54 protein-coding genes (2 of these 54 running past the window's edge) are annotated in these 57,671 nt (G+C 41.8%); 19 read left to right on the top strand and 35 right to left on the bottom strand.

What is annotated here, in order from left to right:
• The 4 genes from BDE36_RS02215 to BDE36_RS02230 form a co-directional block, all read right to left on the bottom strand.
• A protein-coding gene (locus tag BDE36_RS02215) for a sensor histidine kinase (protein ID WP_141813582.1) crosses the window boundary here: on the bottom strand, positions 1-3,389 show its 5' portion. The gene continues 304 nt to the left of window position 1, outside the view; the window shows 3,389 of its 3,693 coding nt (coding positions 1-3,389); the start codon lies at positions 3,387-3,389; its stop codon lies off the left edge, out of view.
• Between the two features lie 100 nt (positions 3,390-3,489).
• Positions 3,490-4,368 carry an ACP S-malonyltransferase gene (gene fabD / locus BDE36_RS02220; protein WP_128768047.1) on the bottom strand — a complete coding sequence of 293 codons (879 nt, stop codon included), beginning with the start codon at positions 4,366-4,368 and terminating at the stop codon, positions 3,490-3,492.
• 86 nt (positions 4,369-4,454) lie between these two features.
• Positions 4,455-5,096 carry a GTP cyclohydrolase I FolE gene (gene folE / locus BDE36_RS02225; RefSeq protein WP_170205909.1) on the bottom strand — a complete coding sequence of 214 codons (642 nt, stop codon included), beginning with the start codon at positions 5,094-5,096 and terminating at the stop codon, positions 4,455-4,457.
• 3 nt (positions 5,097-5,099) lie between these two features.
• A complete protein-coding gene (locus BDE36_RS02230) occupies positions 5,100-5,525 on the bottom strand; it encodes a 6-pyruvoyl trahydropterin synthase family protein (protein ID WP_128768046.1) in 426 nt (141 codons plus the stop codon).
• Between the two features lie 83 nt (positions 5,526-5,608).
• On the opposite strand from BDE36_RS02230, the gene mqnB reads away from it, so the two are divergent.
• From mqnB to rfaD, 3 genes are read left to right on the top strand one after another with little or no spacing between them, the layout of a single operon-like run.
• The gene (gene mqnB, locus BDE36_RS02235; RefSeq protein ID WP_128768045.1) at positions 5,609-6,253 is read left to right on the top strand and encodes a futalosine hydrolase; all 645 of its coding nucleotides are present in this window, start codon (positions 5,609-5,611) and stop codon (positions 6,251-6,253) included.
• A complete protein-coding gene (locus tag BDE36_RS02240) occupies positions 6,250-7,125 on the top strand; it encodes a menaquinone biosynthesis family protein (RefSeq protein WP_141813583.1) in 876 nt (291 codons plus the stop codon). Before mqnB ends, BDE36_RS02240 begins: the two co-directional genes overlap by 4 nt.
• Before the next feature lie 28 nt (positions 7,126-7,153).
• Positions 7,154-8,119 (top strand): ADP-glyceromanno-heptose 6-epimerase, encoded by a 966-nt coding sequence (gene rfaD, locus BDE36_RS02245; RefSeq protein ID WP_128768043.1) that lies wholly within the window; start codon positions 7,154-7,156, stop codon positions 8,117-8,119.
• Here rfaD and BDE36_RS02250 read toward each other — a convergent pair.
• The 6 genes from BDE36_RS02250 to BDE36_RS02275 all read right to left on the bottom strand — a co-directional run bounded on the left by BDE36_RS02250 (position 8,114) and on the right by BDE36_RS02275 (position 13,742).
• Positions 8,114-9,340 carry an FtsX-like permease family protein gene (locus BDE36_RS02250; protein WP_141813584.1) on the bottom strand — a complete coding sequence of 409 codons (1,227 nt, stop codon included), beginning with the start codon at positions 9,338-9,340 and terminating at the stop codon, positions 8,114-8,116. The two genes, rfaD and BDE36_RS02250, sit on opposite strands and share 6 nt — an antisense overlap.
• 48 nt (positions 9,341-9,388) lie before the next feature.
• Positions 9,389-10,027: an MBL fold metallo-hydrolase gene (locus tag BDE36_RS02255; RefSeq protein ID WP_141813585.1), complete on the bottom strand. Its 639-nt coding sequence runs from the start codon at positions 10,025-10,027 to the stop codon at positions 9,389-9,391.
• 77 nt (positions 10,028-10,104) lie between these two features.
• Positions 10,105-10,710: a gliding motility lipoprotein GldD gene (gene gldD / locus BDE36_RS02260; protein ID WP_141813586.1), complete on the bottom strand. Its 606-nt coding sequence runs from the start codon at positions 10,708-10,710 to the stop codon at positions 10,105-10,107.
• A complete protein-coding gene (locus BDE36_RS02265; protein ID WP_141813587.1) occupies positions 10,686-11,468 on the bottom strand; it encodes a shikimate dehydrogenase family protein in 783 nt (260 codons plus the stop codon). The genes gldD and BDE36_RS02265 overlap by 25 nt, the downstream gene beginning before the upstream one ends.
• 23 nt (positions 11,469-11,491) lie before the next feature.
• Positions 11,492-12,256, bottom strand: a complete 765-nt coding sequence (locus tag BDE36_RS02270) for a phosphosulfolactate synthase (RefSeq protein WP_128768229.1) — start codon at positions 12,254-12,256, stop codon at positions 11,492-11,494.
• A gap of 82 nt (positions 12,257-12,338) precedes the next feature.
• Complete coding sequence (locus tag BDE36_RS02275) at positions 12,339-13,742, bottom strand: tetratricopeptide repeat protein (protein ID WP_141813588.1); 1,404 nt, start codon at positions 13,740-13,742, stop codon at positions 12,339-12,341.
• 422 nt (positions 13,743-14,164) lie between these two features.
• Here BDE36_RS02275 and BDE36_RS02280 point away from each other — a divergent pair, with 422 nt between their 5' ends.
• From BDE36_RS02280 to BDE36_RS02290, 3 genes are all read left to right on the top strand, one after another.
• Positions 14,165-14,512, top strand: a complete 348-nt coding sequence (locus BDE36_RS02280; RefSeq protein WP_141813589.1) for a hypothetical protein — start codon at positions 14,165-14,167, stop codon at positions 14,510-14,512.
• 32 nt (positions 14,513-14,544) lie between these two features.
• Positions 14,545-15,321, top strand: coding sequence for a peptidylprolyl isomerase (locus BDE36_RS02285; protein ID WP_141813590.1), 777 nt, complete (start codon positions 14,545-14,547; stop codon positions 15,319-15,321).
• Positions 15,322-15,427: 106 nt separating this feature from the next.
• Positions 15,428-16,195, top strand: coding sequence for an exodeoxyribonuclease III (locus BDE36_RS02290; RefSeq protein ID WP_141813591.1), 768 nt, complete (start codon positions 15,428-15,430; stop codon positions 16,193-16,195).
• A 16-nt stretch (positions 16,196-16,211) separates the two neighbouring features.
• Here the strand turns inward: BDE36_RS02290 and BDE36_RS02295 are convergent, their stop codons facing one another.
• The 7 genes from BDE36_RS02295 to BDE36_RS02325 form a co-directional block, all read right to left on the bottom strand.
• A complete protein-coding gene (locus BDE36_RS02295) occupies positions 16,212-16,787 on the bottom strand; it encodes a 5-formyltetrahydrofolate cyclo-ligase (RefSeq protein ID WP_141813592.1) in 576 nt (191 codons plus the stop codon).
• Positions 16,788-16,856: 69 nt separating this feature from the next.
• Complete coding sequence (gene efp / locus BDE36_RS02300) at positions 16,857-17,417, bottom strand: elongation factor P (RefSeq protein ID WP_128768033.1); 561 nt, start codon at positions 17,415-17,417, stop codon at positions 16,857-16,859.
• A gap of 90 nt (positions 17,418-17,507) precedes the next feature.
• Positions 17,508-18,140 (bottom strand): ABC transporter ATP-binding protein, encoded by a 633-nt coding sequence (locus BDE36_RS02305; RefSeq protein WP_141813593.1) that lies wholly within the window; start codon positions 18,138-18,140, stop codon positions 17,508-17,510.
• A gap of 57 nt (positions 18,141-18,197) precedes the next feature.
• Positions 18,198-18,980: an acyl-ACP--UDP-N-acetylglucosamine O-acyltransferase gene (lpxA, locus tag BDE36_RS02310; protein WP_128768031.1), complete on the bottom strand. Its 783-nt coding sequence runs from the start codon at positions 18,978-18,980 to the stop codon at positions 18,198-18,200.
• The gene (locus BDE36_RS02315) at positions 18,977-20,386 is read right to left on the bottom strand and encodes a bifunctional UDP-3-O-[3-hydroxymyristoyl] N-acetylglucosamine deacetylase/3-hydroxyacyl-ACP dehydratase (RefSeq protein WP_141816473.1); all 1,410 of its coding nucleotides are present in this window, start codon (positions 20,384-20,386) and stop codon (positions 18,977-18,979) included. Before BDE36_RS02315 ends, lpxA begins: the two co-directional genes overlap by 4 nt.
• A 15-nt stretch (positions 20,387-20,401) precedes the next feature.
• The gene (gene lpxD, locus BDE36_RS02320) at positions 20,402-21,445 is read right to left on the bottom strand and encodes a UDP-3-O-(3-hydroxymyristoyl)glucosamine N-acyltransferase (protein WP_141813594.1); all 1,044 of its coding nucleotides are present in this window, start codon (positions 21,443-21,445) and stop codon (positions 20,402-20,404) included.
• Positions 21,446-21,500: 55 nt separating this feature from the next.
• Positions 21,501-22,754 (bottom strand): HD domain-containing protein, encoded by a 1,254-nt coding sequence (locus BDE36_RS02325; RefSeq protein WP_141813595.1) that lies wholly within the window; start codon positions 22,752-22,754, stop codon positions 21,501-21,503.
• A 105-nt stretch (positions 22,755-22,859) separates the two neighbouring features.
• On the opposite strand from BDE36_RS02325, the gene porX reads away from it, so the two are divergent.
• From porX to BDE36_RS02350, 5 genes are all read left to right on the top strand, one after another.
• Positions 22,860-24,413, top strand: a complete 1,554-nt coding sequence (gene porX, locus BDE36_RS02330) for a T9SS response regulator signal transducer PorX (protein WP_141813596.1) — start codon at positions 22,860-22,862, stop codon at positions 24,411-24,413.
• A gap of 48 nt (positions 24,414-24,461) precedes the next feature.
• Positions 24,462-24,878 carry a tRNA (adenosine(37)-N6)-threonylcarbamoyltransferase complex ATPase subunit type 1 TsaE gene (gene tsaE / locus BDE36_RS02335; protein ID WP_141813597.1) on the top strand — a complete coding sequence of 139 codons (417 nt, stop codon included), beginning with the start codon at positions 24,462-24,464 and terminating at the stop codon, positions 24,876-24,878.
• 61 nt (positions 24,879-24,939) lie between these two features.
• A complete protein-coding gene (locus tag BDE36_RS02340) occupies positions 24,940-26,154 on the top strand; it encodes an alanine dehydrogenase (protein ID WP_202616819.1) in 1,215 nt (404 codons plus the stop codon).
• A 16-nt stretch (positions 26,155-26,170) separates the two neighbouring features.
• Positions 26,171-29,920 carry a transglutaminase domain-containing protein gene (locus BDE36_RS02345; protein ID WP_141813598.1) on the top strand — a complete coding sequence of 1,250 codons (3,750 nt, stop codon included), beginning with the start codon at positions 26,171-26,173 and terminating at the stop codon, positions 29,918-29,920.
• A gap of 99 nt (positions 29,921-30,019) precedes the next feature.
• A complete protein-coding gene (locus BDE36_RS02350; protein ID WP_141813599.1) occupies positions 30,020-31,006 on the top strand; it encodes a YihY/virulence factor BrkB family protein in 987 nt (328 codons plus the stop codon).
• A gap of 19 nt (positions 31,007-31,025) precedes the next feature.
• On the opposite strand, the gene BDE36_RS02355 is transcribed toward BDE36_RS02350, so the two are convergent.
• Positions 31,026-31,751 carry a DUF4197 domain-containing protein gene (locus BDE36_RS02355; RefSeq protein ID WP_128768024.1) on the bottom strand — a complete coding sequence of 242 codons (726 nt, stop codon included), beginning with the start codon at positions 31,749-31,751 and terminating at the stop codon, positions 31,026-31,028.
• A 3-nt stretch (positions 31,752-31,754) separates the two neighbouring features.
• Positions 31,755-33,641 carry a vWA domain-containing protein gene (locus BDE36_RS02360; RefSeq protein ID WP_141813600.1) on the bottom strand — a complete coding sequence of 629 codons (1,887 nt, stop codon included), beginning with the start codon at positions 33,639-33,641 and terminating at the stop codon, positions 31,755-31,757.
• A 152-nt stretch (positions 33,642-33,793) separates the two neighbouring features.
• Here BDE36_RS02360 and BDE36_RS02365 point away from each other — a divergent pair, with 152 nt between their 5' ends.
• The 3 genes from BDE36_RS02365 to BDE36_RS02375 are packed head-to-tail and all read left to right on the top strand — an operon-like array spanning position 33,794 to position 37,496.
• Entirely contained in the window at positions 33,794-34,375 is a 582-nt protein-coding gene (locus BDE36_RS02365; protein WP_141813601.1) for an RNA polymerase sigma factor, read from the top strand.
• The gene (locus BDE36_RS02370) at positions 34,362-35,633 is read left to right on the top strand and encodes a carboxypeptidase-like regulatory domain-containing protein (protein WP_141813602.1); all 1,272 of its coding nucleotides are present in this window, start codon (positions 34,362-34,364) and stop codon (positions 35,631-35,633) included. The genes BDE36_RS02365 and BDE36_RS02370 overlap by 14 nt, the downstream gene beginning before the upstream one ends.
• 21 nt (positions 35,634-35,654) lie before the next feature.
• A complete protein-coding gene (locus BDE36_RS02375) occupies positions 35,655-37,496 on the top strand; it encodes a M1 family metallopeptidase (RefSeq protein WP_141813603.1) in 1,842 nt (613 codons plus the stop codon).
• 35 nt (positions 37,497-37,531) lie between these two features.
• Here BDE36_RS02375 and BDE36_RS02380 read toward each other — a convergent pair whose 3' ends face one another.
• From BDE36_RS02380 to BDE36_RS02430, 11 genes are all read right to left on the bottom strand, one after another.
• On the bottom strand, positions 37,532-37,858 hold the full coding sequence (locus BDE36_RS02380) for a DMT family transporter (protein ID WP_141813604.1): 327 nt from the start codon (positions 37,856-37,858) through the stop codon (positions 37,532-37,534).
• 29 nt (positions 37,859-37,887) lie between these two features.
• Positions 37,888-38,496 carry a trimeric intracellular cation channel family protein gene (locus BDE36_RS02385; RefSeq protein ID WP_141813605.1) on the bottom strand — a complete coding sequence of 203 codons (609 nt, stop codon included), beginning with the start codon at positions 38,494-38,496 and terminating at the stop codon, positions 37,888-37,890.
• A gap of 142 nt (positions 38,497-38,638) precedes the next feature.
• Complete coding sequence (locus tag BDE36_RS02390; RefSeq protein WP_128768017.1) at positions 38,639-39,649, bottom strand: inorganic phosphate transporter; 1,011 nt, start codon at positions 39,647-39,649, stop codon at positions 38,639-38,641.
• A gap of 19 nt (positions 39,650-39,668) precedes the next feature.
• Positions 39,669-40,316: a DUF47 domain-containing protein gene (locus BDE36_RS02395; RefSeq protein WP_141813606.1), complete on the bottom strand. Its 648-nt coding sequence runs from the start codon at positions 40,314-40,316 to the stop codon at positions 39,669-39,671.
• Positions 40,317-40,422: 106 nt separating this feature from the next.
• A complete protein-coding gene (locus BDE36_RS02400) occupies positions 40,423-41,463 on the bottom strand; it encodes a sensor histidine kinase (RefSeq protein ID WP_141813607.1) in 1,041 nt (346 codons plus the stop codon).
• Positions 41,464-41,474: 11 nt separating this feature from the next.
• A complete protein-coding gene (locus BDE36_RS02405) occupies positions 41,475-42,128 on the bottom strand; it encodes an HD domain-containing protein (RefSeq protein ID WP_128768014.1) in 654 nt (217 codons plus the stop codon).
• A gap of 27 nt (positions 42,129-42,155) precedes the next feature.
• Positions 42,156-43,130 carry an alpha/beta fold hydrolase gene (locus BDE36_RS02410; RefSeq protein ID WP_128768013.1) on the bottom strand — a complete coding sequence of 325 codons (975 nt, stop codon included), beginning with the start codon at positions 43,128-43,130 and terminating at the stop codon, positions 42,156-42,158.
• A gap of 100 nt (positions 43,131-43,230) precedes the next feature.
• A complete protein-coding gene (locus BDE36_RS02415; RefSeq protein ID WP_128768012.1) occupies positions 43,231-45,534 on the bottom strand; it encodes a TonB-dependent receptor in 2,304 nt (767 codons plus the stop codon).
• A gap of 502 nt (positions 45,535-46,036) precedes the next feature.
• Entirely contained in the window at positions 46,037-46,726 is a 690-nt protein-coding gene (locus BDE36_RS02420; RefSeq protein WP_202616818.1) for a response regulator transcription factor, read from the bottom strand.
• Positions 46,727-46,771: 45 nt separating this feature from the next.
• Complete coding sequence (locus BDE36_RS02425) at positions 46,772-48,625, bottom strand: sensor histidine kinase (RefSeq protein WP_235904216.1); 1,854 nt, start codon at positions 48,623-48,625, stop codon at positions 46,772-46,774.
• Positions 48,626-48,776: 151 nt separating this feature from the next.
• Positions 48,777-49,142 (bottom strand): DUF3127 domain-containing protein, encoded by a 366-nt coding sequence (locus BDE36_RS02430; RefSeq protein WP_128768008.1) that lies wholly within the window; start codon positions 49,140-49,142, stop codon positions 48,777-48,779.
• Between the two features lie 68 nt (positions 49,143-49,210).
• On the opposite strand from BDE36_RS02430, the gene BDE36_RS02435 reads away from it, so the two are divergent.
• Positions 49,211-50,386, top strand: coding sequence for a THUMP domain-containing class I SAM-dependent RNA methyltransferase (locus BDE36_RS02435; RefSeq protein ID WP_141813608.1), 1,176 nt, complete (start codon positions 49,211-49,213; stop codon positions 50,384-50,386).
• On the opposite strand, the gene hisS is transcribed toward BDE36_RS02435, so the two are convergent.
• Genes hisS through fumC form a run of 5 tightly spaced genes read right to left on the bottom strand, consistent with a single transcriptional unit; the run spans position 50,373 to position 55,053 of the window.
• Positions 50,373-51,770: a histidine--tRNA ligase gene (gene hisS / locus BDE36_RS02440; RefSeq protein WP_141813609.1), complete on the bottom strand. Its 1,398-nt coding sequence runs from the start codon at positions 51,768-51,770 to the stop codon at positions 50,373-50,375. The two genes, BDE36_RS02435 and hisS, sit on opposite strands and share 14 nt — an antisense overlap.
• A gap of 38 nt (positions 51,771-51,808) precedes the next feature.
• Positions 51,809-52,252: a low molecular weight protein-tyrosine-phosphatase gene (locus BDE36_RS02445; protein WP_141813610.1), complete on the bottom strand. Its 444-nt coding sequence runs from the start codon at positions 52,250-52,252 to the stop codon at positions 51,809-51,811.
• A 49-nt stretch (positions 52,253-52,301) separates the two neighbouring features.
• Positions 52,302-53,093: a S1/P1 nuclease gene (locus tag BDE36_RS02450; RefSeq protein WP_141813611.1), complete on the bottom strand. Its 792-nt coding sequence runs from the start codon at positions 53,091-53,093 to the stop codon at positions 52,302-52,304.
• A gap of 3 nt (positions 53,094-53,096) precedes the next feature.
• On the bottom strand, positions 53,097-53,600 hold the full coding sequence (locus tag BDE36_RS02455) for a fumarate hydratase (protein WP_141813612.1): 504 nt from the start codon (positions 53,598-53,600) through the stop codon (positions 53,097-53,099).
• A 55-nt stretch (positions 53,601-53,655) separates the two neighbouring features.
• The gene (gene fumC, locus BDE36_RS02460) at positions 53,656-55,053 is read right to left on the bottom strand and encodes a class II fumarate hydratase (RefSeq protein WP_141813613.1); all 1,398 of its coding nucleotides are present in this window, start codon (positions 55,051-55,053) and stop codon (positions 53,656-53,658) included.
• A gap of 208 nt (positions 55,054-55,261) precedes the next feature.
• Here fumC and BDE36_RS02465 point away from each other — a divergent pair, with 208 nt between their 5' ends.
• From BDE36_RS02465 to BDE36_RS02480, 4 genes are all read left to right on the top strand, one after another.
• Positions 55,262-56,464, top strand: coding sequence for a serine hydrolase domain-containing protein (locus BDE36_RS02465; protein WP_141813614.1), 1,203 nt, complete (start codon positions 55,262-55,264; stop codon positions 56,462-56,464).
• 173 nt (positions 56,465-56,637) lie between these two features.
• Positions 56,638-57,015, top strand: a complete 378-nt coding sequence (locus tag BDE36_RS02470; protein WP_141813615.1) for a response regulator — start codon at positions 56,638-56,640, stop codon at positions 57,013-57,015.
• A gap of 43 nt (positions 57,016-57,058) precedes the next feature.
• Complete coding sequence (locus BDE36_RS02475) at positions 57,059-57,364, top strand: YbaB/EbfC family nucleoid-associated protein (RefSeq protein ID WP_128767999.1); 306 nt, start codon at positions 57,059-57,061, stop codon at positions 57,362-57,364.
• Positions 57,365-57,376: 12 nt separating this feature from the next.
• Positions 57,377-57,671: the 5' portion of a metal-dependent hydrolase gene (locus BDE36_RS02480; RefSeq protein WP_141813616.1), read on the top strand. The gene runs 395 nt beyond the window's last position; 295 of the gene's 690 nt are visible here — the first part of the coding sequence; the start codon lies at positions 57,377-57,379; its stop codon lies beyond the right edge, outside the window.

A 57,671-nucleotide genomic window follows, 5' to 3' on the forward strand; every position in this document is an offset into this window, starting at 1 on the left:
CTTAGAAGATGGTCTTTACTACCGTTCACAAATATTTCTTTTTTAGGATAAGTGAATTGGATGTCGGGTCCCACAGATTGGAACGCTTCCATTGATTTTTCTATCATATCAACGAGGTTGATGCTTTCGAATGGAGTATCAGGCAACTTCGCAAAGTTAGAAAACTCAGAGGCTATCAGCGACAGGCTCTCGATCTGTTCGATGAACGATTTACTGAACTTTTCAAACTTCCTGTTAAAGTTTACATCGTTTTCTTTCCATGATTTTTCCAATAATTGAACGCCAAGTTTCAGGGGGGTAAGCGGATTTTTTATTTCATGGGCCACCTGTTTAGCCATCTCTCTCCATGCCGACTCCCTCTCGGACCGTGCCAGCTTCTTAGCACTCTCCTCAAGTGCAATAATCATATGATTATATTCTTTTATCAGGCTTCCTATTTCATCATTACTTTTCCATTCTATGGGTTCATTTTTACCGTCGATTTTTATTTCACTTAAACTCTTACCCACCAGCGTGAGAGGGTAGGTTATCTGATTTGCCAGGAAAATCGCGAAAAGAACAATTACAACTAATACCAAAGCATATACATTAATTAGGGTATTCAAATATTGCCCAATCCGCTGATCGTAATCGCTTTCATTCGAGAAGTAAGGTAACCCAAGGTATGCAATAGTCTCATTCCGGCTGTTTCTTACAGGTTTATATGCGGCAATAAATTCCATCCGTCCTACCTGTTCAACGTTAAGGAATTCTGAACGCTGATATCGGCTCATATAGATATAAGCAAAAGCGTTCATCCTGGGTTCCAGAAAACCGTATTCGTAAATTTTATTTTGGGTAGTAAAAACAAGTTTTCCCTGTACGTCAAAAAGATTCAGATCGGTAGCATTAATATCAGCAAAGGCATGAAGGGCCTCTTCGTTATCGGCGAGCGATCCTTGATTAAACATTTTGTTTTTCTCTAATCCATTGTTGATTTGATTTACCTTTTTTACTACATCGTCTTCCAGTTGCTGTCTGAATTGTTTGCTGATGCTTATATAGGTGATCAGGCCAACGATCAGAAGTGTGAAAATAATCCCGGCTACCAGCGATGCCTGTATTCGTGTCCGGTATAATATTCTGTTACGCGAAACCAGGTAAGTCCATTTGTTTTGTTGGAGACGGAACGTATCATCATGTAAGATAGTCCATATTTGATGTATGACAATTATTAATGCCGACAAGCCTGTCATCACCAGGAAAAGGAACGATACAGACGCCAGCTTCATTATCCAGGTCGTTACCGGCAGGCTTACAACAATTACCTTTTTGTAGTTTGGTTTATAAATGAGGTGATTATATCCATTTTTTTCAATGAATACAAAGTTTTTGTCTTTGCCCTTGAAATCATTGTTTACCAAATTGTAAATGTAAGTCCCATTTTGATTGAGCAGGCGGTCGTTGAGATAGAAAGCAAAAGAATAATTATCAAGATCTTTATCTGCGTTCATCTTGCTGTCAACCAGAATTTCGGGCACAGAGCCAGGGTCCTTAAATGTTTTTGACTTTAAGGTAATGATAAGCGTTCCGACCTGGAGGTCGCCGTCCTTTATCGGAAGAATTGCGAAATAATGCTGGAACCCGAAAGTATTATTGATTCTATAGAAATTCTCCGACACTTTTATTGAGCCCGCGAGAACAAGATTTTTAAAAAGATCAATACTTGCTATATCTTTTGAGGTTTCCTGTTGACCGTTTTTATAGGTAAAGACCTCAAAGTCATACCGGGCGAGGTAGCCTTCAAAATATAATTTCTGAAGCTTGCTTCGAAGCGCAACATTGTCTACCTGAGGCTGCTTGAAATAGTCTGTTATTGCGTCGTCTTTACGTATTTCCTGCTCGAGCGAGAAGAACAGAAGCACTGCGTTCGGGTCATCTGCCGATTCAAGTTTATAAGCGATAATCTTTCTTTGTTCCCGCTCTTTTAAAAATTGAAATGAAGAAAGTTTTATCGATGCGATTATAGCAAACAGAAGCACAACGAACAGAAAACTTAAAAATTTGTAACGTTCATTATTGGTATAGAACTCCCATCCTCTAATGAAAACGATTGTACTGAAAAGAAGAATATACAGGCTATAATCGTGAAATACTATTTGCATGATTATAATCAACATAAGCCCGGCGATAAATATCCTCAGTCTATGTGGATTTGTTAATGGAAGAGTTTTTCCTATTGCCAGCAGTATTTCAAGTACAAGGTAAAGATTAAAAGCTCCGATAAACATCAAAAGAATCCCTACCCAGCTGTAACTGTCGAGGTAAAGGATATTTGTAAGGTCAAAATTTATATTTGATTTAGTTACGAGGTTGTAGAAAACGTCGCTTTGCTGGTTGGCGATCAAATAGATTATAAGACCCAATAAGACAAAAATAATTCCCCCTGCTGTCTTGCTGACAGGTTTGTTTGAGAGCTGAATTTTAAAGCGATAGCTATAAACAAAGCATAGAAACCAACTTACTAAAACCGTACTTAAGACAAAGTCGCCTAACGACCTTAGAAAATATCCTCCAGAAAAATGTCGTGGATCAAAGATGCTGATGTTAAAGTAAGTATCAAGAACAGGAAACTGCAGCGAAAGAAGTTTTATTCCCAGGAAGTATGAGAAGAAAATGGCTATAGCTGATTTTATATAACTTTTCGAGGCAAGAAGAACGCATAAGTAGTTTACAAAAATAGTAATCAGCAGCGCGGCCAGCATAAACATTAATAGCTCGAGTTTTGAATAAAAGCTATTGGTGACCGACGATTTCAGCTTAACAGATATGATAAACTGGCCATCGCTATTTTTGATATTGTACACCCGTATATCGTCAAGATCGGCTACTTCGAGGTTGTTTTCTTTAATCAGGTCGGGAGCGAAGGTGTTCTTAAGATATTTATTTTGGAAAGGATACTCTGCTTTTATTGGAATAATACAAACAACGGAGAAACTGCCAGAAGATTTTTTGATTGCTTCATACCAGCCATTTTGCGTTTTGATTCGGTTGCTTCCATCTTTGAGGCCGGCGTCGGTGGCGGGGGCAATTCTATTAGCTCCCCAGAAAACCAATTGATTGTTGTAGTATGTATGAAGATAGATAGAACGTTTATCCCTGAAATCTTTTATTAATCCTGCTGCCACCTGCGGATTATTGTGAATAGTTCGGAGCGAATTAAAGTTAACTTTATTGTTTAAAAATCGCTTTACAAAGACTTCCTTTTTGTGAAGATTGGTCTCAATGGTTTTTGCATCGAGCTCCAGGATTTGGTTTTTGTTAAATGTAAAATGAATGGAGACTGCTGTAACTGCAAAGCCAACGGCGAGGAAAAAAAGAAGGAGTCTTATTTTAAACAGAGCACTCACAGAGGAAGTTTTAATGTAGCTTGAGAGAGTAACAAGCGGATACAGGCTCTGTTTTTTTATTTGCCTGTATCCGGTCGATAATTAACAATACTATCAAACGCTATGCTTTAGCGCTTATCGTTTCTACTGAGCGATCCACTTTCTTTACTAGTCCCTGAAGAACATTTCCCGGACCAACTTCCGTAAAAGATGTCGCGCCGTCTTCTAGCATTCTCTTTACTGTTTGTGTCCATCTCACAGGCCCGGTTAGCTGTGCTATCAGGTTTTGTTTAATGATTTCTGGGTCAGTATGAGGTTTAGCATCAATATTCTGATAGATAGGGCAAATCGGCGGTTTGACTTCAGTAGCATGGATTGCGTTTTCTAATTCCACCCGTGCAGCTTCCATTAAAGGTGAATGAAATGCACCGCTTACGTTCAGCTTCAAAGCGCGTTTAGCACCTCTTTCAGTAAGAAGGATGCATGCTTTATCCACACCTTCAATACTGCCTGAAATAACCAATTGCCCGGGGCAATTATAATTTGCAGGTACTACAATCTCGCTTACCATCTGACATACTTCTTCAACAGTATAATCATCAAGACCCAGAATTGCTGCCATCGTTGAAGGCTGAATTTCGCAGGCCCGTTGCATGGCGTTTGCACGTGCAGACACAAGTCTTAATCCGTCTTCAAAAGTTAAGGCGCCTGCTGCGACCAGAGCAGAAAATTCCCCTAATGAATGTCCTGCCACCATATCGGGTTCAAAATACCCACCAAGAGAACGGGCAAGAATAACAGAATGTAAGAAAATTGCAGGCTGCGTTACGTTCGTTTGTTTTAGTTCCTCTTCGGTACCGTCGAACATGATATCAGTGATCCTGAATCCTAAAACTTCATTCGCCTTTTCAAACAATTCTTTCGATTTTGGATCTTCATACAGATCCTTGCCCATGCCGGGAAACTGAGATCCTTGTCCGGGGAATATATATGCTTTCATATGCTTTTTATCCATTCAGTTTATTTATTATTGGGTTAAAGATAACGTGACTTATTATTTTTTAAAAGGCGCCTCGCATGTCCTGCTTAATCGAGACTCGCTGTAATCAGTCTCAAAAATTCGGCCCTGGTTCTTTCATTTGCAAATGCACCTGTAAAGGCTGAAGTAGTTGTTACCGAGTTTTGCTTCTGGATACCCCGCATAGACATACATAAATGCTTGCATTCAATAACTACCGCTACACCCATCGGTTGCAACGTCTCCTGAATGCAATCTCTTATCTCATTTGTGAGCCTTTCCTGTACTTGCAGCCTTCGTGCGTACGCTTCAACAACACGGGGGATCTTACTCAGCCCTACAATATGGCCGTTAGGAATATAAGCAACGTGCGCTTTGCCGAAGAACGGAAGCAGGTGATGCTCACACATGGAATAGACCTCGATATCCTTTACAACCACCATCTGGCTGTATTCTTCCTTGAACATGGCGCTCTTTAAAATTTCATGTGGCTTCAGATCGTAGCCATGTGTGAGAAATTGTAAAGCCTTAGCCACACGTTCAGGAGTCTTTAATAAGCCGTCCCGTGACGGGTCTTCTCCCAAATCAGAAAGTATTTCACTGTAATGAGACGCTATTCGTTCAATTTTAACAGCATTATACCGGTCAATTTTAACGTATCCATCCAACTCGTTTTCTTCAGCCATGTGATTTATCTCTTTCTCTTTCATTTTTTATAATGCTGGCTCTTCGCCGTAATATTCTACAAAATTATTCTCCGTTTCAACTAATTTAACCTTGTAAAGAGTTACTGATCGTTGTTCCAGCGGCCCTTTTAACTGATTGAAGATCTCCACCGTCATAACTTCGGTAGAAGCCATTTTGCCGCGCATAAAATCGACATCAAGGTTCACGTTTTTGTGATCCAGTTTATCCGTAATACAAGTCCGGATAAGGTCCTTTAGTGTTTTCAGATCGATAAGATAACCGGTCTCCGGATTAATCTCACCCTTTACCGTTACATAAAGTTCGTAATTATGTCCATGCCAGTTAGGATTAGAGCACTTTCCAAAAACCTCAAGGTTTTTTTCATCGCTCCATTCTTCTCTGTATAGCTTATGGGCTGCGTTAAACTGTTCTCTTCGGGTAATGTATATCATTTAAATTTAATAAAGTATACAAATATACTTAAATCTCCCAGCATGCCTTACCTTCAAAATCAGGCAATACGTATCTTCGCATCATGAAACTGCTGTTTGTATCTGCTACTTTGGAAGAAATTAAACCCCTTATGGAAACGTTTGATTTCGGAGAAGGAGAGAATACGAGGAACGGTCATGATATTACAATCCTGGTTACGGGGGTGGGGATGGTTAGCACCGCTTATTCCCTGGGAAATATACTTGCGTTGCGTAGCTTCGATATGGCCATTAACGCAGGTATCGCAGGCAGTTTTCAGCGATATTTAGAGATTGGTAAGGTGGTTAAGGTAATTGAAGATTGCTTTTCCGAGCTAGGCGCAGAAGATGACAGTGCTTTCCTGTCCATAGATCAGATGGGGTTTGGCCGGAGTTGTGAAACCTCTATTGCTTGCGAAACATTAGAAACCCTTACCCCGCATCTGCAAACGGTTTCGGCTATTACCGTAAACAAAGTGCATGGCAATGATGAAAGTATTCAAAGCACAGTTGAAAGGATAAATCCCGGGATAGAAAGCATGGAAGGTGCCGCCTTTTTTTACGCCTGTCGGTTTAATGAGCTGCCTTGTCTTCAAATCAGGGCAATATCAAACTATATCGAGCGACGAAACCGGGAGTCGTGGAATATCCCTCTGGCCGTTGCCAGTCTGAATTATGAACTCATTGCCCTCTTAAATAAAATAGTATGAAATTAACGCTTGGATTCTCACCATGTCCCAATGATACCTTCATTTTTGATGCTTTGATCCATCATAAAATTGATACAGAAGGCTTGGAGTTTGAGGTGTTTTACGACGATGTCGAAACGCTTAACCATAAGGCATTTCAGGCTAGGCTGGATATTACAAAACTTAGCTTCCATGCGTTTGCATACGCCGTTAAGGATTATGTCCTTCTCGATGCAGGCAGCGCTTTGGGCTTTGGCGTGGGCCCGCTCTTGATTTCAAAGAAAGATCTCGCTGCTTCCGACCTTCAGGAGGTGCGGTCTCCCTCGCACAACCCGCAGCCCGCAACTCACAACCCACAACTTAGGGTTGGCATTCCCGGAAAGTTCACAACTGCCAACTTCCTCTTAAGCCTCGCATTTCCTAATCTTACAAATAAAACGGAGTTTGTTTTTTCAGACATCGAGGACGCCTTGCTGCGCGACGAAATTGATCTTGGTCTGATCATTCACGAAAACCGGTTTACATATCAGAATAAGGGGTTAAAGAAAATTATAGATCTTGGAAGCTATTGGGAGGAGACAACCGGATGCGCTATTCCCCTTGGAGGGATCGTAATTAAGCGAGATTTGCCCGACGATCTGAAGCATAAGGTAAATCGTATCCTGCGTAAAAGCGTGGAGTATGCATTTGAAAATCCGGCATCGGGAATAGATTTTATCCGGAAGCATGCTCAGGCAATGGATGAGGAAGTGATGTATAAACACATCGAACTTTATGTAAACAAATATTCAGTAAATTTGGGGCCTGAAGGCCGGAAAGCTGTCAGGCTTCTTTTTGATACCGCTTTATCAAAGGGAATAATACCCCAGATAGACGAAAGCATTTTTTTATAAATAATAATCCCGTTGAGGGAAAGAAACTATGATTATAATCACCGGAGCTGCAGGATTTATCAGCAGTTGTTTAGTACAGAAACTGAACGATGAAGGCTATTACGATTTAATATTGGTTGATGATTTCTCTGATGAGAAGCAGAACAAAAACTTCGAGGGCAAGCGCTTCTCGAAGCTGGTAGACCGTTCTGAATTTATTCCGTGGTTAACCGCAAATCATTTACATGTACAGTTTGTGTTTCATCTCGGAGCCCGTACAGATACTACCGAGTTTGACTATGCTCTCTTAAATGAGCTGAACCTCGAATACTCTAAAGATGTTTGGAATTGCTGCGTTGAGTTCGGTCTGCCTTTAATTTATGCATCGTCTGCCGCAACTTATGGTCTGGGAGAAAATGGTTATGAGGATGATGAGAGTAAGATCAATCTTCTAAAGCCTCTCAATCCTTATGGTGAGTCAAAGAACGAATTCGATAAATGGGCTTTGCAGCAGGAAAGGAAACCTTATTTCTGGGCCGGACTCAAGTTTTTCAATGTCTACGGACCTAACGAATACCACAAAGGCAGAATGGCGTCTGTTATATTCCATACCTATAATCAGATTAGGGATACAGGTAAAATGAAGTTGTTTAAGTCTCATCGTCCTGACTTTAATGACGGTGAGCAAATGCGCGACTTCGTTTTCGTTAAGGATGTAACTGAAGTTTTATACTTTTTGATGCATCACCGTAAGGATGCCGGTATTTATAATCTGGGTTCGGGAAAAGCACGTACTTTTTACGATCTGGCAGCAGCTACCTTTAAAGCTACGGGGAAAGAGCCGGATATATCCTTCATTCCCACGCCTGAAGATATAAGAGATAAGTATCAGTATTTTACAGAGGCAAAAATGGACAAACTCCATTCTATAGGCTATCATAAACCTTTTCATACATTGGAAGAGGGAGTGCATGACTATGTCACAAACTACCTGATCCCTAATAAGTATTTATAATTCTTCCTTCATCCCGCGTAAGCTCTTAACGCTTAAACGGGATGAAATACCAGATGTTATAACGGAGACACCTGTCACCGTAAAGAAAATCAGTATGAAGTCGGTCACCTTAAGACCTACGGGGTACGATTCTGTAATAGCGTTCCCTTCGGCCATCTTAATAAACCCATAATGCTGTTGAAGGAGACAGAATATAAGACCCGCCAGCATACCCGAAATACAACCGGTTAAGGCAATCATCATGCCTTCAATGAAGAATATTTTGCGGATCAGAGCTGTACCGGCTCCTATGCTGCTTAATATAGCAATGTCCTTTTTCTTATCCAGCACCAGCATTGTTAAAGAGCCTACTATGTTAAACACGGCAATAATCAGTACAAAGGTTAAAATGATGAAAATAGCCCATTTTTCGGAGTTCAGTATCTTATAAAGAAGTTCATTTTGCTGAACCCTGTCTTTGATTAAAAACGCATCACCCAGCTTTTTCGACACTTCGTCATGAAATTTGTCTACTGATTCCCCTTTCTTCAGGTATATTTCAATGGAAGATATGTTCCTTTCTTCTTCCAGCAGATCACGTGCGAAGTTCATGGGGACAATCACGGTTTCATCAAACTGTTGCTGTATCTGAAACACGCCGGCAGGGTGGATGCTTTTCACGACAAATTCATCTGCGGGATTAATCGAATTTCCAGCTCCCTTCCGGGGGGAATAAATCATAAGATCGCTGAATTGGTCGTTTACGTTCAGACTCAGGTACGACTGTACGAGTGATCCCACCACAGCATAATTTGTTCCGCCTTTCTTTAGCGTGAAACTACCTTCAATGATGGTGCTGTCCAACTGATAACGTCTTAGAAAATCGTTGCTTACCCCCTTAATGACGCCAATATACTGGCCGTCTTTGTATCGTATCAAGGCTTTTTCCTGGAGTACCTCTGTGTAGTTCTCAATTCGTTTATCGCGTTTCAGTTCTGAAAAATAAGGTCCTTCAGGATAAAACGTTTTACCAATGGAGGGCTCAATCCTTATTTCAGGAGTGAAGGTGTTGTACATCGAAAGTACTACATTTTCAAAACCGTTAAAGACGGAGAGAATTACGATCAGAGCGGCGCTTCCTACAAATACGCCAAGTACAGATATTCCCGAAATAATATTAATAGCATTAAGAGATTTTTTTGAAAAGAGGTACCTTTTGGCGATATAGAAGGAAGTATTCATCTATTTGTCTCTTAAATGCAATTGTATATTTGTTAGGTCTTAAAAACGCTAAGTCAAAAACGGGTTGTACTGTTTTTCGTCCCCTATATTGGTTTCCGGCCCATGACCAGGGTAAACAATGCAGTCGTCGGGTAGTTTGAAAAGTCTCTCTTGAATACTGTTAATCAGCTGCTGGTAGTTCCCTCCAGGCAGGTCCGTTCTGCCGATACTACGGTAAAATAACACGTCGCCCCCTATAATGAAATTATCAGCCGGACTGTAAAAACACAAATGAGCAGGTGAATGTCCGGGGGCATAGATAAGCTCAAGCTCGCTTTTTCCAAAGGATATACTTCCGCTTTCGGGGAGATACTTTTGCGGAAGGGGCGAAAGTTCATAACGTATGCCCATTGGGGCTGCGTATGCGGGTGCAGATTCAAGCACAGGCAATTCACCTTCATTAAAGCAGGGAAGCAGGCCGTATCTGTCGTGTATAAATTTGTTGCCTAATATATGATCAATATGGCAGTGGGTATTCAGAAGTAGAACTGGCTTGAGTCCCTTACTCTGCACATAGTCGGTTACGTCATTCTGTTCGTATCCTGAATACATTCCTGGGTCTACAATAATGCACTCACCTGTTTCGTCAGACAGGATGTAAGTATTCTCTTGAAATGGATTACATACGAATGATTTTATCTGGATCATACACTCAAAAATATTATTAATTTCATTAATACCACTAATGTTCTCTCAGCCGACAGCGGCCGAACCCAGTGGCGATATTATTTCCAGGTAAAGGACTTGATCATTACATCAATATCTTTCTTAACAAAATCAAGTACTGGTTTGATAGAGTCTATCCTGGGCGCCTCATTGAAATAAAGTGCCCCGCGAAGGTAATGCCGGGTGCTGTCTGTAAGGAAAAACTGCACGGATGATGCTGTGTTGCCTTCTATTGTATAGTAAACTCCATAGACCTTCTTTTGGGGATACATGATTCTTGCCTCGTCAATTGAGGTCGCCTTTACCGTATGCTTAAACGCAAAGGTTCTCGAATCCTCCACCAGCTCGTTAAAAACCTTCTGCGAAGTAACCGGATGATAGCTTAGGTGTATCTTACCATTAAGCTGAGGAAAATCGATGTTTATCCAGCAGGGTTGCGCATCGCGCGAGCTGTCACGTAGTATTCTCGAGTAGGTTGGGTATTTGAACGTATAAGGGCAGGGGCCGCTATATTCCTGGTAAGCTTTCGCCGGGAATTGAAGTCGGTAGAAACCTCTTGGTTTGGGTGAATAACTATCATCTCCGCACGAATTGCAGGAAGTAAGCGCCACGGACAGCAGGCAAAGAAGCACTGCAAAATTTATCCGTTGTTCCAGATTTCCCATGATCTTTCAGCTTGGAGATGCAGCATTTCCTCACCGTTCTTTATCGTAGCTCCCATTTCTTTACCGCGTTTCAGAAATTCAGTTTCGTCAGGATTATAAATCAAGTCGTAAAGCAGGTGATTAGAGGTAATATACTCGTAAGGAATGTCGGGATATGTTTCGACAGCCGGAGACAGACCCAGGGGTGTAGTATTGATAATGAGCAAACGGTCCGACATTAAGTTCCTATTTATATCGGAATATGTTATTTGTTTTCTGGCTTTGCGTCTGGATACGATTTTATAATCAATGCCAAGTCTCGAAAGAGCGTAAGCAACTGCCCTTGACGAGCCTCCGCTTCCGAGCACAAGTGCTTTGTTGTGATGCTTTTTTAATAAAGGCTTCAGCGAATTTTCGAAACCATAGCAATCTGTATTAAAGCCTTCCAGTCTTACTTTTGTTGATGAAAGCTCGCCAGTAAAAAAGGATTCTACCGGTTTTTGCTTTATTATTTTTATACAGTTAACTGCATCAATAGCCTTCGCTGCCGGATCAATTTTGTCGAGGTAAAACATTACACCTATCTTATGCGGAATAGTAACATTTAAGCCACACAGATCAGGATTAGAGGTAATCAGCTTTTCAAAATCGCTAAGGGTTTCCAAAGGGAACAATTCGTAAGAACAATCCGTTAACCCTTCTTTTTCAAATTTCTCCTGAAAATACTTGCCAGAGAAAGAATGGCTCAATGGATAGCCTATCAGCCCGAACTTCTTCATATATTCTTGTAACCTGATGGAGGCTAAATTGTGTTAAGGAAATGATTAAAGGTGTCACCGCGTAAACCTAACCGTATAGTTTCCAGGGGAATAACTTCTGCGGGGGCTATATTACCAAGGTTCACATTCGCACCGATTAATTTTATAAACCACACCTGTTGACCCTTCTGAGGCGCTTCCCATATAATTTTTTCTTCAGGAATTTGAGTGAGAATTTCGTCAATCAAGCCCTCCCTAACTTCTCCTGAATCTCTGTATATGCCTACGTTACCTCCTTCACGCGATTCTGCTATCAGTTTCCAGGAACCAGCTTCAAGCTCTGCTTTCATCATTTTGATCCATTTATAAGGAGCAAAGATCTTTTGGGCATCCTTTGAGCCAACCTCTGAAATAACGGTAACCTGACTACTGAGCAATGAGATGTAGTTGCATTTTTCTTCATGAGGAATTTCTATAGATCCATCAGAGACCTCGGCATACCGCAAATCATATTTGTCCAATACCCGGCGATAGTCGTCGAACTGGCCGCGGATAGCAAATGCTTCGAATAACGTGCCACCAAAGTAAACAGGGATACCGGCATTCTTATACACTTTAATCTTGTCGCCAAGATTGGGAGTTACATACGAAGTGGCCCATCCTAATTTGACAAGGTCAATATGGGGGCCTGCTACTTCAATTAAATTTTCAATTTCCCGAACGCTTAAGCCTTTATCCATTACCATCGTTACTCCCTTTTCCCGGGGCTTTATACTGCGGTCAGGTATATTCTTTAAACTGAAATTCATCATATGGCGCAAATCTCAAAAAAAAATCCAATACTATTCTTACGTATTGGATTTTTTATTAAAACTTTTTTAACAGGCATTTTCAGATCAGATACTTGTTAATGATATCAATAATGATTTTGTTATCCTGGATTTGGGGCAGGTACTCGAACAAAATCTCATGCTTAGCGGGGTCAATTCTGAGCGCAATTTCCAGAAAGTTTAATGCTTCGTTATACTTCCCGTCAGCAAACAGGTATGCAACCATTCTGTAATATAGTTCTGCTGCATCCGGGTTATTTTTAATAGCCTCTGATATCGTTTCTGTTGCCCGGTCTAATTTTTTTTGTTCATATAAGATAGAGGAGAAATCAAGCCATGCCTCAATATCTATAGGGTTGAGTTCTAACACTTTTTCATAAGCTCTTTCTGATTCTTCCAGTCGGCCTAGTTTGTAATGAGCATCTGCTATTGCGAACCAGTAATCCGGATTTTCATCGTCGAGGGCGAGAGCTTTTTTATAAAAGTGCAGCGACTCAAAATAACGGTCCTCGAAGTCCAGTGTAACCCCAATCCCAAACCAGGCATCTGAAAGTTTTGTATCTAACTTCACTGCCTTTTTATAGAAAGAACGGGCTTCCTCCATATGCTCGAGCTTTTCGTAACACTCTCCAATAGCACAATAAGTGTCAGCATTGGGTGGTTCATATTCAAAAGTTTGTTTATAAACCTCTATTGCATCGGTAAACTTATCCAGATGAATAAGCGAATTACCCTTATTGAAGTAAGCCGACGCAAAGTTTTCTTTAATAAGTATCGCGTAGTCGTAGGCATCGATCGCTTTTTCAAACAAATTCAGCTTATGGTAGGCGTTACCCAGGTTATACCAGGCTGCATACGAATAAGGCTCATTATCGATGTATTGCTTATAAAATTGAATACTTTCTTCCTGCTTATCAAGCACGTCATAGCAGAAAGCCAGCTCGTACAGAGCATCCTGATTTTCCATGTTCTGTTCAAGACATCTTTTCAGATTCCTGATAGCACTGTCATAATCGCCGGTACTTTGATAAACGAGAGCAATCAGCAACAAGATTTCATCAGTGTTTTCGGCAAGTTCAAGTGCTTTCTCGTAGTTTTCAAGCGCTTCATCCGGCCGGTCGAGAACTTCAAATATATTACCCCTTATCAGGTAGATGTCGGCCTCAGAACGCTCAAGCATTTCTGCTTTATCAAGCGATTCAAAAGCGCTATCAAGCTGGTTCGTAGCTACATAAAGCTGTGCCTGCTTGATAAAAAATACTGCTGCAAAAGGATGTTGATTTACTGCATATTCTACAACCTGTAGGGCTTTTATAGGGTCGTTTTTCTCAATATAATAATCTATGATGCTTTCAAATGCCTGGGAATCAAAAAAGTACTGATCCTGATTCCGGATCATCTCTTCATATCGCTCCACTGAAAACTTTGGATCTTCAGAGAATTCAAATTCAAAATCTTCTTCCATTAATATAAAATTTAAGAACGGCTTCTTTTGCAGAATGTATTAACAGAACCTTAAATCTATCCCGATTTAATTTGACATTAAGTTAGCTAATCTCGGGATCCTGTCGTTTGCTTAGTTTTCAACATCCTGGTAGAAATTGATTAAATAACTAAAAGACAGGTTTGTAACATTTTGTTTTTGTGGATAAGTTAAATTCTTCTGCGCCTTCTTTCCTTCTGATTTTAATAAATATAGCAAAAAATATTCAATTAACCATTGTGTATGTATTTTCTTCATTCGGGGATAGCGGTCATAACTTTTTATATTCTATCCCGTAAACTGATGACCGGCAAATTGTATAAGTTTGCTTTCGCCAATATCCCGATTTTTGTTCTTCAGGATATACGGTTTGCTTATATTAACGTTATAATACAATATTAAATATGTCACCTTCTGAAGTAAATAAAAAGTGGAGCGAGTTACAGGGAAAAATCGCCCTTGATTTTGATACCGAAAAGCCGGATATCAAGGTAATGCTTTTCCTTATCGGAGTTCAGGAACTAGGGAAAGGCCCCCGTAAGTTTTCGAAACGTCAAAAAGAAGAACTGATGCATATTGCCAACTGTCGGCTTTTCAGTGAACTTGGCTTTTATGAGCTGGAAGGCGTTGATCAGGATGGCTGGCCACATTGGAAGCTTGTGAAACAAATCCCCAGTTACACACTTCTTGAGCAGGAAATGCTTATGAAGTCGCTTATTGTTACTTATTTTGAAGACTATTTTAGAGATTAATCCTGGAAAGAAACTTACACAATCACATGCCAATGTACTACAAGCGACCTTTTGCCTTTAAACCGATTCTCATATTGTTTTTATCTTTCGTTCTGGGCAGCTCTTTTGGCGGCGATCGGAAAGAAACAGGCATTTTTGACTTTTTAAAAAAGCCACGGAATCAGTATGTCCTTATAAAAACAGATAAAGGAGAATGTATTGTCAGGCTATATAATGAAACGCCTAAGCACAGGGATAATTTTGTCAAGCTCGTAAAGAAAGGTTTTTACAACGGCACGCTGTTTCATCGGGTAATTAAATCCTTTATGATACAGGGTGGCGATCCCGATTCAAAACATGCTAAACCCGCTCAACTGTTGGGCGAAGGCGACCTGGGTTATCAGATCCCGGCTGAATTTAACCCTGGCATTTTTCATAAGAAAGGAGTGATTGCAGCGGCGAGGGACGATAACGCAGCAAAGTCTTCAAGCGCATCGCAGTTCTACCTGGTTCAGGGTAAAGTATATACAGACGAAGAGTTAAATGTTGTTGAAGAGAAGCGGTTAAAGGGACGTAAAATTCCGCCGGCCCAGAGGCAGATATATAAAACGATTGGAGGGACTCCTTTCCTTGATCAGAATTATACGGTATACGGCGAAATCGTAAAAGGAATTGAGATGGTTGACTCAGTTGCTTCTGTTCCAACCGACGGTAACGACCGTCCTCTTAGTGATATTAGCATTCAAATGAGACTGCTTAAAAGGAAGGAAATAAAGAAATTGGAAAAGGAACTGGCTCAAGAGAACTTCAGAAAAAAGCTGATCATGTGATAACGGGAAACCGTGCACTTGTGAAAAACTACGATTTTGCCGGCAGCCTGCGGCAGATTTATAAATAAGGCTTATACAGCTCTCTTATCATCAACGATTACGAATAATGAAGATAATTACGTATAATGTAAACGGAATCCGATCAGCTCTCGGAAAGAACTGGCTCAGCTGGTTACAGGCAGCAGATCCGGATGTCGTTTGTTTGCAGGAGATAAAAGCGTCACCCGAACAGCTTACCGATTTGTTTCTTTTGGAACAGCTTGGTTATGAACATTACTGGTACCCTGCGCAAAAGAAAGGGTATAGCGGAACTGCTATTTTAACAAAGAGAACTCCCCGTCATGTCGAATATGGTTGCGGGCACTGCGACTACGATTTTGAGGGGCGAATGATAAGGGTCGACTTTGACGATGTTTCGGTAATGAGTACCTATTTCCCTTCAGGATCGAGCGGCGACATCAGGCAGGAGTTCAAATATCGCTTTCTCGACGATTTCCAGTGCTATATTGATCAGTTAAAAGGGGAATATCCCCGATTGGTAATATCAGGAGATTATAATATTTGTCATAAGCCTATAGATATACACAATCCCAAGTCGAACGCCAATTCTTCAGGATTTCTCCCTGCCGAACGCGAATGGATGGAGAACTTTATCAATACCGGTTTTATTGATAGTTTCAGGTTTTTTAATCCCGACCCTCATCATTATACGTGGTGGAGCTTCAGGGCAGGGGCCAGGAAGAAAAATTTGGGCTGGCGTATCGATTACAATATGGTGAGCAGCGAGCTTGAGTCAAAACTCAAAAGATCTTCAATTCTTTGCGATGCAGTTCATTCTGATCACTGCCCCGTGCTGCTGGAATTGGAAATGTAACCGAAGAGCCGGAGTTTTAATGCTTTCCGAAGCTCCAGATCTTGTCTGGTGTAATGCACAAATCCAACGGGATATCGTGATCTTCTGCTTCTATGCTTTCTTCAGGAGGAAAGAAAGAAACGCCAGCTTTTATTATACCCGGCTTGCATTCGGAGAGGAAGCGGTCATAAAAGCCTTTTCCATAGCCCAGGCGGTTTCCCTCCCGGTCAAAGGCCAGAAGGGGAATAATTACCATATCAATAAGCCCGGGAGAGATCTCTTCCCCTTGCTCAGGCTCTGTTATGCCCCAGGCATTCATCGATAAGGGAGTTTCTTCCAGCCACAGAATATGGCGGAGGGTATATTTTTTCAAATCGCTTTTAGGCAAGACCAGAGAAATACCAGGATATTGCTCCCGTATTTTTTTTACCAGAAGAAGACTGTTGAACTCGTGCTTCCCCACCATGGGATAGAATAGGTGCAGATACTTTATTCCTGATAGAGAAAGCAATGAAAATTGGCGTACTATGGCTATACTCAGGCTGTCAACATCGCCGGGGCTAAGCTCATTTCGTTTTTGTTCGTACCATTTTCTCAGGTGCTGCTTGTCCATATTAGAAACAAAAAACGGTCTTAAATACCATTAAGACCGTTTTCAAATCAAAACTTTATATAACGGGGATTATTTTACACGTTCTATATATTCACCAGTGGTAGTGTCAACTCTAACCTTTTCACCCTGGTTTATAAACAAAGGAACACGGATCTCAACGCCTGTTTCTACCGTAGCATATTTTAATGCGTTAGTAGAAGTGTCGCCCTTAACAGCTGGCTCTGTGTAGGTAATTTCCAACTCAACACTTGCCGGAGCTTTAGCCATTATAGGTTCATCGCTTTCGAAAGCAACAACGACGTTCATCCCTTCTTTCATGAATTTAGCAGCCTCTCCGAATAGGAATTTTGGAATATTGTATTGTTCGTAAGTGCTGTTATCCATCACAACGAAGAAATCTCCGTCCTCATAAAGGTACTGATAATCATTCGTTTCCACTCTGCAAATCTCGACTTCTTCATCGGTACGGAAGCGATATTCTACAAGTTTGCCCGTTTTAACGTTGCGCATCCTGGCCTGATAAAAAGCGCGGAGGTTGCCGGGGGTCCGGTGTATAAACTCCTCTACCGTTACCAATTCACCATTAAAACGCAAGATATTGCCATTTTTTATGTCCGAAGCTTTTGCCATACAAATTTCTTAGGTTACTAAAGCCAAAGATAAAATATTTTTTCCAAAAGAATGGCCGGGGTAATACATCCCCATGCCCACGCAGGGACATTACAGATGATCAGGGTTTTTGTAATTGCTGATATGGATATGCCGCTCACAGTAAGCATACTCATATTCCTGATTGGAGCAGACAATGAGGGTTCTTCCCTTTGTAAAATCTTCTATCAACGTATTATACCATTTAATTCCCTGGCTATCCAGGTTGGAAGCAGGTTCGTCCAAAAGCAGAACCGGGGTATCAGAACAAAAGGCCAGGGCAAGTTTAGTACGTTGTTTCATTCCGGAAGAAAAATGCTTAACCGCTTTATTTCTTGATTTTTCGAAGCCCAGCAGGTCTATCACAGAATCTTTACTAAGTTGATTAAGGTAACGTTTAAAGCCAAAATGGAAATCGAGAAGTTCGGATAACGTAAATTCCTCAATAAGTTCCATATAAGGAGCTGCCATGCTGATATGGCTGTAGACAGAATCGGTATCTATTGAATTAGATGTGTTCCAATAAGTAACCTTTCCTTCAGATGGGCTAAGGTTGCCGGAAACAATCTGTAAAAGCGTAGACTTTCCCGAACCATTAGGACCTAATACAGCATATGTCTTACCTTCCTCGAAAGTGTAATCTATTCCTCTGAAGATCCACTCCCGGTTAAAGCGCCGGCCAATGTGTTCCAGTTTTATTTCCATCAGAAAGTTTTAAGGCGGTCCACACTTATCCGGCACACAAGATAGCTTCTGTGGCTGTTAAGCCCCACTAAAGCCCTTCATGATCCCACGGTTGGAATTCCTTATGAAATCTAATATCTCGTCTCTTATTTCGGTTGGTTGATGCTCTGCTTCAATAATATCTAAAGCTGTACCAATATTATACTTCTTAACGAACAGGGTCCTGTAAATATCTTGTATCTCATTGATCTGTTCAGAAGAATAACCTCTGCGGCGTAGCCCTACTGAATTTATACCGACGTAGGACAGAGGCTCTCTTGCAGCCTTAACGTAAGGAGGAACATCTTTTCTTACCAGAGAACCACCGGTGATGAAAGCGTGGGAACCTACTTTGCAAAACTGATGAATAGCAACAAGGCCTGCGAGTACAACATAGTCGCCTATAGTAATATGGCCGGCAAGGGTTGTACTGTTTGAGAATATACAGTTATCGCCAACTTCGCAGTCGTGCGCAATATGGCAGTATGCCTGAATCAGGCAATTTTTGCCCACAACCGTTTTCCATTTATCTTTAGTACCCCTGTTGATGGTTACACATTCGCGGATCGTCGTATTATCGCCAATTTCAGCGGTTGTTTCTTCGCCTGCAAACTTGAGATCCTGAGGTATTGCCGAAATAACAGCTCCCGGAAAGATACGGCAGTTTTTGCCAATGCGGGCGCCGTCCATGATAGTCACGTTCGGACCTATCCAGGTTCCTTCGCCGATTTCAACGTTCTTATTAATAGTAACAAAGGGTTCAATAACAACGTTGTCGGCAATTTTTGCCTGGGGATGAATATATGCTAAGGGTTGGATCATTCTTCTGTATTTTTAACTTTAACAATTTGGGCCATGAGTTCGGCCTCTACCACAACTTTTTCTCCAACCATACCTATTCCCTTCATCTGGGCTATGCCCCGACGGATAGGGGTAATAAGGTCGCATCTGAAAATTACTGTATCGCCCGGCGTAACCTGCGCTTTGAATCTGGCATTTTCAATCTTTAAAAAGAGCGTAAGCCAGTTCTCGGGATCGGGTACCGTATTTAAAACGAGGATTCCTCCGGTTTGTGCCATTGCCTCAATTTGAAGTACTCCTGGAAAAATAGGAGAACCTGGAAAATGGCCCTTGAAAAACTCTTCGTTCATTGTGACGTTCTTCACGCCAACCACATGGTTTTTCGTTAGTTCAATGATCTTGTCAATCATTAAAAACGGTTGCCTGTGGGGCAGAATATTCATAATCTGAACGGTATCGTAAACAGGAGGAGTGGTAGGATCATATACCTTCACTGTTTTTTTACTGCGTTCTTTTTTTATCTGAGCCTTGATTTTCTTCGCAAAGGCAACATTTGCAGCATGACCTGGTCTGGCAGCCATAATATGGCCTTTTAAAGGAACCCCTACAAGCGCCAGGTCGCCAATCATATCTAATAATTTGTGCCTTGCCGGTTCATTCTGATGGCGGAGTTCAATATTGTTTAAAATACCTTCGCGGGCAACATCGATATCTTCGCGGTTGAAGAGAGTGGCCAGATGTTTTAACTCTTCTTTACTAACTTCCTTATCCACCACCACAATGGCGTTGTTTAAATCGCCCCCCTTGATGAGGTTGTGCTCAAGCAGCATTTCAAGTTCGTGAAGAAAGCAAAAAGTACGGCTCGACGAAATCTCTTTTTTGAACTCCGATATGCTGGTGATGGCAGCATGCTGACTGCCAAGTACAGGCGAGTTATAGTCAATCATGCATGTAAAGCGATAGTCTTCTTCGAGGGGCATCGCCACCATTTCAACACGACGGTCGGGTTCTGTATAATGAATGTTATATGGAATGTGATAATACTCTCTTTCGGCTTCCTGCTCAATAATTCCGGTTCTCTCAAAAGCTTCTATGAATTCAATGGAACTTCCGTCCATTATTGCTGTTTCAGGCCCATCAAGCTCGATCAGTACATTATCAATCTGAGCCCCAACAAGAGCCGCGAGAACATGCTCAACGGTACTTACGCTGGCGCCGTTCTGTGAAATAGTTGTTCCTCTTGAAGTATCCGTAACATTGTCTACGTCAGCTTCAATAACTGGCTGACCTTGTATATCGACTCTTTTAAACTTATACCCATGATTTTCGGGAGCCGGTTTAAAGGTCATATTTACAGGTTGTCCTGTATGCAATCCGGTTCCTGAAACAGTTATTTCACTCTTTATAGTTCTTTGTTTAACATTCATGTCCTGATGCATGTATCAACTATTTTTATTTATATTTTCCTGAAGTTTCTTTTGTAATTCTTCCAGTTTGCGTTCTAGTTCGGGAAGCCGGTTAAAGATAACCTGAGCTCGCATTTGGTTACTATATGTAGTTGCAGGAGAACCGGCCCATTTCTTTCCCTCTTCTTCGATCGCACGGTTTATACCCGACTGTGCCTGAATTTGTGTGCCGCGTGCAATGCTAACATGTCCAACTATGCCGACCTGTCCACCGATGATGGATTGCTCACCAATTTTAGTACTCCCCGAAATTCCGGTCTGCGATGCAATAACTGTATTCTTCCCAATCTCAACATTATGTGCGAGTTGAATAAGATTGTCCAGCTTAACGCCTTTACGTATGATAGTCGAGCCCATTGTTGCGCGGTCTATCGACGAATTTGAGCCTATTTCAACATCGTCTTCAATAATAACGTTTCCAATCTGGCTGATCTTATTATAACTTCCGTCTGCCTGAGGTGCAAATCCAAATCCGTCGCTACCAATAACAGTTCCTGCATGGATCACTACATCTGATCCAATTTTACAGTCATAGTATATTTTGACACCAGGGAAAAAGCTGCAGTCGTTTCCAATCTCAACATTATCGCCGATATAAACCTGGGGATAAATTTTGCAGTTATTGCCTATTACAACGCCTGCTCCAATATAGGCAAAAGCGCCAACGTAAACATCTTCACCTATTTTTGCTGAAGGGTGAATAAATGACGGCTCTTCAATGCCCGTTTTATTTAATTTAAGGGTATTGTACTTTTCCAACAGCACTGAAAAGGCACTGTAAGGGTCCTTTACTCTGATCAGGGTAGCAGTTACCGGTGCTGAGGGAATAAACTCTTCACTTATTATTACTACTGAAGCTCCCGTCTGATAGAGAAAGGGCTCGTATTTGGGATTGGCCAGAAACGAGAGGGATCCCGCCTGGGCTTCCTCAATTTTGGCCAGCTCATTTACTGTAACGTCCGGATTTCCATCCACATTTCCATTCAGTAAAATTCCGATCTGTTGGGCAGTAAATTGCATCGGGCAAATTTATATGTTATTATATTATGAACAAATTTGAAAATTATTAGTGCTTTTAAAAGATAACTCCTTGTGGCTTATCGGCTTTTAGCTCTTTCATATAACAAAGAATATGTTTTTTTACCGTCTTTGCAAGTGCTTCGAGGGTAGAATTATCTGAAGCAGTTGTAATATCTTTCACTGAGCCGTCTTTGGTTAAAATATTAATATTACCGTCATTAATGTTATACGCGGTATTAGCAACTATATCAGTAAATACAAAATACGGAACATCTGTTTTATCAATAGGGTAGAATTTCCCGGCTAAAGAAGTGATCTCATCAACTCTTTCTTTTTCAACAGGTGCCATTGTTATTTCCGTTTTATAAAGAGTGCGGCTGAGGATACTTTTACAAAGATGTGAAAGAATAAAGTCCTTTGTTCCTGCCCAAACTTTTATGGACGTATAAATGTCGTAATCATCCAGAGATGAAAAGCATTCCAGGTGAACCGGATCTTCTTCGAAATCCTTTTTTGTGACAGACTTTACCAGGAAATGCTCAAAATTCGGCGTGGCAAAAAGTTCCTCTCCGCGGGAAGCAAGGTATTTTGCCCTCCTGAGGATATTAACAAGCATATGCTCTGCCGAGACAGCGGTTTTATGCAGGTAAACCTGCCAGTACATTAACCTTCTCGCTACTAGAAATTTCTCGATAGAATAAACTGCTTTTTCTTCAATTACCAGTTGTCCGTCGGATACATTGAGCATTTTGATAATACGGTCGAAGCCGATGATGCCTTCAGATACCCCTGTGAAAAAGCTGTCCCGGCTTAGATAATCCATTCTGTCGCAATCCAGCTGGCTTGAAACCAACTGATGGAGGAAGGGCTTATAATAGCGGTTGTTGAAGATCTGCATCGCCAGTTCAAGCCTGTTTCCGAACTGCCTGTTCAGATTGTTCATCAGAAGAGATGAAATATGCTCATGAGATATGCCTTCTACAATAGTATGCTCCAATGCATGAGAGAATGGCCCGTGACCAATATCATGCAGCAGGATAGCTACATTTACAGCCTCTTCTTCTTCCTCAGTAATGATCAAACCTTTTCCTCTGAGGGTTTCTATTGCCATTCCCATCAGGTGCATTGCTCCGATAGCATGGTGAAACCTTGTATGAATAGCCCCTGGATAAACAAGGTATGCCATCCCCATTTGCTTTATATTTCGAAGCCGCTGAAAGTAGGGGTGCTCAATTAAGTCGAAAATGAGCCCTGCCGGAATTGTTATAAAACCGTAAACAGGATCGTTGATTATTTTTTTCTTGTTCAAGATAAATGTTCCCGTCGCAAAAATTGTTAAATTTCCCGAATACAAAAAACGCGTTTTTGCGTTATTATAGATTAGCAATATAAAATCATAAAAATACGACAAAAGATGCAAGGAACCTCAATACTTTGGGCTGACGATGAAATTGATTTCTTAAAACCTCATATCATGTTTCTTACTGAAAAGGGATATGTCGTTAAAACAGTCACAAACGGGAATGATGCTCTCGATGCTTTCAGGAGCGGATACTTCGATATTGTATTCCTTGATGAGAATATGCCGGGCCTCACGGGACTCGAAACTCTTGCTGAAATAAAAAATATAAATCCCGATGTTCCGATTGTTCTGATCACTAAGAATGAAGAGGAACACTTGATGGAAGATGCTATCGGGTCGAAAATTGATGATTACCTGATAAAGCCGGTTAATCCGAAGCAGATCCAGCTTACCATTAAAAAGCTCACTGAAAATAAAAGACTTGTTAGTGAGAAGACATCCATGGCCTACCAGCAGGACTTCAGAAACCTTGGTATGACACTGAACGAGAATCTTAGCTTTGCTGAATGGACGGACGTTTATAAGAAACTGATCTTTTGGGAGCTGTCGCTTGAAAAACTCGAGGATGCCGGAATGCACGAGATATTAACCATGCAAAAGGCAGAGGCGAATGTACAATTCAGTAAGTTTATTGAAAAAAAATACCTTGGATGGCTTAAGGATCCTGAATCGGGACCGGTAATGTCGCATCAGGTATTACGGAAAAAGCTTTTTCCTTCTCTCGAAGCTGCTAAACCGACATTCTTTATCCTTATTGATAACTTGCGTTATGATCAATGGAAGATTATAAACTCTGTACTTACTGAGAGCTTCAGAGTAGACGAGGAAGATACTTATTACAGCATTTTACCCACCGCCACTCAATATGCACGTAACGCTATTTTTTCGGGGTTGCTGCCGATTGATATGGAAAAGCGCTATCCATCCATGTGGCAGAATGATGAAGACGAAGGTGGTAAAAATCTTTTTGAAGAACAGTTCCTCGCTGATCATATCCAACGTGTTTTGCGACGCGACGTCAAGCACTCGTATAATAAAATACTTACGTTTGAGCAGGGTAAAGAACTTTCAGAGAATTTCAATAACCTGATGGGCAACGAGCTGAACGTTATTGTCTATAACTTTGTTGATATGCTTTCGCATGCCCGTACTGATATGGCAATGATCAGAGAGCTGGCAAATGATGAGGCTGCATATCGTTCACTAACTCTCTCGTGGTTTATACATTCGCCACTTCTTGACCTTTTAAAGAAACTGTCGCAGAAAAATATAAAACTTGTTATTACCACAGATCATGGTACTATCAGGGTTAAACATCCAAGTAAAGTGATAGGCGACCGGAATACAAACACCAATCTGAGATACAAGCAAGGCAAAAACCTTAATTTTTCTGCAAAAGAAGTTTTTCATGTCAAAAATCCGTATGAAGCGTTCTTGCCTAAGCTCCACGTTAGCTCAAGTTTCATTTTCGCAAAAGAAGACAGTTATTTTGTGTACCCCAATAACTACAATCATTTCGTGAATTACTATAATGAAACTTTTCAGCACGGAGGGATCTCACTTGAGGAAATAATTGTTCCGTATGTTTCCTATAGTCCGAGGTAAAAAAGACGTAGATGTTCAACATCTGAAATCTCTAACTTATCTTCGTACATGGAATCAAAAGTTTCAGATATAACAGAGCTGTCACGGGTAGCAGACGAATTGCTGTCATTTGCCGGTAATGAGAAGATCTTTCTCCTTTATGGCGATATGGGTGCGGGAAAAACAACTTTTATCAAGACCGTTTGTGCGCAACTAGGAGTTCAGGACATGGTCTCAAGCCCTACTTTTTCAATTGTAAATGAATATAAAGCCACCGGGGGGATGGTATTTCACTTTGATTTTTACAGACTAAAAGATGAAACGGAGGCTCTCGATCTAGGGTACGAAGATTATTTTTATTCAGGAAATTATTGTTTTATTGAATGGCCTGAAAAGATACCTCATCTTATTCCTGAGCATTTTATTAAAGTTAGTATTATTGCTGAAGATGGCGACACCAGACATATTATTGCTTCCAGACAATAGATAAAATTTTTAAAGATATTAAACTGAATTTCGTAAATTCAGCCCAATTTGACCTGATCTGATGATAAATGAACTATCTGACATTGCGAGGCAAGCTATGATTCAACCTCAGGAAGCAATGATGGAGACTAAAAGCCGGAAAAACAGTATCTTCATTGGTATTCCCAAAGAGTCCTCCTTCCAGGAAAACCGTATAGCCTTAACGCCGCTTTCTGTTGCCCTTTTAGTAAACAACGGGCACCAGGTAGTGATCGAGAGCGGCGCCGGTGCTGGTGCTAATTTTTCAGATCAGGATTACAGCGAGCAGGGCGGGAGAATTACCTATGACAAGAAAGAAATATTCAAGTCGGATATTATCGTAAAAATCGGTCCGCCCACCCAGGAGGAAATAGCGATGATGAAACCTTATCAGGTTTTGTTTTCCACTCTTCAGATGGGCTCTCTCAAGGCAGAAAGCCTTGAGGCAATGATGAAGAAAAAGATCACTGCACTCTCGTACGAGTATTTGAGAGATGAAGGTGGTTCCCTCAGCGTTATTCGCTCTATGAGTGAGATTGTAGGAGCAACGTCAATTCTGATCGCTGCTGAATATTTAAGTAATGTTTTTGACGGCAAAGGTTTGATGTTAGGAGGTATCACAGGCGTTCCTCCCACAGAAATCGTTATCCTTGGAGGCGGCACGGTAGCTGAATATGCTGCCCGCACAGCAATTTCCCTGGGTGCGGAGGTGAAGGTGTTCGATAGTTCGATATATCGTCTCAGAAGGCTTCAGAACAATATCGGGAACCGTGTATTTACATCGGTTATCCAACCAATCGTATTAAATAAAGCGATTACCACCTGCGATGTGGTAATCGGCGCCATCCGCTCGGAACATGGACGGAGTCCCTGCATCGTGTCAGAGGAAACCGTAAGCCGGATGAAACCAAATTCCGTGATTATAGACGTAAGCATCGATCAGGGAGGTTGTTTCGAAACTTCCAGGATAACCAATCATACTCATCCAGTATTCAGAAAATATGACGTTATTCATTATTGCGTACCAAATATCGCCTCACGGGTAGCCCGTACAGCGACTTATGCGCTGACGAACATATTCGCACCAATTCTGATGGATATCGGCGAAATGGGAGGTATAATGAATGTCATCTGGGAGAAGCCCGGAGTCAGAAATGCGACCTATCTTTATCAGGGACACCTTACTAATAAAGATCTGGCCGAAAGATTTAATATTCCTCCGAAAGATCTTGAGCTGCTTATAATATCACACCGTTAACAACCTTTATTACATAATGAAATCCTTTATTGCGTACCTAAGCCTCTTATTAATCGTAATAACTGGCACCGTAAATGCACAAAATCATCTGGCCGAAGGCTGGAAGTCCTTCTTAGTGAATGACCGTCAGCTTGCCAAGACAGAGTTTACAGAAGCTCTCAAAAGTTCCGAACAACGGAAAGAGGCTTTGCTTGGTTTAACGCTGCTCTGTATGAATGATACCTATCTCGGGCAGCCATTTACTTATTTTAAGCAGTTCTGCAGCGAAGAGAAAGAGCCGGCGCCCTATATTCATGCGTTGTGGTTTTCCGGCATTCTTAATAGCAACGATCCGGCTGTCCAACTGGAAAGTATAAAGTTCGTGCAGGAACTGGCGGGCAGCAATGATGTAACGCTGGGAACACTCAGGGCAATGGCTAATTCGAGACTGGGTAAATTTTATACAGATAAAAAGAAGTTTATTGAAGCGGAAAAGGCGTTTGCTAAAATCGGTGCATTAGACGAATGGGCCATAGCAGGCGAATTCGAGAATATCTCTGCGAGTGGTTTTGATAAGTCGTACGAAACGTTAAAGCTGCCTGCAGCAGATGCTCTTTTTGTGAATAAATATGGAGCTAAAGTGAAGTGGTTCACTCCTCCTTTCAAACGGAAAGACAAGTGGTTCGACTTCACCTATTACTTTAATTATGAAAATTCGGTAGTCTTTGCCCAGTGCTTTGTAAATAGCCCCCGCCGTCAGGAAGTTCAGCTCAGAGCGGGAGTTTCTGGTTCAATGAAAATCTGGCTGAATGATCAGCTTGTTGTTTCAGAGTCGGAGGAAAGAAATAACGACCTTGACAATTACAATCAGAAAGTAGAGCTAAATGAAGGGTATAACCGGGTATTGGTACAGGTGGGGGAGAGCTATGCCGGGAGATCTAATTTCCTTATTCGATTTACAGATGATAATGGAAATGCCGTTACCGGGCTGAATTCAGTAGCGTCTGTTCAGGCTTATAAACCAGCTGCCCCTTACAAGGGAGAAAAGATTGGTGCATGTTACGAAAATTTCTTCGAAGACAAAGTTAAATCTCTTCCTGGCAACGCACTAAATCAGATCCTGCTTGCAAATATTTATCTTCAAAACGACCGGCTCTTTGAAGCACGGCATGTTATCGATCAGTTAAAGAGCACTTATCCTAAAAGCACATATGTCAATTCATTACTGCTCCAATTATTCACCAAAACCAACAACCGGACAGGATTAGAGAGCACGCAGGAAGCTATAAAAATGGATGATCCAGGACATCCCTGGGCGATTAATTTCTTCTATAACAGTGCGATTGAAAAAGAGGACATCAAGGGGGCTTCTGAATACGCTGACAAATACGAAGCGCTCTTTGGTAAGGAGGATGAAGAGGTGTTGTTAAAAAGGATTAATCTGGCCGGGAAGAATAAAAACCAGGTAGAGATGATCAGGCTTGCCGAGCTTGCCTACACTAAACACCCTCAAAACCGTTCGTTTGTTGAATTTAAATATCTCATTGAAAATAACCTTAGGAAGAACTCCAAAGCAGCAATAGCTGTGTTAAAGGAGTATCTTCAGGATAACGATGATTATGTGATGGCTAAAGCCCTTGCGCAGATTTATTTTGACTCTGGAAGTGTAGATGCCGGTATAAAAATATATTTAACGGAAATAGAAAATGATCCGGTAGGTGTTGGCATATATACCAGCCTCGCAAAAATCTATGGACAGTTACAGAATTACCCAAAAGCAGAGGAGCTTTTGCGAAAGGCGATTTCAATAGCTCCATACCAGGCATCTTATCATTCTGACCTTGCGCAGCTGTTAAACAACCAGGGACGAAAAGCAGAGGCTATAGCTGAATATAAGACAACGCTTGAGTTAAATCCGAATAGCTACATCGCGATAAGAGAGCTAAGAAAGCTGGAAAATAAGAAGGATGTGTTTGATTATTTTGAACCATATGATGTTCAGCAAGCAGTTCGTAATGCTCCTGCAGCCTCTGCTTATCCGGATGATAACGTGCTGATCCTGAATGAAAGCACACAGGCTGTTATTTATCCGGGTGGTGGTTCGGAAGAGAGGCATTTAATGCTGGCAAAAATACTAAACACTTCCGGGCTCGAAGGGTGGAAGGAATATGCAGCGAGTGTAAAGAACTGGCAGAACTATATTATTGAAGATGCCGAAGTGATTAAATCAAATGGGAGTAAGGTGCCCGCGGAGGTGAATGAAACTCAGATTGTATTCACTAATCTGGAAGTTGGGGATTGTGTTTTTGTGAGGTATAAACTATATAATTATTCGCAGGGACAGTTGGCAAACAAATTTTGGGATAGCTTTTACTTCAGCCATGGATATCCCTATATAAAGTCGGAGTATAGTGTTCTGGCTGCCCGGAACCAGAAATTATACTACAAATTTTCTCAGAAAGATATTGCTCCTGTAAAAACAGAATCAGATGAGTTTCTTTTGTACCATTGGGTTAACCAGAATCAACCTTCTCTTCAATATGAAGATAAGATGCCGCCTTTAGATGATGTTGCCAATGTTTTGAATGTGACGACTATTCCCGACTGGTCTTTCATCTCTAACTGGTATAATGATCTCGCTTCAGCTAAAGCGAAGCCAGCTTACGAAGTGAAAGAGGCGGTAAGTGTGGTTTTAGGAGGTGAAAGAAAACTCACTGACACGGAAAAAGCAGAAAGGATCTATAACTACATCACCAGCAATATAACCTATAGTTCTGTTCCTTTCAGGCAAAGCGGATTAATTCCGCAGAACCCTTCGGCTGTGCTAAATACGCGGATAGGTGACTGCAAAGATGTCTCCACGCTGTTTTTGTCAATGGCAAAAGAGGCCGGGATAAATGCGCAGCTCGTTTTGGTCAATACGAAGAACGCAGGGGTTGAAGCCATGGTGTTACCTTCAATTAACTTCAATCACTGTATCGTCAAAATCAATACCGATGGAAGAGAGAGGTATCTGGAGCTCACTTCTAATTATCTTCCTTTTAGCAGTTTTAGCGAAGGTGAGATTAACTCGGCAATCCTGGACATTGATGGAACAGCAGAGGCAAAATCTATTAAATATCTGGATCCTAAGACCCGGAAAATAAACTCCATACTTAGAAATACGTCCGTTTCGATAGAACAGGAGAATCTGGTTGTAAATGAAAAAAATGTCCGCGTTGCAGCTCCTGCAGCATATTTAAGAGAGGCTTACCTGAATTTAAGTGTAAAAGACAGGGAGAAAAAAATGCAGGAAGCACTAGGAAAATCATTCCAATCTGCAGAATTGATGAAATTGTCTTTTAGGAATCTTGAGAATGCAGGAAACCGCGACACCCTGTTCACTGATATCGCTTACCGTATAAAAGACGACGTCAAGACTGTAGGAGGTTTAAATATACTTTCTCTTCCGTGGTCGGATAAAGCAGCTCCGGCGGACTTTTCCTTGTCATTCCCGAGGCATTTTTCTTTAGACATTTCGCAACTGTACGACTTTGATTCTGAGAGCGAAACTCTTGTTCTTCAAATACCTGCAGGTAAGAAAATTATTGAAAATATCCCAGCGATAAACCTTTCAAACGAGTATATGGATTATAGCTTAACGGTGAAATCAAACGGAAAAAATATTACTTATTCCAGGACCCTGCGCCTTAAGAAGGCAATTGTTCCGGCAGCTCAGGTCGCCGCTTTTCAGGAGTTCTATAAGAAGATTATCTCCGCAGACAATAAACAGCTTGCTTTTCGGTAGGAAAGCCCGTTTACTTTTTACGACTTGCCGCGGTGTTCTGTAAATATTTAAAACACTTTAGCGTGTAGTTTTCTTGTAAGAAATACAATAAGAATACCTATGCGTTTAAATAAACAATATTTTAAAGATCTGTGGTTCGTAGTACTCGGCGCGGGAAAGGCTTTCGGCCAGGATAAAGCAATGAAGTATAGTGCATCTCTTGCCTATAGTACCGTTTTTGCATTATCACCGTTGCTGGTTCTTATCATTTCACTGGCCAGTATATTTTACGAAAAAGGCGAAATACAAAGCAAGCTCTTCCGCGAAATCGGTGCAATGGTAGGTCCGGATACTTCACATCAATTGCAGCTGCTGATTGAGAAGAGTGCTGTTTCTGGCGGCTCTACCATTTCTCTGATCATTAGTATCGTCGTTTTGCTTATAGGAGCAACGGCTATATTTACCGAAATCCAGGACACCCTGAACATCATTTGGAGAGTAAGACCGAAACCAAAGAAGGGATTTCAGAAATTGCTAATTAACAGAATTTTATCGTTTTCGATGATTATCAGTCTGGGTTTTTTGCTTGTTGTATCCCTTATTATTAACGGTATAGTAGCTGCCATAAGTGAAAGGTTGACAATTTATTTTCCGGATATAACCATAATTCTGGTTATGGCTTTTAATGTCGTCCTTACTTTTGTGATTATCTCCGTACTCTTTGGGATCATTTTTAAATTCCTTCCTGATGTTAGAATATCATGGAAAGATGTCAGGGTAGGGGCAATAGCAACCGCACTCTTGTTTATGCTCGGCAGGTTTCTGATAGGAATGTACCTTCAGATTGCAGGTACCGGTTCAGCATTTGGAGCCGCCGGTTCTGTGGTTGTTATCCTCACCTGGGTGTATTATACAGCAGCTATTCTTTATTTTGGCGCAGAATTTACGCAGGTATATGCAGAAAAATTCGGCACAGCTATAAAACCTTCTCCTTACGCTGTTCATGTAGTGCAGCAGGAAGAGGAGGTTGAAGTAGACGAACTTCCTCCGCAGGGCCATTGTGGTGTCGACGCAGATTCTGAGAAGCCTGAAGATTGCGATACTTAGAGAGCTTTACAGATATTTTCTAGCGTTGCCTGTCGGCATATCCAAACACCTTTTGAAGGAGTGAAGTGCTTCGTGCCGAAAAGTTCTGCCTGATATTCAATTCTTCCTGAGCAATCTGGACGAAAAGACCTTCAATTGCCTTTTGTGTTACATAAGCAGTAAGATCCGGATTGATATCAGTAACGAGAGGAATTTGGTTATATCGGGATACGACGTCGCCCCAGTATTTTGTTGCACCCACCTTGCCGAGGCTGCTCTGAATCACCGGTTTGAATTTTTCGGTAAGTTGAGCGTTTGTTACACGTTTAAAATACTGTGTAGCTGCATCATTCTGTTTTCCTAAGAGAATATTGGTTGCATCTGCAATAGTCATCTGCTTTATTGCCGAGATGAATATAGGCTTTGCTTCCGCAGCGGCATTCTCTGCCGCTCTGTTCAGGCTGGTGATCACATTGTCGCATAGCTGATTTAGTCCCAGGCTTCTTAATGTATTCTCTGCTTTTTTTGCCTCCGGTGGAAAAAGTATCTTTATGGCCATATTCCCCAGAAATCCGTCTTTGGCATTTAGTCTTTCTGCGCTGGTATTCGTGCCTACTTCGAGGGCCTGCTTCAACCCCAATGCTATTTCGGTAGAGGTGGGGGTGCCCAGCGATTGATTTAACACTTTAGCTGTTTGATTGAGGGTTTCACAGCTGCTTAACAAAAGACCGGTACATAACACCAAAATGCTTAAAGAATACTTCATATATTAATTTTCTGTAGCGGAGAGCAAATCCTTTGCCACTAATGCAGATGACTTCACAATCCGTAAAAACTCTGCCCTGTAACCTTCCGGATCTTTTCCTAAAGCTGACTGGGCTATTTCTGCTAAGTTAGCAAATGTTGCCTGTTGTGAAAATTCCGATTTTCTTAAGAGCATACCGTATCCTGCCACTGCAGAGGCAAACCGGAAGTCGTCCGACGTAGCGCTCCATGGCGTTTTGTGGTCAACAACCGGTTTCTCAATCAATCTGCTTCGGTCCTCATCAGGCTTTTTATACCGGAGTTTAATGGTAAGAAGTTCATCGCCGTTTGAGGAAAGGTTTGGTGCCTCGTTCTTCTGGTATTTTAATTTGTCAACGGAGTCAGTAAATTTACTTTTGACGCCGGCAGGGATAATTTCATACAATGCCGTTACCCTATGTCCTGCTCCAAGGTCACCGGCATCTTTCTGATCATTATTAAAGTCTTCTTTATTGAGCAGCCTGTTTTCGTAGCCTATAAGACGGTAGGCTTGAACTTTGGAGGGATTAAATTCAATCTGCAGCTTTACGTCTTTTGCAATAGTAAACAGAGTTCCGCCAAACTCTTTGACCAGTACTCGCCGGGCTTCACTTATATTGTCGATATATGCATAATTGCCATTGCCTTTATCGGCAAGAGTCTCCATTTTGCTGTCCTTGTAATTACCCATACCATAACCCAGTACAGAGAGGAAAACACCGCCTTTCCTTTTTTCTTCAATGAGACGCTGCATTTCGCCATCGCTGGATACACCGACATTAAAATCGCCGTCTGTGGCGAGTATCACCCTGTTTGTGCCTCCCTTAATAAAGTTCTTTTCAGCAATTGCATAAGCCGCTTTTATTCCTTCTCCCCCGGCAGTAGAACCACCTGCGGCAAGCTGGTCAATGGCGTTTTTTATCGTAAGCTTTTTGTCTCCTTGAGTAGATGGCAGCACCTCTCCGGCATGCCCGGCATAGGTAACAATAGCCACCTTGTCGGTTTTCCTGAGCTGATCAACCAGCATTTCTAGAGATGCTTTCACTAGCGGTAGCTTATTGTATGAGAACATTGATCCGGATACATCAATAAGAAATACGAGATTGGATGGTGGGAGTTCTTTAGTGTCAGTTTTTTTACCCTGTAGGCCAATCCTTAAAAGCCGGTGATTGCTATTCCATGGAGCTGTCGAAATTTCCGTATTTACCGAAAAAGGGTGGTCTCCCGTTGGCTGGGGATACTCATAGTCAAAATAGTTGATCATTTCTTCGATGCGTACAGCATCAACAGGCGGAAGCTTACCTTCGTTGATAAAGCGGCGGATATTGCTGTATGATGCGCCATCTACATCTATTCCAAAAGTAGAAAGTGGATTTTCTTTTGTGCCCATAAAGCGGTTTTCGTTGATTGCCGCATATGATTCGGTATTGTAATCTTCATCTCGTGCTATACCTCTGATCATCATCCCTGACGATGCTCCTCTGATCATTATCGGGGAAGAACCCGATCCGGTTATTAAGGTCTTCTTCTGTGTCCCATGCCCAACTATAACCACTTCATTTAGTTGATCATTGTTGACTTCAAGAGTAACATCCATTTTCTTCCTGCCGCTAAGTGCAACTTCTTTTTTTTTGAATCCAATACAGGCGAAAACTAATACAGACTTTTTCTCTGGTACCTTTATCGTATACTTTCCGTCAATCGCGCTTGTTGCGCTGATATTAGTGTTCTTCACTTTCACTGATACTCGGGGAACAGGCAGTCCGTCTGCTGCACTTCTGATCGTTCCTGAAATAGTATAAACACGGGTGCCGGTAAATGCGTAAAGCATCAGAAAGACCAGAACAGAGAGGGAGCTTAAGATCTTTTTCATAATCATCAGTTTCAATTGTGATGAAACAATCTCTTATATTCCATAATCCGGCAAAAAAAATTTATACTTGAATGTGGAAAATCGGAAATTCCGCATCCTTAATAGTATAGTAGTAATTAACTCCTTTAGTAGGTTGTAGAAGAATCGTCGCTTTGAGGTTTATCAAAAATAAATTACATTCTGCTGAAGCTGATGAAGCTGCAATACTGAGTGACTACCGTCGTACCGGAGATCTTGAGTTGTTGGGAAGGCTTTATCAGGGCTACATGCCACTCGTTTACGGATTATGCCTCAAGTATTTCAAAGACGAAGAGTTAAGCAAAGATGCAGTAATGCAGATATTCGAGCAGCTGATCGATAAACTCAGGAGGCATGAGGTAAGTAATTTTAAGAGCTGGCTGTATACTCTTGCCCGGAATTATTGTCTGATGGCCTTAAGGTCGAGTTCAAAACACATCTTCGTGCCGGTTGAGGATGGTGTTATGGAAAGGGATGGAATAGTGCATCTTAATATAGATGAGTCTAAAGAAAATGCGTTAAGCTCTATGGAGAAATGCATGGAGAAGCTCCCTGACGATCAGCGCATCAGTATTGATCTGTTTTACCTGCAGGAGAAGTGTTATAAAGAAGTGGCTGATATCACGGGCTTCGATATGAATAAAGTGAAAAGCTATATTCAAAATGGCAAGAGAAATCTGAAAATTTGTATGGAGAAGAATAGTGGAAACGAATAGAATTAAATACAGCGTAATACAGCAATACCTTGAGGGAAAGCTTGACCCAAGAGATATGCATGAGCTTGAGAAACAGGCTCTGGAAGATCCTTTTCTAGCAGAAGCGCTGGAAGGATATTCTGAGACGGAGGTTCAGGCAGCACCGCATCTCAGCCTTTTGCAAAGGCAACTCGACGAGCGGATCGCGCAACAGCAGGAAAATAAAAATACATTCTTTTTTACCTGGCAGCGTTTAAGCATCGCTGCAGCTGCCGGCCTTATGTTTATTTCTGCGGGTATATTGTTTTGGATGAAGGGCGACAACCGTGAAACGAGAGTGGCTAAGCATGTAGAGGTGAAGTTAACGCCTGTTGACAGTTTGTATAATGAGCCGGAAGCGAACGACATGGCATCTTTAGAAAAGGAACCTGTTACAGTAGGGAGCCCCTCCATTGAAAAAAGTCGCCCGCAGATAAAGAAAAAAAGTTCAGTCACTCCAGAGAGCGTAACGCTCACCGCGAAGCCGGGAGATAGCAGGTTGTCTTCTGTTCAGATTGCCGCAGACACAGACAGGCTGGGTGAAGTGGTGGTAGTTAGTCACGGATCTCAATCAAAAAAAGATATTACAGGGGCTGTGTCTTCAGCCGATTCTTCCCCCCGAATCATGATCAGGGGACTTAGTTCGTTGCCTGCCGGTGAAAATGCCCGAGTTGCTTCCATATCTTTGGCTGATAATAAAACCATTTTGGGCAAAGTGATCTCCAAAGAAGATGGTTCTCCTTTACCGGGTGTTTCGGTAAGGCTTGAGGGTACGTCAAAGAGCGTCACGACGAATGTAAGCGGCGAATTTGCTCTGGCTGACTCTGTGGGCGGGAGAATCAGTTTTGCTTATATCGGTTATACATCGCAGGTAAAGAGAGCGCAGCCGGGACAAACGCTTATGGTTGAAATGCAGCCTCAGAATAGTGCGTTGAGCGAAGTTGCGGTAGTTGGGTATGGTTCTGCCGTAAAAAAACAAGGAAAACCTGTTCCTGCTATTGGTTGGAAGAAATATAACGAATACCTCAAAAACAGTGTGCGGTCTGCAGATGGCGTGTTGAAAGGCAATGTAACCCTGCGTTTCGTGGTCAAGCCAGGCGGTGAACTGAGTGACTTTCACATAGAAAAAGGCCTGAATGAGGCATCCGACAACGAAGCTATCCGCATAATAAAAGAAGGGCCATCATGGATGCCCGGGGCAGTTGATTCTGAGGCCCGGGTGACGATAAAATTTAATTAGTAACGTCTTTTTACTTTTTCGATGAAGTATATATTCATTTCTACTCTATGTCTTTTTTTTGGCGCATGTCAGCAGAATAAGCCCCATAGTTCTAATGAAGGAAGTGCTGACCCTCATTCGTATTCAAATCCTCAGCAGGCAGTCGTAAAGCATCTTGATCTCGACCTTAAAGTTGATTTCGAATCTCACATCCTGTCAGGCCGGGCAGAATGGACGATTGAGAATGGAACGAATAGTGATACTATCATCTTTGATACCCGTGGGCTCAAAATAGAGAAAGTGGTTTTGGGAGAGGATGTCAAAGAGACATCTTTTACTCTGGGTAAGGAAGATAAGTTTCTCGGGCAACCATTGAAGGTGCATATTAAGCCTTCCTCTACAAAGGTGACTATCTGGTACAAAACCTCTGAAGAGGCCGCCGCCTTGCAATGGCTCACGCCTGCTCAAACTGCCGGTAAGAAACACCCCTTCCTGTTTACGCAATCTCAGGCTATTCTTGCTCGTACATGGATCCCCTGTCAGGATAGTCCGGGAATTCGTTTTACCTATAATGCTGTGGTGACAGTACCCCATGAGCTAATGGCAGTGATGAGCGCTGAAAATTCACAGAAGCTTAGAACTGACGGCGTATATCATTTTAAACAAGTTCACGCCATTCCTTCGTATTTAATGGCTCTTGCCGTTGGCGATCTTCAGTTTCAGAAAACCGACGAACGGACAGGCGTTTATGCCGAACCAGTAACTCTGCCCAAGGCTGCATGGGAATTCGCAGAAATGGGAAAAATGGTTAACGCTGCAGAAAAACTATATGGTCCCTATCGTTGGGGACGTTACGATGTGTTGGTACTGCCGCCAAGTTTTCCTTTTGGTGGAATGGAGAATCCGATGCTTACTTTTGCCGCACCCACTGTTATTGCCGGCGACCGTTCTCTTGTAAGTCTTATAGCTCACGAGCTTGCACACAGTTGGAGTGGTAACCTGGTTACGAATGCTACATGGAACGACTTCTGGCTGAACGAAGGGTTTACCACTTACTTTGAACGCCGGATTGTTGAGGCGGTTTACGGAAGAGAAGAAGCCGAAATGCAGGAAGTCCTGGGTTTCCAGGCTCTCAAGGAGTCCATTGGAGAATCTGGTGACGATACAAAACTTAAAGGTAACTTCGCTGGGCGGGACCCGGATGAGGGCATGACGGATATTGCTTATGAAAAAGGATATTTCTTTCTAAAAACGATTGAGCGAGCGGCAGGACGCGAAGCTTTTGACAAGTTCTTAAAAGGATATTTTGACCAGCATGCCTTTAAGTCAGTAACGACCGAAGAGTTCGTCAAATATCTTGAATCTAATCTTCTTGCTAAGAATGCTGGCCTCAGTGATAAGATTGGAGTATCTGGCTGGATTTATCAGACTGGTCTCCCTTCAAATATTGCTCCTGTGAATTCAGGAAAGTTTAACGCAATAGATTCATTGGTTGCGCGATGGAAAGCAACAAATAAGACTGCGGGCTTGAAGGACCGGATTAAAACCACGAATGAATTGCTTTATTTTATTAAAGCCCTCCCCGAGAACTTGTCTGCAAGTCAGATGGCTCTGATTGATAAAGAGCTGGCTATTACAAAATCCGGGAATGCAGAAATTCAATGTGCATGGTATACGCTTGCCGTCAGACATCAATACAAGCCGGCGTATGCACGCACTGAAGAATTTCTCGTAAATGTGGGCCGCCGAAAATTTCTGCTTCCTCTATATAAAGAGATGGCAGCAACGCCTGAGGGGAAAGCCTGGGCAATACAAATCTATAAAAAGGCGAGACCAAATTACCATTCAGTGTCATATAACACGATAGATCAAATCTTAAAATAGCCTTCGGATCTACTGTCCGGCACTTACACCCGGGACTAATTGGACACGAACTTAAGGCCTACTATCGAACATATTAGGGTGCTGATAAAGAAAAGTCTCCAGAAATCTGCGGGTTCTTTAAAGAAAATTATCCCCATAATCACGGTGCCAACAGCGCCGATGCCTGTCCATACGGCATAGGCAGTTCCTATAGGTAAGGTCTGAGTTACTTTGTAGAGCAAAAACATGCTGACCGAAAGGCTGAGGAAAAAACCTGCGATCCAGAATGCCGAAGCGGTACCTTCCGTTTCTTTTGCCTTGCCGAGGCAGGTAGTAAATCCAACTTCAAAAAGGCCTGCAATGATGAGTAGTATCCAGTTCATACAATAGTTATATAAGAAGATGAAAAAATTTAAGCGTAAAACTTAGGCATACTAAGATTATAGCGTACCGCAACGAGACGAATTCCGCAAATGAGCGAGATAGTAACTAGCCTGGCGATGTTTTTATCAAAGGTGCTAATTAACAGGAAATAGACAATCCCTCCAACAATACAGGCAGTAGCATATATCTCTTTCCTAAAGATCTGAGGAATATTGTTTAACAGGATATCTCTCAGCACACCTCCAAAGCTTCCGGTTATGGTACCGAGAATGATACAAATTTCGGGACTTAAGCCTTCGGCAACGCCTCTCTGGATCCCGATCATTGTAAACAATCCAAGACCTACCGCGTCGAAGATTATAAAAGTGGTTTTAAGATTTTTAATATATTGTTTAAAAAAGATTGTAAGGATGCCGGTAACCAGGGTTATCAAGGGAAGATTAGCGGTTCTCATCCAGCTGACGGGAGTATAGCCAATTAAAACATCGCGGATGGTACCTCCGCCAAGTGCAGTTACAAATCCTATTATTAGCACGCCGAATGCATCAAAACGCTTTTGCATAGCAGAAAATGCTCCCGAGATAGTAAACACTATAACCCCCAGAAGTTCTATTAAATAGGAGACACTCATTTCCATTGAAAAATAGTATTGAATTGGCTTTAACGGCGTTGCAAACCTCCGACTTTTTTCCGGATAAAAAAAGAGGCGGCACTTCAAAAAGAAGAGGGTGACCGTTGACCGGAAACCCTCTTTCTTTTGATAAAATGTTTTTTAACTCTTATAAGAAGAGATTGATAACCAGATAAACCAGGCCGGCAAGGATAGCGGATACGGGAATGGTTAATACCCAGGCCCATATCAGGTTAATAGTAACCCCCCAACGTACTGCTGATACTCTTTTAGTTAAACCTACTCCAATTATAGATCCTGTAATAGTGTGTGTCGTTGAAACTGGAATAGCAAAATGCTCGGTTATGCCAAGCGTTATAGCGCCTGCTGTTTCGGCACCTACACCTTCGAGTGCTGTTACTTTAGTAATCCTTGAACCCATGGTTTTCACAATGCGCCAGCCCCCGCTCATTGTCCCGAAAGCAATGGCACTGTAGCAAACGATAGGAACCCACTCTGGCATATGATCATTACTGCCTATCACATTTGATGCAACAAGAGCAACATATATGATTCCCATTACTTTTTGCGCATCATTTCCCCCGTGAGCAAAGCTTAAAGCAGCTGACGAAACCAATTGCAGTCGTTTAAACCATTTTTCTGCCGTTGAAGGCTTCGACCATCGGCTAAGATTAATAATGATTAGCGTAATGATGACGGAAATGATCATACCTATGATTGGCGCAAGTACAATAAAAGAAAGGATCTTAAATACATAACCAAGATTCAGCGCATCTACCGGTGTATAGCCGTTTAATAAAGCGTAGGTAATCCCCGCGCCGGCAAAGCCTCCGATAAGAGTATGGCTTGAGCTTGATGGTATGCCGTAGTACCACGTAAAGAGATTCCACGTAATGGCGGCTACCAGTCCGGCAAGAATCACGTGCATGGTAATAAAGTTCTCAACTACCGTTTTTGCAACAGTGTTGGCAACTTTATGATCATCAAAATAGAAATACGCTGCAAAATTGAAAAGTGCAGCCCAAAGAACAGCCTGAAAAGGCGATAATACTTTTGTAGAAACTACAGTAGCAATGGAGTTTGCCGCATCGTGAAATCCGTTGATATAATCGAACAAAACTGCCAGGATAACGACAATCACTAAAAGGGTTGTAACCATTTTTAGTTAATTTAAATTATTAGGCGTTTTTAACAAGGATTGTTTCAAGAACGTTAGCTGCGTCTTCGCACTTATCCGTAGCGGTCTCAAGTGCAGAAAGAATTTCCTTATATTTTATAATAAGTTTTGCGTCCTGCTCATATTCGAAAAGATCAGCAACGGCTCTGTCGAACACGTAATCCGCTTGATTCTCCATGCTGTTGATACGCACGCAAGAATCAGTGATTACACGGATATTCTTTAAATTCTTTAGCTCACATACCGCTTTGTGTAAGTCCTGGCATCCCTGAAGAATCAGTTCCGACAATTTCTGAACAGGAACTGTATTGTCGGTAATTTTATATAATTGCATCCTTGCTGCAGAGCCGTGAATGAAATCGGCTATATCATCGATCGCTGAAGCCAGTGCATGGATATCTTCGCGGTCAAAAGGAGTAATGAAGTTCTTTCCCATTTCAAGGAAGATTTGATGCGTGATATCATCGCCCACGTGCTCAAAATCTTCAATGTTCTTGGTCAATTCCGTCTTACGGTTTAAATCATTCGTGTGAACAAGTTCGTTTAGAGCTTCTCCTAAGTTAATCAGGTTCCCGCTTGCCTTTTCAAACAAAGGGAAAAATTTCCGGTCCTTCGGTACGAAATATTGGAAAATGCTGTTTAGTGACATATTATATTTTTCGAATCATGCAAAAGTATCAATACAATGTTAACTTAATGTTAATTGTTAATAAAGCATTGCAAATGATATTTGTGAATGGTTCTCTTCCGCTGACCTAAATGGGGAACGCTGCTTTAGCCCTGGCGAGTGTAAAGGCGAAGGTAGAACCCAGTCCCTCGGTACTTCTCACCGTTATGGTTTGCTGGTGTGCTTCCAGAATATGTTTCACTATTGCCAGTCCAAGTCCCGATCCTCCGATCTGACGTGAGCGGCTCATGTCTGTCCTGAAGAAGCGCTCGAACAGCCTGGGCAGATATTTTTCCTCTATTCCAATCCCATCGTCTGTTACCTCCACTAAAATTTGATCATGCAGCTCAAAAGTTTTTATAGATGTAGTCCCATTTTCACGCCCATATTTGATTGAATTATCAATCAGGTTTATGAGTACCTGGCAAATCTTATCGCGGTCGGCGTTGACCCAGGTGGGCACATGATATTTATCTTTAAATACTAACTGTACTTTCTGGGTTCTGGCTTTTAGTTCCATTTGATCTATAACTTCCTTTATAAGTGCTGTGAGATCGAACTTTTTATAGCTAAGCTGGATTTCACCGCTTTCCAGCTTTGAAATGGAGTCGAGGTCCTTTATAAGGAGGCTGAGGCGATCGATGTTCCTGGAAGCTTTTTCAAGGAATTGTTTGGCAAGTGCAGGGTCTTCCATAGCCTCGTCCTGTAAGGCTTCGATATAGCCCTGAACAGCAAAAAGAGGCGTTTTTAATTCATGAGATATGTTTCCAAGGAAGTCGCGTCTAAACTGCTCTTGTTGCTTTAAAGCATCTATCTCTATTTTTTTAACCCTTGCCCATTCCTTTACTTCAATTTCCACATCATTAATAGGGTCGTTACTTACGTACTCTCCTAATGCGTCTTTAAGATCTTTCCCGAGTTTGAGGTTGTGGATAAGTTTATAGATGAGTTTTATCTTACTGTATATATATCTCTCAATAAGGTAATAAAATACGATATAACAAATCACCAGAGTGATAACAAAGGTTATGGTCAGGTCATAAAAACTTCCCTGAAAGTAAAAGTTGACGATGGCTAACGTTAATGCAACTACAAACGCGTTAATAAATACTAATTCCCTGAGCTTCATATACAATAATACTACTTTTCTCCGTTCCACTCGGCATAAAACTGCTCAAGAAATTTTTCCATGAAGCGGTGTCGTTCCTCAGCCCGAATCTTTCCTGACTCAGTATTCATCTTGTCTTTTAGCAGTAGTAGTTTTTCGTAAAAGTGATTGATAGTGGGAGCTGTACTTTTTTTGTACTCCTCCTTCGTCATCGAAAGGTTAGGTGGAATTTCAGGATTATACAACTCACGGTTCTTATACCCTCCATAAGTAAATGCCCGCGCTAGCCCTATAGCTCCAATGGCATCCAAACGGTCGGCATCCTGAACAATTTCGAGCTCTTTCGAGCGGAAATTGATTTTTCCAAGACTTGATTTCCACGACATGTTTCTTATGATTTGTTCCACGTGGAAAATAACATCGTCTTCTAAATCAATTGATTTTAAAAATGTAACAGCAGTGGCGGGACCAATTTCTTCATCCCCGTTGTGAAATTTGGGATCAGCGATATCATGCAATAGGGCAGCGAGCTCTACGATCAGGAGGTCGGCCTTTTCGGTTGATGCCAGGTTTATAGCTGTTTTCCATACGCGTTCTATATGCCACCAGTCATGTCCGCTCTCTGCGCCTTTTAACGAGTCCTTTACGAAAGCGATGGTCTGTTCAATGATAATTGTTCTGTTCACGCCCCAAAAATACGTATTGCGAGGCGACTATAGATTGACTATCAGAGCAGAATTAAACTTTGAAGGAATTTGTACGTGCGGAATATGACCCACTCCTTCGAATTCCACCAGTTTAGCGCCTGGAATCTTTGCTGCTATCTGTTTACCGAGCACTTTGTATTGACCGTGTTTCGCTTGTTCTTCCTTTGAAAGTAAACCTTTGCCTACAATGGTTTTATCTTCAATACCTATGAACAATACCGTCGGAACTTTAAGATTGAGATATTCATAAACCACGGGTTGTTCATAGATCATGGTAAACGTCATGGCGGATACCTTTGCATAGCGTGGAAAGTCGACACTGTTTACTACACCCGCTGCAATTTTTACAAGATAATCATATTCAGGCCTCCATTCGGGGAAATACGACGACTGATAATACCTTTTCACGCTTTCAGCCGAGGTTTTGAGTTCATTTTTATACTGTTCTTCTGTTGTAATGTAGGGAACAAACGTTCGATAGTCTTCAAACCCTATAGGATTCTCAAGCAGCAATTTCGTTGTTGTCTCAGGATATTGCAAGGCAAAACGGGTGGCAAGCATACCTCCCATAGAGTGACCCAAAACAGCAGTTTTCGCTATGCCTAAAGTATCGAGGAGCTGTTTGCTGAATTTTGCAAGAAGGTGGAAGCTATAGTGAATGAATGGCTTCGACGATTTTCCAAAGCCTATTTGATCGGGAACTATTACCCTGTACCCTTTATTTGTTAGCGATTTAATAACGTCTTTCCAGTAATATCCGGCAAAGTTTTTACCGTGAAAGAGCATGATGGTTTTTCCGTTCGTGCTAGCTGGTTTAATGTCCATATACGCCATGCGGATATCCTGGCCCTCTGCAGTTAGATTGATAAATTTAACGGGATGGGGATACTTTACGTTCTCAAGAGTAATTGAAAGTGTGTCTGTTTGTGCAAGCAATGCGGCAGGAGCTAACAGAATCAAGAGGATCAATATCTTTCTCATAATCTTTTTAACTGATACATGCCTGGAAAGTTTCTCCGTTTTCAGGAGATCTCAAAACAAAGCTCCGGATATTGTCGGAGGTTTGTTTTGAGATCTTCGGCTATTTTACGCCGCTTAGCACCAAAGGTACGAATAGGCCGAAGGATATATTTCGTCCCGGATTCAGGAAACCATCGTTTTTAAACCGGCTTAAATGATCGATATACGCTTTATCAAACAGGTTATTTGCGGAAACACTGAGCTGGAGTGTTTGTGACCCTAATTTAACGGTGGTGCCAAACGAAGCATTCACCAGCGTATAAGCAGGACTTGGGGTTTCCAGCACATCCACGTGGTTTTGTTTAAACACGTTGTCTAAACCTATAGAGAACCAGGTGTTCTGAAGGTTTTTAAACTCTGGCTCAAAACGGAGTTCGTTTCGTAGTACCGGAGCAGGAGTAAAAGGCAGGTTGTCTTTAGTCGAATTATTCCTTGCTCGTGTTAGCGAGAAGCTGTTTTCAAAGTGGATGAGTGAAACAGGGTGCAGTGTTAACCCTGCTTCAAAGCCATAAAGGTTAGCATTGTCCTGCACGTAATGATAAACCTCATGGTCGTCGATGATCTCATTATCACTAAGGCGCCGCAGATAAATATACTGATGAATATAGTTGTTATACGCGTTCAGGAAGATATTCATTTTGCTGGTATGGTACGAGACAGCAGCGTCGGCGTAAATACTTCTTTCGGGATCGAGGTTTGGATTGCCTTTTTCGTATCGGGCGGTTCCTTCATGAATTCCGTCGGTACTCAATTCTGCAACATTAGGCGCCCTGAATGCGCTTCCTATATTGGCTTTTAAATTGAACGTTGAGTTAATTTCATGGGTGAAGCCGATAGCGCCGCTGATGTTTGAGAAGTTATTTGAGAAAGCCGAAAACTTTGGCTCACCTTCTTCCTCCATTTGCTTGCCGTCTATATTGCGGTAGTCGAATCGTAGTCCGGCATTGAATGTAGTATTCGTCCAGGTTTTCTTCGTATATGCAAAAGCGCCGAGGTCATAGCTGTCATAATCGGGCACCAATAACTCTTCTGCCTTGTTCTTGTTATTTTGAAAAGCCCCTGATACACCGATTACCCGTTCCCAGCTATTGAGTTCTTTAAAGTAGTATTTCAGATCATAACTATATGTTTTCAGGTCGAAGAACAAGCTTGGATCGGTTTCACTTTCCTCAAGTTCTCTTCTTTGGTTGTTCTGAAAGGCTATGGTTGAACGTAATTTACCCTCACCCAATAGTACATAACTGTTTAAAGCTGCTTTATAGTGTCTTATGTCCTGCAGGGGCGTAAAGAGGTTCCGTGTTTTGTACAGCGATGGGCTCATTACAGTCCCTTCTTCTCCTTCTTCTTCCGGTTCCAGAATAAATTGTCCTGATTCGTTGCGTTCAAATTCGGGCAACCCTAATTTTTGTCTGAAACTCGACAAGTCGAGGTGTACATAGCCCCATGCTTTATTGAAACCGATCTGGCTGCTCAGATTAGTTTCATGAAATCCGCTGTTAGGGAGGCGGTAGTCGGGCGTGTTGTAACCAAATGCATTTTTATAAGAACCTCTGCCTCTCCAGACAAAGCCATTGCTATTTCCCTCAATCATTGCAGAGGTACCGCTTAAACCGTTATTGGTTGCATAGTTTGTAAGGAATTCGCCTTTGATCTCACCCTCTGATGGCGGCAGAGGATCAATAATGTTAATTACGCCACCCATGGCATCAGAGCCGTAAAGCAGACTGGCAGCGCCGCGTAAAACCTCAACACGATCGGCACGATACTGGTCAATTTCTATCCCATGTTCATCTCCCCACTGCTGCCCTTCCTGTTTCACTCCATCGGATAGCGTGATCACTCTGTTATAGCTCATGCCTCTGATAACAGGCTTTGATATAGCTGCACCTGTGGTGATCTGCGATACACCCGGTATTCTTGAAATAGCATCAACAATATTATTAGATGGCAAGCGTAATAAATCTGCTTTATTGACTACAGCGACCGAAGTGCTGTTTTTTGTATTCATAGAACTGTTCAAAGTTCCTGTTACTACTACTTCCTGAACTTCGATAACACTTTTTTCCAATTTGAAATCAACCGAAGCCAGGCTAGTCGTATTAATTGTTTGTACAACCGATTTATAGCCTATAAATTTCACTTCGATCAGAAATCGCCCCTTTGAAGGGAGAGACGGAAAGTGGTATTCTCCGTTTTGATTGCTTACCACAGAGATTCGTAATTCAGGAATCGAAAGTGTAGCACCGGCCAGGGGAGCCTGTGTATCAGCATCTGTTACACGGCCTTTGATGGCTGGAATATCAGCCATAGTATCAAAGCTGCTTAATAATATAAATAATGATATGAATAATGAATAAAGTTTCATGTTACACTTGTATGGAATATGATGTATGAACCAGAACCATGATGATTCTGCTGCATTCAATAAAATTATGAAGGGGGCCAAATGGCAAATATGAAATGATCCCAGACAGGTGAGCCGGGAATACGGTATTATTTTGACGGAGGTCCCCGCAGGAGCAGGACAAGCCGCTCGCAAACGTAACCAATAGCTTTGTTTTCAGTTAAAATGCGTACAAACGGCACTTCAAGAGACAACTCAGTACTTATAGCTGGTTCAGTAGCTTCTTTTTGTAAATGAGCAGAACATACCCAGCACGATGATGTATTAGAAACGTGAGATTTGTGAGTACAAACCCCATGCTTACCTGAATCGTGACAAGCGACTTCAGCTTTATGGTCGTGGAAAAAATCAAGGGAAACCGTTATCGCCGAGAAGTACAGCAATAAACAGAAGGAGAGTGCTACCTTAACCGATGTTTTTTTCCGCATCATGTGAATGCAGCAAAGTTACATTAAAAATTGAGTTAGTTCACAATTAGTTTGTAGCCTTTTCCGTGTACATTGATAATTTCTACTTTAGGGTCGTCTTTAAGGTATTTTCGTAGTTTGCTAAGGAACACATCCATACTCCGGCCGTTAAAATAGTTATCGTCGTGCCAGATGCTTAAAAGTGCTTCCTCCCTGGTAAGGACATTGTTCTTTTTGAGACACAGCAACCGCAGCAATTCAGCCTCCTTTGTCGATACTTTTTGCTGGAAGTCATCCTTTTTTATTACCTGTGTGGTGTAGTCGAATATATAATTCCCAATCTGAAATTTGCTTTGTTCCTCCTGTTTGCTTTCCTGGTTGGAAACCCTTTTGAGCAACGCGTTGATTCGCAACAGCAATTCTTCAATCCTAAACGGCTTGGTTATGTAATCATCGCCGCCGAGATTAAAGGCCTCAGATTTGTCTTCGATCATAGTTTTGGCAGTCGCAAAAATGATCGGGATAACCGGGTTTATTCTGCGTATATCCTTTCCTAACGAGAATCCATCTTTCTTTGGCATCATTACATCCAGAATGCAAAGGTCAAAACTTTCCTTGTTGAACAATTCCAAACCTTCTTCGCCGTCTTTCGCTAAAACAACTTCGTATTTACCTTTTAGTTGTAAGTAATCTTGAAGCAGCAATCCGAGGTTAGGATCATCCTCTACCAGTAAAATTTTTTTCATTGCATATATAAAATTGGATTGTTAAACCTTTCTTTCATCATTATATCAGGAAAGAGGAAAAGTAATTTCAAATTCTGATCCTTTGTCCTTTTCACTTTTAACCTTTACGTAGCCCCGATGTCGTTTAACAATGTTGTTTACATAGCTGAGACCCAGTCCAAAGCCCTTAACATCATGAACATTGCCTGTTGGAATACGGTAGAACTGTTCGAATATTTTAGAAAGTTGATCTTTATTCATACCAATTCCCTTATCGGAAACTTTTATAGTCAGGTTCTTTCCGGTATTGCTTGTACTGATCGATATTTCTGGTTTCTCATTGCTGTATTTCAACGCGTTATCGATTAGGTTGAATATCACATTACTCAAGTGCAGTTCGTCACCATTGATTACAGAATGAAGAGCTGATATATTTAGATCTACCTTCGCTTCCTTCTTTACAAATTGTAGTTGCATGCTGTCTGTAATGGCAGATATGAGATCGTTCATATCAACGGGCTTAAAGTCGAGCTTTAAGTCGTCGCGATCGATCCTGGCAATATTTAATACTCTTTCAATATGGTTGCCCAGGCGTACATTTTCATCGTAAATAATACCAGCCAGGCGCTGGATGCGGTTTGCATCCTCTGTGATTTCTGGGTCTTTCAGAGCTTCGCTCGCAATCATAATTGTAGCCACAGGAGTTTTAAACTCATGAGTCATGTTGTTAATGAAGTCGGTTTTCATTTCCGAAATTTTCTTCTGCCTGAAAATAGTCAGGATAGTAAATGCAAAACAGCCAATCATTACGATCAAAAGGCTGGCCGACGAGGCAAGTACTACATTCATATTTTGGATCAGGTACTTATTCTTTTCAGGGAATGTGATACTCAATATTCCTGAATCGTTGATGATCTCTTTTGGGAAAAGTGCAGTAGTATACGTGTTCTCATCGTCAAAGGAACCTTTCCTGTCGGTGGCAAAAAGTAGCGAGTCGGAATTGGCGGAGCCGATCCGATATTTATAAGCAAGATTAATTCCGCGGCGAAGAAGCTCTGAGCGGAGCAGGGTGTCTACCAGGACCGGATTTATACGACGGAGCAGGGGCGTGCTGAACTGTTCATATTCATTAGCCAGATCTTCGAAGATTGCGGATTTATAGTTGACAGACTTTACCGAATTGAAAAAGTGGTTAATGTTCTTAACTTCTTTCTTCTTTTCTTCTTCCAAGGCTTTTGCCAGTTGTTCCTGCTCGTATTTTTGACGCTCTTCTTTCAGTTGCTGATTCAGGCGCGGATTCCGTTTGGGTAAAGATACCACTCTTAAACCCGTTGTAGGATCTTCAATAAGGTAATAAGCCGTATCCTGAACAGCTTTCCTCGTCTTTTTGAACTTCTGTACGTCTGGATTTTCTACATACAGCTCATGAACTTCGTTTTGAAAAACCTGTCCGTAATCGTCAATGGACTGCTGCATTTTTATTTGAAAGCGGACTTTACTCCGTTCTCCCGGATCTCTTAAATAGGTTTCATAGAACTCATTGTCTATGGTCATAACACGTTGAAAACGGTTCCTGAGGGCGCTGTCCCGCATCTTGAAATCGCGTTCAATCTTGTCGTTTATAACTTTTATGCGTTGTGCAAACAACTCGGCTTGCCGCCGTGCGATATCCTGTTCCTTTTTCTTTTTCCGGGTATTCCTGAGTTCTTCTTCGGCGTAGGCTTTACGTTTTACAAAAAGCATAGCATCCCTTTTTGCCAGCTTTTTTGTGACTTCGCTCAGGGAGTTATTGACGGAAAGGTCGAAAAGCTGAGACTTCTGGATATAGGATTCATGAATAAAGTAGTATTGCATTCCTATTACTCCCAGCAGGGCCGCACTCATCAATCCGATAATAAGGCTGATACTTCTCTTTTTCATCTGATACAAAAATAAAGAAGTGCCCGCAACTCAACTATGGTTTAACACTTTTTAACAGAAAGAATGATGGGGACTGATAAGGAGGATTAAAAAGAGGATTTACAGAGCAAAACCTTTTCGTTTAGCGGGGATTTTGCTCTGTAAAAGCTAATTAGAACGGAAGATCATCGTCCTGCGGAGCAGAATTGAGATCAGCAGGAGGGGCATATTCAGGTGCAGGACTTTCATTGCCTGCCGCGCTTAGTGTGTTAATTCTCCATACTACTAACGTATTGAAATAAGCAGTTTTGCCATTCCGGTCTGTCCACGGACGGCCGCGCAGATTAAAAAATACTTCTACCTGGTCCCCTGTTTTAAGATTATCAAATAAATTAACTTTATCCTGTAATGCTTCAAATTTTATGTATTCGGGGTACGAAGGATTTTCAGCATATTCGATAATAAGTTCACGTTTTTTGAATGTTTCAGTGACATTCATAATTGGTGAAATCTCGTGTATCTTTCCCTTAATATCCATGTTATATTTAATATTGTTATGAGTATTCAAAGCTGGCAAATTTAATTGATTAACTTCGCACTTATTTTATGGAAGTTTTCAACACCAGCAGCAAAGTCCTCGTAACGTGTAATAAGCGCCTGGCGCCATACCTTTTAGCCGAGGTGGAGGAGCTTGGTTTCGAGGTGAAAAGGAGTTTTAGTACCGGCCTTGAACTTGAAGCGAGCGTCAACGATTGTATTACATTGAACCTCAACCTTCGTACAGCAAGTCAGATTTTATATTCGCTAAAAAGCTTTAGTGCACGTACCCCTGAGGAGTTATATGCAGAACTGGTTGAAGTGCCATGGGAAGAGCTGATAGACTTTGCAGGTTATTTTTCTATAACCTCTAATGTTGAGAATCAGTACATCCGGACGCCCTTGTTTGCCAATGTGAAGGTTAAAGATGCTATTGTTGACCGCATAAGATCAAAAGTGAATGTCAGACCGGATTCCGGACCGTTAACCAATAAAACAGTTATACACCTTTACTGGAGGAGCGAAGAGGCTGAAATTTACATTGATACCTCGGGTGAAGTGATATCAAAACATGGTTACAGAAAGCTGCCGGGTAAGGCGCCGATGCTCGAGGCTCTCGCCTGCGGAACTATTCTTGCTACCAAATGGGATAAAAACAGTTCTTTTGTTAATCCGATGTGTGGTTCAGGGACGCTTGCAATTGAGGCTGCCCTTTTAGCAACCAACAAAAGTCCTGGCTTTTTCAGGATGAACTATGGCTTTATGCATATTCTCGGATATGACGAACAAGTGTTCTTCTCGGAGCGGCGAAAGTTGAAAGATAAAGCTAAAAAGCAAGTCGATTTCAAAATTATAGCTACCGACATATCCGAAGAGGCCATTGATATTGCAGAGAAAAATGCGAAAACTGCCGGTGTTGATCATCTGATTGAGTTCCGCGTATGCGACTTTGAAGAGACAGAAGTCCCTGCTGGTCCGGGGATTGTAATGTTTAATCCCGAATATGGAGAGCGCCTGGGAGTTCACTCAGTGCTTGAAGGAACATATAAACGCATAGGCGATTTCATGAAGCAGAAGTGTGGAGGCTACTTCGGTTACATATTCACAGGAAACCCCGATCTGGCTAAAAAAATCGGCTTGAAAGCTTCCCGGCGTATAGAGTTTTATAACGGGAAGCTGGATTGCAGGCTCCTGGAATACGAGTTATATCAGGGAAGCAGGAGAGAGGAGTCTAATCCATCGTAATTTTTTCGATTAGCTCTTCTTTTGTTAAAAGCTCCTGAGCTCCGCTCTGCATATCCTTTAGTGTAAGTTTTCCCGAACTCATTTCTTCACTGCCTATGAGGACGACATACGGAATGTTTTTATTGTCTGCATAAGTCATCTGCTTTTTAATCTTTGCAGAGGAAGGATAAAGCTCTGCTGCTATACCTTTATTCCGCAATGCCTGGAGTATCGGCAGAGCATACTTTTCTGCTTCCTGATCAAAGTTTGTCAGGAGTACCCGGGTGGTAGTTGTTGCGCCTGAAGGAAAAAGCTGCAGTTCTTCTAAAACATCATAAATCCGGTCGGCTCCAAATGATATACCAGCGCCCGTAAGGCCCTTCAGTCCAAACATACCAGTAAGGTCATCATAGCGTCCTCCTCCTCCGATGCTGCCCATAGCTACCTCATTCGTTTTAACTTCAAAGATAGCTCCGGTATAATAGTTTAATCCGCGGGCCAGGGTGATATCGAGCTGGACATTTACGGATTTCAGTTCAGTGCCTAAAAATTCAGCCAGATATTCCAAAATAGTTCCTATCTCTTCTATCCCTTTTATTCCGATAGGAGATGAGGCCAAAACGATCTTTAAATCCCGAAGCATCTCCTGGTTCGACCCCTGTAACAGAATTACAGGTTTAAGCTTTTCGATATCCGTTTCAGTGAAGCCCCTTTCAATCAGCTCTTTGGTTACGCCGTCTATCCCAATCTTATCCAGCTTATCTATTGCAACCGTCATATCGGTGATCAGCTTAGGTTTTCCGATAACTTCTGCTATTCCCGAGAGTATCTTACGGTTGTTTATTTTTATAGTAAAATCTTTCAAACCCAGTTTGCTTAACGCCTCGTGGTATATCATTACGAACTCCGCTTCATTTATGAGGCTTTCTGATCCCACTACATCAGCATCGCATTGATAAAACTCACGATAGCGACCCTTCTGAGGCCTGTCTGCACGCCAAACCGGCTGAATCTGAAAACGCTTAAAGGGGTAGGAGATTTCGTTCTGGTGCATTACTACATACCTTGCAAAGGGTACGGTAAGATCATAGCGAAGGGCTTTTTCTGACAATACGGGCAATAAGCTCTTTGAGCTAAACTCAAAGTTTTCAGTCTTTTGTTTTTTGCTCTCGGCTTCTCCCCAGAAATCTCCGCTGTTCAGTATCTTGAAAATCAGTTTATCTCCTTCATCTCCATACTTTCCCGTCAGGGTAGCAAGGTTTTCCATAGAGGGTGTTTGTATCTCCTGGTAGCCATACTTCCTGAAAACTGATTTGATGGTGTCAAAAATGTAATTACGCTTCACCATTTCAGCCGGTGAAAAGTCTCTTGTGCCTTTTGGAACAGACGGTTTATTGTTCGCCATGCGGCAAAAGTACAAAAAGCGGATAGTTTGACGTAATATTAATTGCCTCTCAGCTCTTCTTCGATAATTCTCCTGCAGCCTTTTTCTATCATCTGATAAACCGGGTCGAACTGGTCATCTTCATAGTATGGGTCGGGAACGACTTCCTTATCTAAAAGTAGTCGTACTTTTTTCCGGTCGGCGTCTGTTTTCGCCATCCCGAGTATATCGCGAAGGTTCATCCGGTCCATCACATATATCCTGTCGAACTTCCCGAAATCAGAGGGATCAAACAAACGACAGCACTGAGCCGAGATATCTACTCCGTATTTTCTTGCTATCGCAACCGACCGGCGGTCAGGTGGTTCGCCGATGTGCCAGTGTCCCGTTCCGGCGGAGTCGACTTCCCAATCAAGACCCTTTTCTTTCACCAGGCTTTCCATTATTCCATGAGCAAGTGGCGAACGGCAAATATTGCCCAGGCAGACCATCAATATCTTCATTGAGTTACGTGTTGCAAGTTGTGGGTTGTAAGTGGATTGGCGGGATTTTTCAGGAGAATATTTCGTTTAGCAATCCTGCCAACCGGATTCCTCCTTTTAAAAGTTGCTGATTAAGTGTAGCCAGATGGTCGAAGTTATACCTGTAGCTGTAGTTTGTATTCTTCTCGGCTTCCTTGTAAAGCTCTCCGCTAATCTGGTACGATCCGAATACCCATTGGCTAAGGTCGTCTTTCTGCCAGGTAATCAATTGCTTTTGGGTGGCATGGTCCACTGCTTTTGCGTATTCGGTATAGCTTAGTTGCTGGAACTCTATGAAGTCTGAATCCCAGAGGCTGTGCAGGTTCATCTGTCTATTGAACCATTTCACCTTCACATCGTTTCCACCTTTGTCTTCTTCGAGTCCGCAGTGCATAGGCTGATGAATATCTCCTACCAGGTGTATCAGTATCCGGAGATACATTTGCTTCATTTCAGGCGTCAGATCCTTCTTTTTTAATTCAGAAGACGCAAATCGGATCTTAGTGTAAGCATTTGCCCCCGTATCCGTTTCAAGGGTATTTTTTGCCTGTTCATACGAAAGCCCCTTCGGAAGATTTACATAGTGCCAGTTATTCAGGTAATTAAAGGAGGGATCTGATTTAATAAAGTCCATCCAGTTCGCAGCCATTGCAAGCGTTTCGGTACCGAGTATCTTTTGAATTTCTTTCCTGGCCTTCTTATTCAGGTGCTGATCGGCTACTTCTGCTACAATACGATGGCCTAGAAGTCCCCATGCCATGGTTTGGACCGGGGTATAGATAAACAGGCCAGCAATCAGTATATTTCTAAGTAAAGTTTTCATATGCTACAATGGCTGAGGATTACAATTTATTTTCTCTTTAAGTTTCAGGACAACTGAAATGTTCTGTTGTAAATTTAATAGTTCTATCTTTTCAGCTGAAGTATGTTTTATTAAAAAGACAGGAATATACTGCCCTATGCGGTAACATCCGGATAACTTTTGTTTGAAGTTGGATTTTGTGAATGTGCCGTTGAAATAGAGGGTATCATTGCTTACAGCATAATTCCCTTTCGCATACTCTTTCCAATGCCCGTTGTTGAAGCAGCTGTCGTCATAATAGTTTGCTTTCGCAGTTGTTTCAAGCGTAGCGTAGAAAGAGTCGCAGGTAAATTTAAACTGATGGCGGGTGTATTGTAACAGGCTGTCACGATACTTCCCTGGCTCTTCCTCCCAAACGCCCTGAATGGCGGCAAAGCCCTTGCCTTGAACGTCAGGATTAAATTTACAGGACGCTGAAAACAATACAGCAGCAAGCAGCAGGCTAAAAGAAAAATAAGTGAATCTCATATAAATAAAATTCCCTCTCTTCTTTTAAGGAAGAGAGGGATTACAGGAACATGTTTTATTTTAGTCCTCCGATCATGTCTTCAGGACGGACCCACTGATCAAACTGTTCGTTTGTCAGTAATCCCAGTTCTAAAGCAGCTTCGCGAAGCGACTTCTTTTCTTTATGTGCTTTTTTGGCAATCTTGGCTGCATTTTCATAGCCAATATGCGGATTAAGCGCAGTAACCAGCATCAACGAATTTTCAACGTGTTTCTTAATGCCGTCATAATTTGGCTCAATGCCAATAGCACAATGGTCATTAAAGGCTACACATACATCTCCAAGAAGTCTGGCCGACTGAAGGAAGTTTGCTGCAATAACCGGTTTGAATACATTTAACTCATAGTGACCGTTGGAACCGCCAATGGAAACAGCAACGTCGTTACCCATTACCTGGGTAGCCACCATGGTCATCGCCTCATTTTGAGTCGGATTTACCTTTCCTGGCATGATAGACGACCCTGGCTCATTTTCTGGGATAGAAAGTTCGCCGATCCCTGACCGAGGTCCTGACGCCATCATCCGGATGTCGTTAGCGATCTTCATTAATGCAACAGCCAGTTGCTTCAGTGCTCCATGCGACTCTACCATTGCATCATGTGAAGCAAGGGCTTCGTACTTATTCTCAGCGGTTCTGAACGGAAGTCCTGTAAAATCGGCAATATATTGTGCCACCTTTACATCATATCCTTTGGGAGTGTTAATACCTGTGCCCACTGCAGTACCACCTAACGCAAGCTCTGCAAGATGATCGAGGGTGTTTTTAATAGCTTTAAGGGCATGGTCTAACTGAGAAACATAACCTGAAAACTCCTGACCTAAGGTAAGCGGCGTAGCATCCATTAAATGAGTACGGCCAATTTTAACAACATCTTTAAAAGCTTCGGACTTAGCTTTCAGTGTATCTCTTAATTTCTCTACCCCTGGGATTGTTACTTCCATCACCATTTTGTAAGCTGCAATGTGCATCGCAGTAGGATAGGTGTCGTTTGACGACTGGGATTTATTAACGTCATCATTCGGGTGAATGAACGTCTTACCTTCGCCCAGCTTATTTCCCTGGATTACATGTGCTCTGTTAGCAACCACCTCGTTAACATTCATGTTAGACTGCGTGCCCGAGCCGGTTTGCCAGATTACCAAAGGAAACTCGCCGTACAGTTTGCCTTCAAGGATCTCGTCGCACACCTTCGCAATTAGATCGCGCTTTTCTGCCGGTAACACTCCACAATCTGTGTTTGTATACGCAGCAGCTTTTTTTAGGTATGCAAAAGCGTCGATTATTTCCTTGGGCATGGATGCTTCCGGCCCGATTTTAAAGTTGTTTCTTGAGCGCTCAGTCTGGGCTCCCCAGTATTTATCTGCAGGAACCTGTACTTCGCCCATTGTGTCATGTTCTATTCTGAAACTCATGATTTTTAGGATTTTTTGATCCCGCAAACTTATATAAAAATTGTTTAATATGTTATTTTCCAAAACGGTATATCAAACAATTTGTTAGTTCCCTGAATAATAACTTTTGTCCTTAAAATCAGGAAGAAAAGTTTTGTTTAAACTCTTTTGGTGTTCTTTTTATAATATTTTCTGATTTTCGCCCTTTATATAACAGGTTATAATTAATATGATTCGATTCTGTACTCTTGCCCTTTATTTGTTTTGTTCCGTTGTTGCATTAAATTCCTGTTCGTCCGAACCGGAGAAAAAAAGAGTCAGAACTATAGAGGATGACAAATCCGATAGTCTTCTTCTCGTATATGACAGTAAGAAGGCTGATAAGCGCATTGACGCCTACATGAAGGAGCTTCATAAAAAAAGGGGTTTTAACGGCAATGTACTTGTAGCAAAGAAAGGTAAGATAATCTATCAGAATGCTATTGGCTGGGCTGATTACCTTCACAGGGACAGTCTCACTATTAACTCCGTCTTTGAGCTCGCGTCTGTCTCTAAGCCAATGACTGCTACTGCTATATTAATGCTTGCTGAGCAGGGAAAACTTAAGCTGGATCAGACAGTTAACGCTTTTTATCCAGATTTCCCCTATCCTGGCATCACCATAAGAATGCTTCTTTCCCATCGCTCTGGCTTGATGAATTACGTGTATTTCGTTGACCGGCTCTGGAAAGCGCAGCGTAAGAATGAAAGTAAAGGGATTACCAACGCTGATGTGATGAAACTTATCGCAGAGCATAAGCCACCTGTATATACAAAGCCAAATGTAAAGTTTCACTATAATAATTCGAACTTCATGATCCTGGGGGCTATTATTGAAAAGGTGTCGGGTATGCCTTATTCCCAGTTTATGCAGGAGAATATTTTCAAGCCTTGTGGTATGAAAAATACCAACGTATATTCTAAGGCTGAATACGACAAAATTCCAGTTGATGTAGTAGGACATGATCGTACCTGGCGTTATTCCGTCGTTCAGAATTTTCTGGACGGTCCCGTTGGTGATAAAGGCATTTACAGTACTGTTCATGATCTCTTCCTTTTTGACCGTTGCTTGCGTAAAGGTAAATTGCTGGGAAAGGCCTGGCTTGACTCAGCTTATACAGGCCATAACAATCTTGTAAGGGGCCATTTTAACTATGGCTATGGCTGGCGTACTTTTGAGGGCGACGGGCATAAAGTTGTCTATCACACAGGATGGTGGCATGGGTTCCGACATATTTACCTGAGAGACCTTACTGCAGACGTGACGATCGTTTTACTTTGCAATCTAACCAATGGAAGCCTGCTGCAGCTGGATGAACTGTACAAGATGGTAGGTATGCCCGTTGTTAAAAAAAGCGCTTATACCGGGAATGGGGACACATCTGAAGATTAAGATTATATCATTTCGTCTTTTATTGCTTGGTTTCCGCCATTTTCGTATGTTTATAAAATCAATAAAGTATTCCTGAATAATATTCAAAAAATATAGTATACCAGTATAAGTTGCTAAAATTGCTTGATGTATTCTTCGGGGATGCATTTACATTTTTATAGGGTCTAAACCACATGAGTAAGGTTTTTATAATTGACGATGATCCGATTCATCAGAGAATTGCGCAGATAATGATAGTAAAACATTCAATATACGATGAATATTCAAGTTATTTGGATGCGGCTAAGGCTATCGAGTACCTTGAACATAATCGTGACACCGACGACTTACCTGATGTGATTTTGCTTGACTTGAATATGCCGGGACTTGACGGATGGGAGTTTTTGGATAAGTACGACAAGCTGAAACCTTTTTTTCAAAAGGACATAAAGATATACATCGTCAGTTCATCTGTCGACGAGAAAGATAAAGTACGGGCTGAGTCTTACTCCATGGTCTCGGGTTTTATATCAAAACCGCTTACTCCTCAAATTCTCCGGACAACACTTTGAACTTTTAATTCATAACGCTGTTATAGCTTATAAAATTTTAGTCATGTTTGATAAATTACTTCAAGTACAGCAACAGGCAGAGGAAATCAAGAAAAGACTTGATGCCATAACTGTGAGTGGCGAAGCAGAAGGTGGAAAGATAAAAGTTACAGCTACCGGCAACAAGCATATAAATGCTATCCATATTGACGAAGATTTTCTGAAGGCTGCTGATAAAGAAGAGCTCGAAGACCTGTTATCTGTTGCTGTCAATAAGGCGCTTGAACAAGCCGAGAACGTGCATCAATCGGAGATGCAGGCTCTTAGCCAAAATATGATGGGTGGACTAGGGAATCTCTTCGGACAATAAACCTCAATAGCCATGAGAATAACCTATTATGGACAGTCCTGCTTCCTTTTGGAATTACAGGGAAAGAAAGTGTTGTTCGATCCTTTTATAACGCCTAATGAACTGGCGAAGGACATTGACGCAGATAACATACAAGCCGATTTTATACTTGTTTCACATGGACATTCAGATCATGCAGCCGATCTTATATCTATAGCCGGCCGCACGGGAGCCACTGTTGTGTGTTCTTTCGAGATTTCTGAGTGGCTCAATAACAGGGGGGTATCTAATACGCACCCTATGAATCTCGGCGGACAATGGTCATTTG

The organism is Arcticibacter tournemirensis (genome assembly GCF_006716645.1).
Lineage (GTDB): Bacteria > Bacteroidota > Bacteroidia > Sphingobacteriales > Sphingobacteriaceae > Arcticibacter > Arcticibacter tournemirensis.

Bases quoted from the DNA above. Each gene is read 5' to 3' on its own strand.
- fabD (WP_128768047.1), bottom strand. From the start codon at position 4,368: ATGAAAGCATATATATTCCCCGGACAAGGATCTCAGTTTCCCGGCATG.
- folE (WP_170205909.1), bottom strand. From the start codon at position 5,096: ATGAAAGAGAAAGAGATAAATCACATGGCTGAAGAAAACGAGTTGGAT.
- BDE36_RS02230 (WP_128768046.1), bottom strand. From the start codon at position 5,525: ATGATATACATTACCCGAAGAGAACAGTTTAACGCAGCCCATAAGCTA.
- mqnB (WP_128768045.1), top strand. From the start codon at position 5,609: ATGAAACTGCTGTTTGTATCTGCTACTTTGGAAGAAATTAAACCCCTT.
- BDE36_RS02240 (WP_141813583.1), top strand. From the start codon at position 6,250: ATGAAATTAACGCTTGGATTCTCACCATGTCCCAATGATACCTTCATT.
- rfaD (WP_128768043.1), top strand. From the start codon at position 7,154: ATGATTATAATCACCGGAGCTGCAGGATTTATCAGCAGTTGTTTAGTA.
- BDE36_RS02250 (WP_141813584.1), bottom strand. From the start codon at position 9,340: ATGAATACTTCCTTCTATATCGCCAAAAGGTACCTCTTTTCAAAAAAA.
- BDE36_RS02255 (WP_141813585.1), bottom strand. From the start codon at position 10,027: ATGATCCAGATAAAATCATTCGTATGTAATCCATTTCAAGAGAATACT.
- gldD (WP_141813586.1), bottom strand. From the start codon at position 10,710: ATGGGAAATCTGGAACAACGGATAAATTTTGCAGTGCTTCTTTGCCTG.
- BDE36_RS02265 (WP_141813587.1), bottom strand. From the start codon at position 11,468: ATGAAGAAGTTCGGGCTGATAGGCTATCCATTGAGCCATTCTTTCTCT.
- BDE36_RS02270 (WP_128768229.1), bottom strand. From the start codon at position 12,256: ATGAATTTCAGTTTAAAGAATATACCTGACCGCAGTATAAAGCCCCGG.
- BDE36_RS02275 (WP_141813588.1), bottom strand. From the start codon at position 13,742: ATGGAAGAAGATTTTGAATTTGAATTCTCTGAAGATCCAAAGTTTTCA.
- BDE36_RS02280 (WP_141813589.1), top strand. From the start codon at position 14,165: ATGTCACCTTCTGAAGTAAATAAAAAGTGGAGCGAGTTACAGGGAAAA.
- BDE36_RS02285 (WP_141813590.1), top strand. From the start codon at position 14,545: ATGTACTACAAGCGACCTTTTGCCTTTAAACCGATTCTCATATTGTTT.
- BDE36_RS02290 (WP_141813591.1), top strand. From the start codon at position 15,428: ATGAAGATAATTACGTATAATGTAAACGGAATCCGATCAGCTCTCGGA.
- BDE36_RS02295 (WP_141813592.1), bottom strand. From the start codon at position 16,787: ATGGACAAGCAGCACCTGAGAAAATGGTACGAACAAAAACGAAATGAG.
- efp (WP_128768033.1), bottom strand. From the start codon at position 17,417: ATGGCAAAAGCTTCGGACATAAAAAATGGCAATATCTTGCGTTTTAAT.
- BDE36_RS02305 (WP_141813593.1), bottom strand. From the start codon at position 18,140: ATGGAAATAAAACTGGAACACATTGGCCGGCGCTTTAACCGGGAGTGG.
- lpxA (WP_128768031.1), bottom strand. From the start codon at position 18,980: ATGATCCAACCCTTAGCATATATTCATCCCCAGGCAAAAATTGCCGAC.
- BDE36_RS02315 (WP_141816473.1), bottom strand. From the start codon at position 20,386: ATGAATGTTAAACAAAGAACTATAAAGAGTGAAATAACTGTTTCAGGA.
- lpxD (WP_141813594.1), bottom strand. From the start codon at position 21,445: ATGCAATTTACTGCCCAACAGATCGGAATTTTACTGAATGGAAATGTG.
- porX (WP_141813596.1), top strand. From the start codon at position 22,860: ATGCAAGGAACCTCAATACTTTGGGCTGACGATGAAATTGATTTCTTA.
- tsaE (WP_141813597.1), top strand. From the start codon at position 24,462: ATGGAATCAAAAGTTTCAGATATAACAGAGCTGTCACGGGTAGCAGAC.
- BDE36_RS02340 (WP_202616819.1), top strand. From the start codon at position 24,940: ATGATAAATGAACTATCTGACATTGCGAGGCAAGCTATGATTCAACCT.
- BDE36_RS02345 (WP_141813598.1), top strand. From the start codon at position 26,171: ATGAAATCCTTTATTGCGTACCTAAGCCTCTTATTAATCGTAATAACT.
- BDE36_RS02350 (WP_141813599.1), top strand. From the start codon at position 30,020: ATGCGTTTAAATAAACAATATTTTAAAGATCTGTGGTTCGTAGTACTC.
- BDE36_RS02355 (WP_128768024.1), bottom strand. From the start codon at position 31,751: ATGAAGTATTCTTTAAGCATTTTGGTGTTATGTACCGGTCTTTTGTTA.
- BDE36_RS02360 (WP_141813600.1), bottom strand. From the start codon at position 33,641: ATGAAAAAGATCTTAAGCTCCCTCTCTGTTCTGGTCTTTCTGATGCTT.
- BDE36_RS02375 (WP_141813603.1), top strand. From the start codon at position 35,655: ATGAAGTATATATTCATTTCTACTCTATGTCTTTTTTTTGGCGCATGT.
- BDE36_RS02380 (WP_141813604.1), bottom strand. From the start codon at position 37,858: ATGAACTGGATACTACTCATCATTGCAGGCCTTTTTGAAGTTGGATTT.
- BDE36_RS02385 (WP_141813605.1), bottom strand. From the start codon at position 38,496: ATGGAAATGAGTGTCTCCTATTTAATAGAACTTCTGGGGGTTATAGTG.
- BDE36_RS02390 (WP_128768017.1), bottom strand. From the start codon at position 39,649: ATGGTTACAACCCTTTTAGTGATTGTCGTTATCCTGGCAGTTTTGTTC.
- BDE36_RS02395 (WP_141813606.1), bottom strand. From the start codon at position 40,316: ATGTCACTAAACAGCATTTTCCAATATTTCGTACCGAAGGACCGGAAA.
- BDE36_RS02400 (WP_141813607.1), bottom strand. From the start codon at position 41,463: ATGAAGCTCAGGGAATTAGTATTTATTAACGCGTTTGTAGTTGCATTA.
- BDE36_RS02410 (WP_128768013.1), bottom strand. From the start codon at position 43,130: ATGAGAAAGATATTGATCCTCTTGATTCTGTTAGCTCCTGCCGCATTG.
- BDE36_RS02415 (WP_128768012.1), bottom strand. From the start codon at position 45,534: ATGAAACTTTATTCATTATTCATATCATTATTTATATTATTAAGCAGC.
- BDE36_RS02420 (WP_202616818.1), bottom strand. From the start codon at position 46,726: ATGAAAAAAATTTTACTGGTAGAGGATGATCCTAACCTCGGATTGCTG.
- BDE36_RS02425 (WP_235904216.1), bottom strand. From the start codon at position 48,625: ATGAAAAAGAGAAGTATCAGCCTTATTATCGGATTGATGAGTGCGGCC.
- BDE36_RS02430 (WP_128768008.1), bottom strand. From the start codon at position 49,142: ATGGATATTAAGGGAAAGATACACGAGATTTCACCAATTATGAATGTC.
- BDE36_RS02435 (WP_141813608.1), top strand. From the start codon at position 49,211: ATGGAAGTTTTCAACACCAGCAGCAAAGTCCTCGTAACGTGTAATAAG.
- hisS (WP_141813609.1), bottom strand. From the start codon at position 51,770: ATGGCGAACAATAAACCGTCTGTTCCAAAAGGCACAAGAGACTTTTCA.
- BDE36_RS02445 (WP_141813610.1), bottom strand. From the start codon at position 52,252: ATGAAGATATTGATGGTCTGCCTGGGCAATATTTGCCGTTCGCCACTT.
- BDE36_RS02450 (WP_141813611.1), bottom strand. From the start codon at position 53,093: ATGAAAACTTTACTTAGAAATATACTGATTGCTGGCCTGTTTATCTAT.
- BDE36_RS02455 (WP_141813612.1), bottom strand. From the start codon at position 53,600: ATGAGATTCACTTATTTTTCTTTTAGCCTGCTGCTTGCTGCTGTATTG.
- fumC (WP_141813613.1), bottom strand. From the start codon at position 55,053: ATGAGTTTCAGAATAGAACATGACACAATGGGCGAAGTACAGGTTCCT.
- BDE36_RS02465 (WP_141813614.1), top strand. From the start codon at position 55,262: ATGATTCGATTCTGTACTCTTGCCCTTTATTTGTTTTGTTCCGTTGTT.
- BDE36_RS02470 (WP_141813615.1), top strand. From the start codon at position 56,638: ATGAGTAAGGTTTTTATAATTGACGATGATCCGATTCATCAGAGAATT.
- BDE36_RS02475 (WP_128767999.1), top strand. From the start codon at position 57,059: ATGTTTGATAAATTACTTCAAGTACAGCAACAGGCAGAGGAAATCAAG.